Origin of the sequence: Xanthomonas sp. BRIP62418, from assembly GCF_003993495.1 — a bacterium.
Classification (GTDB): domain Bacteria; phylum Pseudomonadota; class Gammaproteobacteria; order Xanthomonadales; family Xanthomonadaceae; genus Xanthomonas; species Xanthomonas euroxanthea.
In genome coordinates this window covers 57,672-115,005 of record NZ_QEZG01000033.1, presented here as the reverse complement: position 1 = coordinate 115,005, position 57,334 = coordinate 57,672, and the positions used below count along the sequence as shown (strand labels likewise).

The following is a 57,334-nucleotide window of genomic DNA, read 5'->3' as shown; positions in this document are numbered from 1 at the left end:
TAGCCCAGCTCGGCCTGCGCCTTGCGCACGAACTCACCCTTGGCCAGATACATGCAGGCAGAGGCGAGATACAGCAGGCACAGCAGGGCGGTACTGATCCAATAGACAGAGATGCTCATGGTGTTTGCCAGTCAATAAGTAAATGCAACCGGCAATCAGAATGTCGCCTAAGATACCTATTGAAAAGTAGGATGAATCACTGGGGCTTAGTATGAAAAAGCAGACCATTGATACAGGCGAGCCCAATATGCATGAGGAAATGCGCCGTGCATTTGCGCTGCTGTCGGGGAAATGGAAGCTGGAAATCATGTGGCTGCTGCATCAGCGGATGTATCGCTTTGGCGAGCTGCGCGCGGCAATCCCCGGCATCACTCAACACATGCTGACGGCGCAATTGCGCGAACTGGAAGCAGATGGCTTGGTCACACGCACCGTCTTTGCAGAGGTACCGCCACGCGTGGAATACGCCATCACGCCAAAGGCGCGTGGACTGGGGCCAACCATGGAAGCGCTGACCGCGTGGTGGCAGCAGTACGGCGACAGCATTGCGAAGCGGCCTGCTACACGCGGGCGCAAGCCAAGCGGTTAGAGACAAGCGGCTGGTCCTTCTGGGCGGGTTTATGCGCAGACCTATGCCGGCACGAGCGCGCACCTGCCCCAAGAATCGTTACAGCAGTCTGCGCACAATCCTGGCGATCAGGCTTGTAGATCAACACCTGTCCAGACCCCACAAACGCCAACGCCCCGATCATGTCGGGGCGTTGGTGCGATCTCGCCGAAGTGGGCGTTGCCGTCCGCACTCTCGTGCGTTACGGCTGCTGACCAGTCCACTGCTTCGCCGCGGCGGGCGTGACACCCGCGGGCAATGCAGTCGACGTGGACAGCTTCGATCGACTTACTTGGAGGCGTCGCGCACTTTGTCGGCGACCTGGCCAGCCTTGTTCTGCACCTTGCCGACGTTCTTTTCGGTGGCGCCTTCCAGCTCGGTGCTCTTGTCGCCCGTGACACGGCCGACGGTTTCCTTGATCGAGCCCTTGATCTCTTTCGCGGTGCCTTCGATACGGTTCTTGTCCATGGGTGTGCCTCTTACGGTTGGGGATGTTGAAGGCCAGTCTGGACCCCGGTGGTGTGAGTGCGATGTGGGCATGCCGTCATCCGCGCGTCAGGACGTTTGGCTGCTGCGCTGGCGCGTGCGCGGCCTGTGCGCGAGCAGGGCGTTGTTCTGCACGTCTTGTTGAGACCGCTGCGTGCCACAATGCGCGCACTTTTTTGCCAGGCAATGCCGTCACGTGAGCACAGTGCGCCCCGCCATCGAGCCCATTGGCCTGGAGTTTCTTGCGGGGGGCGGCGAGATGGGGGCCTTGATGCGCGCCCACGACTGGGCGGCCACGCCGATGGGCGCGCCCGAGACCTGGCCGCAGTCGCTGCGCTCGTCGTTGTCGGTGGTGCTCAATTCCACCCTGCTCGGTGCGGTGCTGTGGGGGCCGGAGCTGCGCCTGTTCTACAACGACGTGTACGTGCAATCGATGGGCGAGCGTCATCCGCAGGCGCTGGGCCAGCCGGTGACCGAGGTATGGAAGGAAACCTACGCGCCCATCGCGCAGGCCTTTGCGCGGGTGATGCAGACCGGCGAAGGCTTCGGGCAGGAAGTGATCACCTTGCCGATGCTGCGCAACGGTGTCAGCGAGATGACCTACTGGAATGCCACCGCCTCGCCGATCCGCGGCGAGGACGGCAGCGTGGTGGGGCTGATGAATATCGCCATCGAAACCACCGCGCAGGTGGCGGACGCGCGCAACCGCGACCTCCAGCACGCGCTGCTGAGCGATGAAAACACGCACCTGGTGCACGAGGTGGTCAACCGCACCAGCGAGCGCGATCGTGCGCTGGAGGCCGAAACCGTGGCGCGCCGCAATGCCGAGCGGGTGCAGCTGGCGCTGGCGGCCGGGGCGATCATCGGCACCTGGATCTGGGACCTGCCCACCGACGCGTTTTCGGTGGATGAGGCCTTTGCGCAGAACTTCGGCTTCGATCCGTCCAGCAGCCGCAACGGCCTGACACTGGAACAGGTGATCAGGACGGTGCACCCGGACGACCGCGAGGGGCTGCGCGCGGCCATCGGCGAGGCGCTCGCCCGCGGCGGTGCGTACGCGCACCAGTACCGGGTCAAACGGCGCGACGGAAAGTACTACTGGCTGGAAGCCAATGGCCGGGTCGAAAAGGCTGCCGATGGCACGCCGCTGCGGTTTCCCGGCGTGTTGCTCGACATCGAGGCGCGCCACGCGCTGTCGGAAGAGCGCGACCGCGCGCTGGCGGCCTTGCGCGAGTTGAGCGACACGCTGGAGCAGCGGGTCACCGAGCGCACGCGCGAGCTGATGACGGTGGAAGAAGCGCTGCGCCAATCGCAGAAGATGGAAGCGGTGGGGCAGCTCACCGGCGGGCTGGCGCACGACTTCAACAACCTGTTGGCGGGTATTTCCGGTGCGCTGGAGCTGATGAGCCTGCGCATCGAGCAAGGCCGCTTCTGCGAACTGGAGCGTTACGTGGCCACCGCGCAGGGCGCCACCACGCGCGCGGCGGCGCTGACGCACCGCTTGCTGGCGTTTGCGCGGCGGCAGACGCTGTTGCCCAAGCCCACCAACGTCAACCGGCTGGTGGTGGACATGCTGGAGCTGATCCAGCGCACGGTGGGCCCGGGGATCTGCGTGGAAAACGTCGTCGCCGCCGAACTGTGGCTGGCGCTGGTGGACGCGCCGCAGCTGGAGAACGCGCTGCTCAACCTGTGCATCAACGCGCGCGATGCGATGCCCAACGGCGGGCGCGTGCGCGTGCAGACCAGCAACCGCCGGATCGACCGCGAGATGGGCCAGCAACTGGGCATGCCGGAAGGCCACTACCTGTCGTTGTGCGTGAGCGATACCGGCACCGGCATGCCGCCGGAGGTGGTGGCGCGCGCGTTCGATCCGTTCTTCACCACCAAGCCGATCGGCGAAGGCACCGGCCTGGGCCTGTCGATGATCTACGGGTTTGCCAAGCAATCCGGCGGGCAGGTGCGCATCCACTCGGAAGTGGGCAAGGGCTCGACGGTGTGCATCTACCTGCCGCGGCACGCCGGTGCCGATGACAGCAGCGATGGCAGCACCGCCGCGCTGGAACTGGCGCCGTCGCTGGCCGGGGAAACGGTGTTGATCGTGGATGACGAACCCTCCATCCGCCTGCTGTTCACCGAGGTGCTGGAAGAGCTGGGCTACACCGTGCTGGAGGCCGGCGACAGCGCCGCGGGGCTGGGCATCCTGCAGTCGCCGGTGCGGATCGACCTGCTGATCAGCGACGTGGGCCTGCCCGGCGGCATGAACGGCCGGCAGATGGCCGACGCCGCGCGCGTGGGCCGGCCCAACCTCAAGGTGTTGTTCGTCACCGGCTTTGCCGAACACGCGCAATTGAACGACGGCCACCTGGAACCGGGCATGGCGGTGCTGGCCAAGCCCTTCAGCGTGAGCGTGCTCGCCACGCGGGTGAAGGAGATGATCGCCAGCGAGTGCTGAGTGATGCGGTGCTGTGCAGGCGCTTGCCTGCGCGCGCGCGCGTGCCCGGCCTGCGGCGACCGCGCCGGCCTCACTCCACGCTGGAGGCGACCAGCCGCTGCCATAGCGCGGCGTTGGCGGTGTGGTCCGGCTCCAGCGTGGACAGTACGCTCAGCGCATGCTCCTGCTGCTCGGCGCCGTGGCGGGCGAGCATGGCCAGCGCGGCGGCCAGCCGGCCGTACCGCAGCGCCATGCCGAGCGAGCTGGTGAGCAGGGTGGTGTCGTGCCCGGGGCGTTGCTCGTCCAGCGCGGTGCCCAGTGCGGCGGGCAGCTCCCAGGTGGTGGCGATGGTCTTGGCGACGGCGGCGGTATGGCGCTCGACCAGCACGGCGGCCACCTCCAGGCTATAGGGCACGCTGGGGCGCTCGGCGTAGGCATCGCGCAGCACGCGCAGGATCACCACCGCACCCAGGCCTTGCAGCAAGCCGGCCAGCTGCGCCGCCAAGGTATCGCCGGCGCGCTCGCGCATGTAGGCAGCCGCGGCGGCGGCGGTCCGCAGGGCGTAATCCCAAACCGCGGCCGGCAGGCGCGCGTAGAGGCCGCCCTCCAGGCTCAGCACCGGCTGCATGACGGCGGCGGCGACGATCTGGCGCACGCCCTCGGTGCCGATATGCACCACGGCCCGCTCCAGGCTTTCCAGCGGGCCGCCCTGCGGGCGGTACAGCGCGCTGTTGGCGATGCGCAACAGGTTGGCGGCCAGCGCCGGGTCCTGCGCGATGATCGCGGCGATGCCGCGGCCGGAGGCATCCGGGTCGTTGACCGCGCGCATCAGCTGCGGCAACAACTGCGGGCGGCGTGGCAGCAGCTGCGGGCGCAGGTCGACATGGGCGAGCGCAGCGCCCACCGCATCCAGCACCGCGGCCTGGGCCGGGTCGGTGGGCAGGCGTCCCTCGGCCAGCGACGGGTTGGACATCACTGCGGCATACATGCGGCGCAGCAGCGGCTGCATCGGCGGCGGCCCGCACAGCAGCGGGTGGGGTGTAGCCGCGCTCTGCGCCTGTGCCTGCCCGTGCGTGTGCACGGCCGCGGCCGCGGGCGCCGCGGGTGCGTCCTGCAGGCCGGTGTCGGTGGCGACAGGCGCGGCCGCAGCGCTGGCGGTGCGCGCACGCTGGCGCAGCAGCAGCCATGCGATGACGCCGGCCAGTCCCAGGCCGGCAAGCAGTCCGGCAGCAAGCAGCAACACAATCACGGAGGTCCAGGGGGTCTGATCGGTGCAGCGACTATCCGCGAAGCCGCTGTTCACGGCAATGCAGGCGTGCGTGGCGCGCGGTGCAGGCAGACCCGCACACCGGCACTGCCATGCTGCACTGCGGGGATGAGCGGCGTGTCTTCCAGCTGACCACTGCGCTGCACGTGGCGCTAACGCAGCAGGCAGCACTATGCGTCACCAGCTGTGCAGCCCTAGAGCATCTAGGCAGCTTAAAGGGTGCAGGCATCCGCAGTTGGACCACTTTCGATACGAAGACACCGCGCATGGCGCGGTGTCTTCGTTTGTGCACGGGGATGGGCACGCGCGATGTCGCATGCGGCGGCATCGCGGCACAAGCGCGCTACAGCGTGCCCTGCTTCCACAGCCGCACGATCGCGGCCGGTGCATGTTCTTCGGGGATGCGCAGCGGCTCGCTGGCGCCGTCCCAGGCAATGCTGAAATAGCGGCGATCGCCACCACCGGCCTGCGGGCGCGGCAGCGCATGCGCCAGGCACTGGTCCAGCACGCTGCGCAGCTGCAGGCGCTGGGCATCGTCCAGGTCGTCCATCACCAGCTGCCGTTCGCGCCGCATGGCGGGGAAGGCGGCCACCCCGCCTTCGCGGGCCAGCCGCAAGGTCACGCCTGCCTCCACCGGCGGACGTTGTGCACTCATGTGAGCACGCCCACGTCGCGCCAGGCCTGTTGCACCGCGGTTGCCTCGGCACCGCTGGAGCCATAGTCCGCACCGGCGATGCGGACGGTGAGCGCGGCAAAGGTGGCGAAGTCCGCGCCGGCGGCCAGCTCGCCGCCGGTGAGCGCGCGGTACCAGATGCGGCCGGTCTTCTCCCACGCGTAACCACCGATGGCCACGGCAGCGCGATAGAACGCGTGGTTGGGAATGCCGGAGTTGTAGTGCACGCCGCCATCGTCCTCCTGGGTGTCGACAAAGCCGTCCATGCTGGCCGGTTGCGGATCCTTGCCCAGCGCCGGGTCGTCGTAGGCCGTGCCGGGCGCGCGCATCGAGCGCAGGCCCACCCCGTTGATGCCGGGCATCAGCAAGCCGGCGCCGATGATCCAGTCCGCCTCGCTGGCCTGCTGCTGCAATGTGTACTGCTTGATCAACACGCCGAACACATCCGACAGCGACTCGTTCAAGGCACCGGACTGGTCCTGGTAGATCAGGTTGGCGGTGTGCTCGGTGACGCCGTGGGTCAGCTCGTGGCCCACCACGTCGATGGCGATGGTGAAGCGGTTGAAGATTTCGCCGTCGCCATCGCCGAACACCATCTGCTCACCGTTCCAGAAGGCGTTGTCGTAGCCACGCTCGTAATGCACGGTGCCGATCAACGGCATGCCGTCGCCGTCGATGGAATTGCGCGCGTACACGGTCTGGAAGAAGGCGTGCGTGGCGCCGAGATAGTCGTAGGCCTCAGTCACTGCCACATCGTCGGTGGCGGCCGCGCCTTCGGCACGGACCAGGGTGCCGGGCAGTGCGGTGCCTTGCTGCGCGTCGTAGATCTGCCGCTGCACTGCTTGCTCAGTGGGCGCGCTCGCTGCATCGGCGGCCGGCGGGCGGGTGCGTGCAAGCAGGCCGAGCGCGCGCTGCTGCCGCAGCTGGGCGGTGATCTGCCGGGATAGCCGCGCGCACTGCCGCGCACGCTCGGGTGCGGCCTGGGCCACATGGTCCAGCAGATACGGCGGCAGGATGCCGGCACGGCGTGGGGTGACAACTGCAGACATGAGCGACCTCCACAAGGACTGCGCCCGCGACTATGCCGAGGCCGGCTTTAGGAATTCGTTAGGCAGGCCCACTGTGCGCCCTGCGCAGGCATCGCGATAGGCCTGGCGTTCATTCCAGCTGCGACAAGGCCTGCTGGATCGGCGTCTGCCCGTCGATGAAGCCCACCGTCTTGCCGATGGTGGCCGGCAGCGCCAATGCCGCTGCGATGACCTGCGCGACGTTGGCACGCGACACGCCGCCGTCGGCGTCGCCGCCTGGGTCGCGGGTGATGCGGCCCGAGGGCGGGGCCTGGGTGAGGCGCCCCGGCCCCAGCACGGTCCAGTCCAGCGGGGTAGTGCGCAGGTGCGCATCGGCCGCGGCCTTGGCCTGTGCGTAGGCGAAAAAGGCATCGTCCGGGCCGATGCCGTGTTCCAGCCCGGCACCGAGATAGGACACCATCACGTAGCGGCGCACGCGGGCCTGCTCGGCGGCGTGCATCGAGCGGATCGCCGCATCGCGGTCCACCGCGTAGGTGCGCGCGGCATTGCCGCCGCCGGCGCCGGCCGACCACACCACCGCATCGTGGCCGGCCAGTTGCGCGGCGATGGCGTCGGTGTCGGCCTGTTCGATATCGAACAGCTGCGGGGTAGCGCCGTCGGCAATCACATCGTCTGCATGTGCAGGATTGCGAAACAGTGCAGTGACCGAATGCCCGCCGCGCACCAGCAGCGGCGTGAGCAGGCGTGCGACCTTGCCATGGCCCCCGATCAACACGATACGAGACATCCCAACCTCCAAGACGGCGCGCCCTCGCGGCGCGGACTGCCCGCATCCTCGCCAACAGGGCGCTAAGGCAGCGTTATCGGCCGCGCAGGCGCATGGCCAAACGCTGCTTCCCGGCATGCGATGCGTGGATGTCCGGATGCGAGGGGGCGGTGACGCACGCAGTGCAGCGTCATCGCGACCACGCTGCGCATCACGCAACCACCCACAGGCGATGCACTGCATTGATCCGGCGGCATCGCGCAGCGGCGCTGGCATCTCTCGGCTGTCGCTACCAGCGTGCAAGGCGCAGATGCAAGGTAGATCGTCGCCCACGATCCTTTCGGTCAGCCCGTTGCCGATCATCGGGATGGCGCCTGCCTGCCGCACATCTGGGACACTACGGCGCCACACCTTCGGGATGCCTATGTCCAGTTCAATCGATAGCGATCTTCGTCCACGCGTCGGATGCGGCGCGTTCATCCGACGCGCCGATGGCCGCCTGTTGCTGGTGCAGCGCGGGCGTGCGCCCGAGCAAGGCCATTGGGGCCTGCCCGGCGGCAAGGTGGACTGGATGGAAACGGTGGAACATGCCGTGGTGCGCGAAGTGCTGGAAGAAACCGGCCTGCACGTGCAGCTGCAGGCCGTGCTGTGCATCGTCAGCTACTTCGAGCCGGACCTGGCGCCGCCGCAGCATTGGGTCGCGCCGGTGTATCTGGCCGCGATCCAGGGCAGCGAGCACGCCGTGCGGCGCGAGCCCGAGGCGATTGCCGACATCGGCTGGTTTGCGCTGGACGCGCTGCCGTCGCCGCTGACCACCTCCACGTTGCAGGCGTTGCAGCATCTGCCAACTGCGGCGTCGGCACCTGCCGCCTGAGTGCGATGCATCGATGCCGCTGGACCCGGTGCCGGCGGCGATGCACCGGCCTGCGCAGTGTTGGTGCTGATGCTTGCAGCAACGCGATGTCCGCGCGGATGCAGGGCGACGCGTGCGCTGCCTGCGATGCCGACCGCTTGCGTACGTTTGATGCGGTGGCCTGATTGCGCGCTGCGGTGTGCGTAGTTGCCGCATTTGCGTTACATCGCGTCGTTACATGCAACGTGCGTGTCTGCACGACTTCCAGCACATCATCTGCGCTGTCTGCTGGCGCTATCCTCGCCGGTTCGACTTGCCTGGGAGGGCACCGCATGACACGTCATTGGTTGAACAAAACGCTAGCGCTCACATTGGCCTGCACCGCGTGCAGCATGCACGCAACCGCCGCCGAGCCGGCCATACCGGCCACCGCATCCACCCCGGATGGCATCCGGCACGTGCCTGCATTCGACCTGCCGGTGTCGGAGTTTCTGAGCCCGGCTGCACGTGCGCATATGGCCAACGGGGTGGCCCGCGCCGATCCGTTGGACAAGGCCGACAACGCCACCTTGCTCAAGCAACTGCCGGGCATCCGTGCCGACACCGAACGGTGGGCCAAGGGCGTGATTGCGCAGCTGCGCACGCGCTACGCGGTGGAGATCACGCCCGAAACCTGGAACGGCGTGCCGGTGCTGCGGGTGGAGCCGCGCACGCGCACACCCGAGCAGGCCAGGCGCGTATTGATCGAGCTGCATGGCGGCAGCTTCGTGATGGGCAGCGCCGCCTCGTTCGGGTTGATGGAGGCCATTCCGCTGGCGGCAATGACCGGCATGACGGTGGTCGCGGTGGATTACCGGATGGGGCCCGAGCACCAGTTCCCGGCCGCCAGCGAGGACGTGGCGGCGGTGTATCGCGCCGCGCTCAAGACCTACGCGCCCGAGCGCATCGGCTTGTTCGGGTGTTCGGCCGGCGGCGTGCTTACCGGCGAATCGCTGGCATGGTTCGCCAAGGAAAAGTTGCCGATGCCGGCAGCGGCCGGGCTGTTCTGCGCCGCAGGCGATGCACGCTACCGCGGCGATTCGCGCATCGTGGTGGCGGCAGTCAACGATGCCTTGCTGCCGGACAAGGCCGGTGCGTTGCCGATCTGGGAAGACCTGTACTACGGCGACAACGTGGACTTCCACGATCCGCTGGTGTCGCCGGTGTTTTCCGATGCGGTGCTGCAGCAGTTCCCGCCAACGCTGTTTCTGACCGCCACGCGTGCGGCCGAGCTGAGCAATGCTGCCTACACGCATGCGCGCCTGGTGGACCTGGGCCGCGAATCGGATCTGCATGTGTGGGACGGGCTGGGCCACGCCTTCCACCTCACCAACGCACTGCCGGAAAGCCAGCAGGCGCTGCGAGTGGCCGCGCGGTTCTTCAGCAAGCACCTGGGCCTGCCGCCACCGACGCTGGCCGCGCCACGCTAACGCCACGCTGACACCGACTAGGCGCGGTGCTTACATCCTCTGACCTAGGTTGAGACCGACTGGCGTTGCACATGCAACGCCGCTGTTGATCAGGAGAATCGAATGAGTCTGCAAATTCCTCAGGGTGCGTTGGTGGTGGTGGCCGATGGCGGCGAAGCACGCTGGTTCACCAATACCGGCAACGAAGCCAACGTGGTGCTGCGCCAGCACGCGCGCACCGATGTGCAGAACGTCGACGACGATGGCCCGGCCGGCAAGGCGCCGCAGGATCTCAGCGAGGCGGACATGGACGAGATGACCTTTGCCAAGCAGCTCTCGCATGCCCTGAACGATGGCGCGCTGAAGCACGAGTACACGCATCTGGTCTTGGTGGCCGACCCGACCACGCTGGGCCGCGTGCGCCCGCTGCTGCACAAGGAAACCCAGCAGCGCCTGGTGGGCGACCTGGCCAAGGACCTGACCAACCTGCCGCTGGAAGACATCCAGCGCGCATTGTCGTAAGCACAGCGGAGCGGCGAAACGATGGGGTTTGTTCGTGACTACGCCACCCAGGCGCCCGAACGTAGCGAGGTGGATGCACAGGCCGGGCTGCAGGTGCTGGAGTTCGGCACCGACTGGTGCGGCCACTGCATCGCCGCGCAGCCGCTGCTGCAGAAGTTGCTGGGTGGCGTTGCGGCGCTCGACTACCGCAAGGTCGAAGATGGAAAAGGGCGGCCCCTGGGCCGCTCGTTTCGCGTCAAATTATGGCCAACCATCATCCTGCTGCGCGACGGCGTGGAAGTTGCACGCGCCGTGCGCCCGCAGACGCGCGAGGACCTGCAGCCGCTGCTGTCGCAGCTGGGCGAGGCGCCCATTTAGCGCGCAACGCGCCTGATCGATGGCTCGCGCATGCATGGCGCGATGCAGGCGCTCATTGCGCCAGATGCCTTGAAACAAGCGGGTTTTCGTCATCTGGCGGCATCCCGCCTGCAGCGACCTGCGCGCTGTAGTACCATAGCGGGCTGATCAAGCCCTTGGGCATTGCCCATCCCTTGGTCGTCTGTCCCGCAGCGTCGCTGAGTTCACGCGGCCGTCCGGGAATGCCTCCGGCGTCATCCAGTGCCTGTGCCATTGCCATGCCTGACTGATGCGCCGTGTCCTGTGCGTTGCCAGGGCGAGTGGGCAGCGATGGCCGCACCTGGAGACACGACATATGCACGATACGCGCGCAATTGCCTCGCACTTCGGTTGGTTCAAGCGCCGCCGCCAACTGCAACTGGACGAGGTCACGGTGGTCGATCGCGGCATGCTGCGCAAGGCCGTGGGCGCTGCGGCGCTGGGCAATGCGATGGAGTGGTTCGACTTCGGCGTGTACGGCTATCTGGCGGTGACGCTGGGGCAGGTGTTCTTCCCGGCCAGCAATCCCACCGCGCAGTTGATCGCCACCTTTGCCACGTTCACCGTTGCGTTTCTGGTGCGGCCGATCGGCGGGCTGGTGTTCGGCCCGCTCGGCGACCGCTACGGGCGGCAGAAGGTACTGGCGGCCACCATGATCCTGATGGCGCTGGGCACCTTCAGCATCGGCCTGATTCCGTCCTACGCCAAGATCGGCCTGTGGGCACCGGCGCTGCTGTTGCTGGCGCGGCTGCTGCAGGGGTTTTCCACCGGTGGCGAATACGGTGGCGCGGCCACCTTCATTGCCGAATACGCCACCGACCGCAATCGCGGATTGATGGGCAGCTGGCTGGAATTCGGCACCCTGGGCGGCTACATCGCCGGTGCAGCCACGGTGACGGCGCTGCACATGACCGTGACCCCGGCGCAGATGCTCGACTGGGGCTGGCGGGTGCCGTTCCTGATTGCCGGCCCGCTGGGGCTGCTGGGCCTGTACATGCGCATGAAGCTGGAAGAAACCCCGGCGTTTCGCGCCTATGCCGAGCAATCCGAACAGCGCGAACGGGAAACCGCCGCGCAGGGCCTGCTGACCATGCTGCGCCTGCACTGGCCGCAGCTGCTCAAGTGCGTGGGCCTGGTGCTGGTCTTCAACGTCACCGACTACATGCTGCTGACCTACATGCCCAGCTACCTCAGCGTCACCATGGGCTATGCCGAGAGCAAGGGCCTGTTGCTGATCATCCTGGTGATGCTGGTGATGATGCCGCTCAACATCGTCGGCGGCCTGTTCAGCGACCGGCTGGGGCGCCGGCCGATGATCATCGGTGCCTGCATCGCGCTGTTCGCGCTGGCCATCCCCTGCCTGCTGCTGATCGGCAGCGGCCACGACGGGCTGATCTTCGCCGGCCTGATGCTGCTCGGCCTGGCGCTGGTGTGCTTCACCAGTTCGATGCCGTCCACGCTGCCGGCGCTGTTCTACACGCCGGTGCGCTACAGCGCGCTGTCGATCGCCTTCAACGTGTCGGTGTCGTTGTTCGGCGGCACCACGCCGCTGGTGACGGCCTGGTTGGTGGAGCGCAGCGGCGACCCGCTGGTGCCGGCGTACTACCTGATGGGCGCGGCGGCGATCGGCCTGGTGACCATGCTGTTCGTGCGCGAAACCGCCGGCCTGCCGCTGCGTGGCTCGCCGCCGGCGGTGGCCAGCGATGCCGAGGCACGCGCCTTGCTGCGCGCCGACAGCCCGGTGACGGTGGATGCGCAGCTGCCCGGCAGCACGGCACCGTCCATCGGCCCGGCACGCACGGCGTAAGCGGGCTCGGCACGCGCGGCCGGGCCGTCACCGGCCCGCCTGTGCGGTTGGCACGCAAGGCCATGGTCCGGCGCAGCGGTGGCGACCGTGCAGCCGCACTGCCGCCGGGTGCCTTCAGTTGCCGCCGCTAGCGCGGCGCGTGGCCGTGCGGCTCGGGGTCGCGCATATCGGCCGAGGGCATGCCTTGGCCGGTTTCCACATAGCGTTTGAGGCTGCTGCCCAGGAAGAAGCGCCAGCCGCGGACGCAGGCGTCCCTGCAGGGCGAGTCGCGATAGCCGGAGTGTGCGAACTCCACCTGCGTGCCCTGGCTGGTGGAATGCAGATCGAAGCGCATCACCGTGCCCTCCCAGGCATCGGTGTCGAGCATGTTGGAGGCGTGGCAGCGCCACAGCACCAGGCGGTAGTCGGCGCCGTCGTCGATGCTCAGCTCCACCCGCCAGCCCTGCCGGCTCCACTCCAGCCGCACCCGGTTCCCGACCAGGCTTACCTCGCGCGTCCACCAGCAGGCCAGCTGCATGGGCTCGGACAACGCGACGCAGACCACTTCCGGTGCGGCCGCGATGACGATGCTGTGGCGGATCTCACGATTCATCTGACCAGCATTGGCTGCCTGATCCCGATGATCGCGCATTTTGCCGGCCGATTGCAGAATGCTTTTCCTGACTGCCGGGTTCGCTCGTCCGGCGCTCACATGGCGCTGGGTACCATCGGCGCGAGCCCAACAACGAAGAGCAGGCATGACGACGCTTCCGATAACGGTGATGGACGTTGCGGCGCAACGCGATCTGGCCGCCGCGCACGCGCTGCTGGAAAACCCCGGTGTGGCAGCCCAGCTGGCCAATGCGTTGGGCGCACCGATCGAGAACCTGATGACCCGGCGGCTGCCGAAACTGGTCACCCGCAGCATCGATGGCGTCACCCGCCGCGCGCTGCAGGTGGCGATGAAATCGGCATTACTGAGCCTGCGTGGCAGCACCGATGCGCAGCAGCCCGCGTCCACCGCACGCCACACCATGGCGGTGGCCGTCGCCGGTGGTGCGGGCGGATTCTTCGGCCTGCCCGGCCTGCTGGTGGAGCTGCCGGTGACCACCACGGTGATGCTGCGCTCCATTGCCGATATCGCCCGTTCCGAGGGCGAATCGCTGCACGATCCGGAGACCGCATTGGCCTGCCTGGAAGTGCTGGCGCATGGTGGGCGCAGTGTCGGCGACGACGGCGCCGAATCGGGCTACTTCGCGGTGCGCGCGGCGATGGCGCAACAACTCAGCGCCGCGGCGCATTACGTTGCCGCGCACGGGTTTGCCAGCAAGGGCGCGCCGGTGCTGGTATCGCTGGTGTCGCGTGTTGCGGCCAAGTTCTCGGTCAATGTCGGCGAAAAACTCGCCGTGCAGGCCGTGCCGCTGGTTGGAGCGGTCAGCGGCGCCACGCTCAACACGGTGTTCATGCGCCACTTCCAGGCAATGGCGCGCGGGCACTTCATCGTGCGCCGCCTGGAGCGACGGTATGGCCAGGATGCGGTGCGGCGTGCGTATGAGGAATTGACAGGCTAACCCGTGAGAAGGCACCGGATCGCAAGGATGGGGGACAGATCCTTGTGACCCGGTGCCACGTTCACTACGGGCAGGCCATGTTCTTGCCTGGGTTCAGAGCGGTTGCGGCGTACAGAGTGCGCGCGCGCTAGCCGAGCCGATGAACTGATTGTTGGCGTCGCTCACCATGACATTGGCGGTGATGAACGTACTGCTGCGTGGGCAGTAAAAGTTGCAGTCCACGCTGTTGGTGCAATTTCTGGGGAAAATGGCGCCAGCAGTATTGTTGAAACTCCATGCATATTTGAATGGCGCCGGCGATCCTGGGCTGTCTACGCCTGCCCAGCAATAATCACTGCCGGTGCAGTCGAGTATGACAGTTGAAGCTTGTGCATTTGCAGTCGGTGCGGCGGAAAGACTCGCAACAACCGCCAGGACACTCGTGGTCAAAAAAGCAACGGCCTTGTTCATGCATATTTCCTCTGGAGTATGTCCCCCGCGCCATCATGCACAAGCGGTGGCGAGACATTTGGGATGGTTATCGCTAAATCGATGGACTGCACCTGCGTGTCAGCCACCAAGCAAAGGATGAGCTCGTTGGAGGTTTTGCATCCATACTGCCGGGATGTCCTGACGTTTTCTCTGGATGCTTCTCATGACCAAGCCGTTCTCACCTGCGTCCGCACGCAACCGCGACCCGATCCTGCAGGTGCTGCGCAGGCACCTTGCCAATAACCATCACGTGCTGGAAATCGGTGCGGGAACCGGGCAGCACGCGGTGCATTTTGCGGCGGCGATGCCGTGGCTGCGCTGGCAGGCCAGCGACCATGCCGATCATCTGCCGGGAATGAGCCAGTGGCTGGACGAGGCGGCACTGCCGAACACGCCGGCACCGATTGCATTGCAGGCGGTGCTGACACCGACGCCCGGCCTGGCGCCCGCACCGCCATTGCCGCCCGCGCGGGCCGGTGTGCCTGCCGGCTATGACGCGGTCTACAGCGCCAACACCTTGCACATCATGGGCTGGCCGCAGGTGCAGGCCTTGTTTGCCGGGTTGCCGGCGGTGATGGCGCCGGATGCGCTGCTGGTGGTGTATGGGCCGTTCAACCGCCATGGGCAATTCACCAGCGAGAGCAACCGCGCATTCGATGCGATGTTGCGCGAGCGCGACCCTGCGTCGGGAATCCGCGATGCCGAAGCAGTGGACGCACTGGCGGCGTCGGTGGGGTTGCAGCTGATCGACGACGTGGCGTTGCCGGCGAACAACTGTTGCCGGGTGTGGTCGCGGCAGTCGCGGTGAGTGTGTCGCCGACACGTTGCCGATGCGGCAGCGGCGCTGTTTTCCAGTGCAGTGGATTGCAAGGGCCAGGACCGGGAAGCGCACTGCACCCGATCATGCACGGAGAGGGCGGTGCGCTGCGGCAGTCAGCGCCTGCGCCGTTCCAGCCACCACAGGGCTGCGGCCAGCGTGAGCCAGGCCAGCAGCCAGGGCCAGCGGGTACCGGGTAGCGATGTAGGCGTGCCGATGCCTGCGCGCGCGTCGATGGCGGCCATCGCAACGGTGGCGTTGCGGGTTTGCTGGGTGTACAGCGCGGAGGCATCGCCGGGCGCGCGCACATAGAGCCAGCGCTGTCGTGTGCCGGTCTGCAGGCGATGCCAGCCTGCGCTGGTCGGCCAGTAGCCGGCGCAGGCCCAGGCGCCGCTGGCGGCATCGATCAGCAGCGCCTGGGAGCGACCGGTGGAGTCGGTGACATGCGCGTCTGCGACGACACCGCACAGCGCCATGCGTTGGTGCGACCAGCCTGTCTGCACCGCAGCGGGCGCCGTGCCGCCGGCGCGGGCGACCGCACCGAACAGCTGCGCCCATAGCGCGGCATGCAGGTCGCTGCGGCCGGCCAGCACCAGGGCGAAGCTGTCTTCGACCAGGCCGATGCCGATGCGGCCGCGGCCTTGCTGGCGCCACCAGCCCAACGCGCTGCCGTCGTCTGCGCGTGCGGCAATCACGGCGTCGGCGTCCTGCGCTTGCAGCTCGCGGCGCTGTAGCGGCGGCAGGGGCGTGGCGTCGGCCGGCGCTGCGGCCGGATTGCTGGCGCCGGGTGCTGCCAGCGCCAGTGGCGCGGCGACCGCGGCGCTGGTGCTGCCGCCTGTCAAGGCCAGGCCCAGCGCGGCGAGCGCGGCGCGGGCGGCCGCATCCACGGGGCCGTCGGTGCGCACCAGCACGCCCAGGCCGCGGCCGATCGCAGCGCGCAGGCCCTGGCGCTGCGCGTTGCCCAGGGCGACCAGGCGGCGCTGGTCGATGACCAGCAGGTCCAGCGTGTCCAGGCTGGCCGCGTCCAGGGCGGCTGCCTCGCCCAGCTGCATGCCGGGGCCGACGGCGATCTGGCTGCGCACCTGCATGCCGGCATCGCTGGCCCAGCGGCGCAGGTATTTCAGGTCCGGCTGCGGGGCGCCGGCCAGCACCAGCACGCGTGCGGACGGCACCGCGGCGATCAGCACCGGCACCGGCACGCGGCCGCGTTCTGCGCCTGCGGCATCGCGCAGGCGCAGCGCGAACAGCACCTGCCCGGGTGCGCGCGCCAGGCCACGCAGCTGCACCTGGCCGCCCGCATCGGCGGTGGCGGTGTCGACCACCTGCCCGGCGGGATCCAGCAGCTCCACCCGCGCGCCCGGCAGGCCCTGCACGCGCGCGCTGATGGCGATGCGTTCGCCGGGTGCGACCGGGGGCGGCGTGGAGACGGCGACCAGGCCTGCCGGCGCCGGGGTCAGCGCCAGCCGCACCGGGATGCGCAGGGTGTCGCGGTCGCGTGCGGGCAGGCCGCTGCCATGCACGACCAGCGCGGTGGTGCCGGGCGCACGCCGCAACGCGGTGGCCAGATCCGGCATGCGAGTCACGCCTGGCAAGGCGGGCGCCTCGGGCAGCGCGACCCACGGCGCGGCATTGGGCCGAACCTGATCCGCCTGGGTGCCGGCGGTGGCGACATGCAGCTCGCTCGCACTGCCGGCGCGCGGCGGTGGCAGTAGCATCGGGTAGAGCAGGCCGGCGAGCAGCGGCTGGGCGGCGAGCAACAGCCACAGCCGCAAGCGCGCATGGGGCTGCCGCGCGTGCGCGCGCAGCAGCCGCCACCAGCTCAGCAGCACCAGCAGCAGCAAGGCACTGCCGACCAGCCAGGGCAGCGAAAGCGTCATGGCTGCGGCTCCTGGCGGCGTGCATCCGCACAGCGCCGGCCACCCCAACGCGGCGGCGCGGCGTGCCCACCTGGCCGCCGCAAGCACCCCATCGCCAGCGGCAACCGTAGCGTCTTGCCGGCGTGCAAACGTGGCGAGAGGTTCATGACTTGGCCTCAGGTACGCCATATCCAGGGCGCGCTGGAGGTGGCGCGACGGTGCGCCAGGCAACGGCGACTGTCGTCTGTCGGGGCAGCGACAGCATCATGGTGGCGACTCCTGGCGCAGGGCATCCAGATAGCCCTGGCCGCGCGCGTCCGGCGTGGGGCGACGGCGGACCGGCGCCGGCGGGGCAACGAGCGTGCGCCAGACCTGGGCGCGCAGCTGGGTGCGGCAGCTGGCGCAGCCGGGGTCGGCACGCACGGTCTCCACCGCGGCGGCCAGGCTCAGCGGATCGGGCAGGCGGTCCTGCCGGGTCTGCAGCCACTGCGCGTAGCGGGCCAGGGCGGCATCCGGAACCGGCGCCTGTTCGCCCAGCGCGTCCCATAGCTGCAGCGCGGATGGATCCGGATCCGGGCGGGTGTCCAGGCCGGCGGCACGGTCGCCCAGGCCGGCGCGGTCGCCGCTCAGGCGCCGGCCGGGGTCGATCGGCGGCAACTGCGTGCCGACCCGCGCCAGGTAGATGCGTTCGGCCTGCTGCACCTGCTTGATGAAGCCCAGCGCCTTGTTGGCAAACGGCAGGGCGCGTTCGGGGTGGCCCTGGCGCAGCTCGCCCTCGGACTGCCACATCTGGTCCAGCGCGGCGCGCAGCAACGCGCGGGTCTGCGGGTCGAGCAAGGTGGCGGCTTCGGCATGGTCGTGGGTGTGCCCGAACTCGGACAGCACATCCTGCGCCTGGCCGAAGCCGTGGCGTTCGGATCCGCCGTCGCCGTGCGCATGGGCGTGGTCGTCCAGCGCGGCGGCGCCGGCCTCGGATGCGGCAGCGTGGTCGTGGTCGTGCGCGTCATGCCCGTGTTCGTCCCGGGCGGGCGCGGGCGCCGCCGCCGCAGGGGCGGCCGGTGCATCCGCGGTGGGCATGTCGGCGGTGGGCAGATCGTCGGCCGGGGCGTCGCTGGTGGGCGGCGCGTCGGCGGTCGGCGGACCCTTGGGCGCACCTTCGCCTTCTTCGCCCAGGAACTGGCCGTAGCGCAGCCGCAGCAGGCGCTGGTCCACGCCGATGGCGTCGGCGCGCTTGAGGTAGGTGGCCGCGTCCAGGCGCGGTTTTTCCTTCAGCAGCGCCCCGGCATCGATGATGATCTGGCGCTGGCTGCGGAAGTAGGCCGGCAAGGTCTGCTTGACGCTGGCCTCCAGGCCGGCGGCCATGGCCTGCTCCGGCGGTGGCCAGCGCAGGATCACGCTGGCGCTGCGGCCTTCCTGCGGGCCGGGCTGGCGGGTGTCGTGGACGATGAGCTGGGCGATCAGGTCGTCGCCGGCCGCCATGCCCAGCGCCTGCGGCTGCAGCGTGGTGGAAAAGCCGCGCTGCCTGGCCGGGCCGCTGCCGCCGAGCGTGCGGCGCTGGGTGGTGAAGGTGATGTTCTCGCCGCTGCCCTGGGCCAGGGTCAGGCGCAGCTCGGCGCTGGCGGCCACCGCGTAGTCGTCGCTGGCCTCGAAGCGCAGCGTCCAGCCGCCATTGGAGGGCGTCCACAGCACCAGGCTCTGTTCGGGCGCCAGCACCCGCACCTGCGGCGGGCGGTCCGGCAGCACGTCGAGGCGGTGCAGCCGGCGGTCGGCCAGCGCGCCGTCGATGAGGATGCGGTACAGGCTGGCGCGCTCGGCGATCCACTGGCCCTGCCAGTGATCGGTAGTGCCCTGCCGGGCCAGCGCGACGCTGCGTCCGTCGGTCAGCCGCAGCGCCACGCTGCGCGGCGCCGGGTGGACCTGTAGCTGCCAGTGCAGCCGGGTGCCGGCCGGCACGCGCGCATCCAGGCCGGGCAGGCGGGTGGGCAGCAGGCCGGTGTAGGCGGGCGGGGTGCTGTGCAGCCGGGCCTGACCCAGGGTGGGGGCGCCGGCACCGGCGGCGGCGATCCGGTCCTTGCCTGCCGTGGGCCGGTGGGCGGAGTGCGGCCACAGCAGCACGGCGGCGCAGGCGAGCAGGCCGAGCAGGCTCCACGGCCAGCCGCGCCGCCAGGGCCAGGCCGGGCGCAGGTCGCGCGGCGTGCCGCGCAGGCGCTGTTCCAGGCGCTGGCGTTGCAGGGCCTGCAACGGACCGAGCTGCCCGGGCGGGGCGAACAGCAGGTCGCTGCTGTCTTCCAGATCCGTATCGCGATCCAGCCGGCGGATCAGCCAGGCCTGGTCGAGCCGGCGTGCCGCCAGCACTGCCACGCCGAGCAGCACCAGCAGGCCCAGCAGCATCGGCAGGAGCGCCGGCTGCGCACCGGCGCGCCAGACCAGCAGCGCCGGCAGCACGGCCAGCGGCAGCCCGCACAGCAATACGCCTGCGGCCTGCCGCCGTCGCGCGGCCTGCCATGCGCGGTGCAGGGCAGGCGTACTCATGCCGCGGTGCCCCGGCGTGGCGCGGTGGCCAGCCAGCGTTCGACCGCAAACAGCAGCAGCACCAGGCCGATCAGCCACGGCGCCAGCGGCCGGGGGGCATTGGCCAGGCGGATGGCGGGGCCGCGTTGCGGCTGCTGGGTCTGCGCCAGCGCGCGCTGTGGTGCGGGTACCGACTGCAGGGCGTCGTGCAGGCGGGTGGGGAAATCGGCCTCCAGCAGCGCCGGCAGCTGCTGCGGCTGCAGTGGCGCGGCCCAGCGCAGCAGGCGGCCGCGGCCGACGGCGCTGGCGTCGATCAGCGGGGCGCCGTGTGCATCCTGCAGCAGCGGTTGCAGCGGGTTGGCGAGTGCGGGCGGGGCCGGCGTCTGCGCCGCGAGCAGCAGTTGCCCGCCGGCGGCGACCCAGGCGATGACCGGCGCCGGCGGTGGCCGCTGCGACAGCCAGGCCACCACCGTGCCGGCCGGCCAGCGTGCCGGCGCGGCGTCCGCGGGCGTGCCCACCGGCAGTGCGCCGGGCAGTGCCCAGGCGGCATGGACGGCGCGCAGATAACGCAGGGCCGGGTCGGCGGGAGCGTCGGCGATGGCCTGCAGCCGCAACGGTGGAACGGCCGCCACGGCGGCCGCCGGCGACTGGCCGGGCAACACCTGCCACCGCACGTTGCGCGACAGCTGCAGGCGTTGCGCATCCAGCGGCCCCCACTGGCTGGGCACGATCACGCTGAGCGCGGTCTCCGGCGGCAGGCTGGCATCGAGTTCGCGCAGCAGGCTGCCGACCGGCGGCGCGGTGCCGGCAGCTGGAAGCGCCGCATCGGCATCCACCGGCGGGAAGCCCGGCGCCAGCCAGACCCACTGCGCGTTGGCCGCGTGGGTGAGTGCCCGGGCGGCGGCCAGATCCACGCCGGGGCTGACCGCGATGCGCGGGCGCGCCTGCCGGTGCTCGCGCAACGCCGGCTCGGCCAGCAGCAGCGCCACGGCGGCCAGCAACAGCAGGCGCACCAGCAGCAGCGGCCATTCGTCGAACCGCACGCGGTGCCGGGGGCGCGGCAGCGCGCGCAGCCAGCGCAGTGCGGCAAAGTCGGTGGGGCGGTGTTCGCTGCGTCGGGCCAGGTGGATCAGCAACGGCAGCAGCAACGCGGCCAACGCGGCCAGGCCGGCGGGGAACAGCAGGAGCAGGTTCACCGCTGCGCCCCCTCAGCTGCGGCGGTCGCGCCGGTGCGCCGGCTCATCGCCGCGCACCGTGCGCAAACAGCGAACGCAATGCCGCATCCGGTGGCGCATCCAGATAATGCACCGCGTGCGCAATGCCGGCGGCCTGCCAGCGCGCCTGCAGCGCGCGCTGGGCCGCGCCGAAGCGTTGCAGATACGCCGCGCGCATCGCGGCGCCATCGCCAAGCAGTTCTTCGCCGGTTTCCGGGTCGCGGAAGCGATGCCCGCCGTTGAAAGGGAAATCGCGTTCGTCGCAGGTCAGCACCTGCAGCTGCATCACCTCGCGGCGTGCGGCGGCGAGTTTTTCCAGGGCGCCGAGCAGTTCTTCGTCGAAGCTGTCGCCAATCGACAGCACCAGGGTGTGTGCGGCAATGCGTTCCCATAGCGGACGCACTGCGTCCATGCCCGGCCAGCGCCCACCGGCGCGCAGCCCGTGCAGGGCCAGCCAGAGCCGGTCGCGCTGGCGCGGCCCGCCAGCGGCCGGCACGGCGACCAGGCCACCGCCATGCACGGCGAACAGGCCGACCTGGTCGCCCTGGCGCAGCGCGACGTCGGCAGCGCACGCGGCCAGGGTCGCCATCGCCTGCAGGCGCGTGTAGTGCGGGCGCGCCTGATCGGCCTGGCCGGCGGAGGCGGTGGCATCGAGCAACACCCACAGCGTCAGCGGACTCTCGCGCTCTGCTTCGCGCACGAAGAAGCGGTCCGAGCGGGCGTAGAGCTTCCAGTCGATCTGGCGCAGTGCATCGCCGGGTTCGTACGCGCGGTATTGCGAGAATTCCAGCCCGGCGCCGCGGCTGCGGCTGGCGTGCTGGCCGATGCCCTGCGCGCCCTGCGCATGCCGCGCGCGCAGCTGCAGGCCGCGCAGGCGGCTGCGCAGCTCGGCAGGAAGCAGTGCCGGCACGTCCTCGCTCACGTTGCCGCGCGCCTCACGCCGGGAACGGCACGGCGCGCAGCAGCGCGGCGACCACATCGTCGGCGCTGCGTTGTTCGGCCTCGGCCGCGAACGACAGCAACAGGCGATGGCGCATCACCGGCGCGGCCAGCGCGGTGACGTCCTCGCGGGTGGCGGCAAGGCGGCCGTGCAACAACGCACGCGCCTTGGCCGCCAGCACCAGCGATTGCCCGGCGCGCGGGCCGGCGCCCCATTTGATCCACTGGCGCACCTCCTCGCTGGCCTGCGGGCCGGGGCGGCTGGCCCGCACCAGGCGATTGATCCAGGTCAGCAGGTCCGCGCCCACATGCACGTGCCGCACCTGTTGCTGCAGCGCCAGCACGCTGTCGGCATCCATCACCCTGGGCACCTGCGCACTGGTGGTGCCGGTGGTCTGGGTGAGGATGTCGCGCTCTTCCTGCTCGCTGGGGTAATCCACCCGCACATGCAGCAGGAAGCGGTCCAGCTGCGCTTCCGGCAACGGATAGGTGCCGGCCTGTTCGATCGGGTTCTGCGTGGCCAGCACGAAGAACGGCGCCGGCAACGCATAGGTGGTGCCGGCATAACTCACCGTGCGCTCGCTCATCGCCTCCAGCAGCGCGGCCTGGGTCTTGGGCGGGGTGCGATTGAGCTCGTCGGCCAGCAGCAGGTTGGTGAAGATCGGGCCCTGCTGGAACCGGAACTGCCGATGCCCGGTGCCATGCTCCTCTTCCAGCAGCTCGGTGCCGAGGATGTCGCTGGGCATCAGGTCGGGGGTGAACTGCACGCGGCGGAACTGCAGCTCCAGCGCCTGCCCCAGCGAGCGCACCAGCAGCGTCTTGCCCAGGCCGGGCGCGCCTTCCAGCAGGCAGTGGCCGCCGGCCAGCAGGCCGATCAGCAGTTGCTCCACCACCGCGTCCTGGCCCACCACCGCCTGGGCCAGGGCCGCACGCAGCGCGCCGAGTTGGGAGAGCTGTGCGGTGAGGATGTCGTCGCTGGGGGAAGTCATTGGGGGATGTCTCGTTGTCTGGCTGCTGGCGTAGGAGCGCGCCTGCGCGCGATGCGTTACCGGTCAATCTTCATCGCGCGCAAGCGCGCTCCTACAAAGGCGTGCGCGGCTTGCGTATGCAACGGCGGGCGGTTGGCGGTGGTGTCGTGCCTGGAAAAATCTCGCGTGATTCCTGTAGGAGCGCGCTGGCGCGCGATGTGGCGTTACCGATAAAGCCTCGTTGCGCGCAAGCGCAATCCTGCGGATCGATTTCAGTTGGTCAATGCATACATCACGATGTTCACTGCGAACTTGGTGTTGTCTTCGGCCAGAAACCGCTTGTTGCGCCAGTCGTAATCCCATTCGCAGCCGTAGTCCTTGTTGCTGTACAACACGCCGAGCCGGCCATCGATGCTGATGCCCCTGAGATAATCGTGCACCAGATCGTCGCCCCAGCCATTGAGCTCGAAGCTGGTGGCCGGCGGGCCGTCGGGGAACTTGAAGAATGCGCTGTACAGACGGTGGCTTTTGGGCAGCTTCTGCAATGCGCTCTTGCCGAAGATCGTTGCCATCTGCGCCTCGAACGAGGTGGCGAACAGGCCGTCGATATCGTGATTGCAATCGTCCACGAACACGAACCCGCCATTGCGCACATAGCGTTCGAAGTTGCGCCGCTCGGCCGGATTGAACTCCACCAGCTTGTGCCCGGACAGGTAGCAGAACGGTGCCTGCAGCATGCGCGGATCGGCCAGGTCCAGCACGTGCTCCTGCGGATCCACGCGCAGCTGGGTGTAGTCGATCAGCGAGGTGATCAGGTTGGACGGCATGCGCGCATCCACATCCCAATCGCCCGAATCGTAACGCAGCCGGGTAAACCAGAAATCGTAGTTGCCCGCTGCGCGCGCGCGCCGCGGCAACGTCAACGCAGCGACGCTACCGAGCAGCAATCCAAGGAAATGACGACGTGATGTCGGGGCCATGAGGAAACAGGGAACCGGAAGCGCTGGTAAACAATCAGGTTGGGAAGAGCGGCTCTTGCTCTCCCATTCCCGATTCCCCAATCCCGATTCCCGGCTCCTCCTCACACCGCATCCGACAACGAGGTAAACGTAAAGTCGCGCAGCCGCATCGGTGGAATCATCATCACATAGCTGGATTCATCGCCGGCCACGCGCACCGGCCTGCCCAGCTCGTCGATGTTGTTGAGCATGATGATCGGCGATTCGTTGAAGCGGAAGTTCTTCACCGGGTACTTGATCTGCCCGTTCTCGATGTAGAAGGTGCCGTCGCGGGTCAGCCCGGTCAGCAGCACGGTCTGCGGGTCGACCATGCGGATGTACCAGGTGCGCGTGACCAGAATGCCCTTCTCGGTGCCGCGCACCAGCTCGGCGATGTTCTTCTCGCCACCGGCCATCAGCAGGTTGCCCGGCTCACCGACCGCGCGCTTGCCGTTCTTCTGCGCCCAGAACCGCGAATACTGCAGGTTGGCGATCTTGCCGTTTTCCACGATGGCCATCTTCTCGCGCGGCAGGCCTTCCTCGTCCCACGGCAGCACCGCGGCACGCGCATCCCACGGGTCGGCGGTGATGTTCACCCGCGGGTCGTAGACCTGCTCGCCCAGCTTGTTGCCGCCGCCCTTCTTGGACAGGAAGCTGCGGCCTTCGTCGGCCATGCGCGCATCGAAGTAGCGCATCATGAAGGAGATCAAGCCTGCCGCCGCCGCCGGCTCCAGGATCACCGTGTACTTGCCCGGCTCCAGCGCCTTGGCTTCGGACGAATCGCTGGCCTTGCGCATGGCGATGCGGATGTCCTGCTCGGCCTTGAAGTCGGCGGCATCCTTCAGGTTACGCCCCACCCAGCCCGAGCCGCGGCCGTCTTCGGTGCGCACGGTGCAGGTGTAGTCGAAACGCGCGCCGCGCTGGTAGCCAAAGTTGCCCTTGCTGTTGGCGAACGCGGTAAAGCTCTGGCCATCTTCCAGGAAGCCGGCCGCGATCAGGCCCTTGCCCTTGCACGGCGCGATCGAATCGGCAGCCACCTGCGCGCGAAACGCCGGGTCGATGGCGGCGGTGGAGTCGCTGAAGGTGGGGCTGGGCCGGTAGGTCTGCTTGTCCACCGCCGGCATGAATTCCGGGTTTTCCGGCGCCAGCCGTGCCAGGTCTTCGGCGCGCCGCACCACGCGCTCCAGCGCGGCGTCGTCGAACTCGTTGATGGTGGCGACGCCCACGCGCTTGCCGAACGCCACCTGCACCTGCAGGTCGGTGTTGTCGACGATGCCGCTGGTGGACACGTTATTCAGTGCAAAACGGATGTTGCCGTCGATCGAGCCGCTGAGCGTGGCGGTGCACTCGTCGGCCTTGGACAGCTTGATGACCTTGTCCAGGATGGCCTTGGCCTGCGCTTCGGTAAGGATGCTCATGTGGGTTTCTCCTGTCAGCCGAGCGAGCGGGCGGTATTGATGACGTTGATGCCGTCGAAACGGGCGGTGGACGAGCCATGCGAGACCGCCGAGGACTGGCTCGGCTGGCCCTTGCCGTCGAAGAACGAGCCGCCCAGGCGGTAGTCGCGTTGATCGGCCACGGCGCTGCAGGCATTCCAGAATTCCGGCGTGCGGATCTGGTAGGCCACGTCCTCGAGCATGCGGGTGATGGCGCCGTTCTTGATCTCGTAGAACAGCTGGCCGCCGAACTGCGCGTTGTAGCGCTGCTGGTCGATGGAGAACGAGCCGTCGCCGATGATGTAGATGCCGTTTTCCACGTCCTTGATCAACTCGCTCACGCTCAGCGGTGTCTTGCCGGCGGCCAGCGACACATTGGCCATGCGCTGGAACTGCACGCTGGACCACGAGTCGGCATAGCAGCAGCCATCGGAGGCGGTCTTGCCGAGGATATGCGCCTGGTCGCGGATGGCCTGGTAGTCCACCAGCTTGCCGTCGCGGATCAGGTCCCACTGCTTGGTCTTGACGCCCTCATCGTCGTAACCCACCGCGCCCAGGCTGCCGGGCTGGAGCTTGTCGGCCAGGATATGCACCTTGTCGCTGCCGTACTGGAAGCCGGCCTTGAGCTTGTCCAGCGTGGCGAAGCTGGTGCCGGCGTAGTTGGCCTCGTAGCCGAGCACGCGGTCCAGCTCCAGCGGATGGCCGACCGACTCGTGGATGGTCAGCCAGGTGTGCGAGGGGTCCAGCACCAGGTCGTACTTGCCCGGCTTGACCGAGGGCGCCTTGAGCTTTTCCTGCGCCTGTTTGGCCGCGGCAATCGCGTCTTCCTTCATGTCGTAGGACAGGCCGTAATTGACCACGCCGTTGGGCGAGACGAACTTGCCCGAGGCGGCGCCATCCAGATACTCGTAGCCCAGCCCCATCGGCGCGGACAAGCCGTCGCGGGTGCGGAACTTGCCGCTGGCCTTGTCGATGGCGGTCACGCTCAGCGGCGCCCAGATGCGGTGCACGTCCTGGTCGATGTACGAGCCATCGGTACTGGCAAAGTACTTCTGCTCGTTGACTACGAACAGCATCGAGTTGACGAAGCTGGCGCCGGCCGCGGTGGCGGCAGCGTTGACGCCCAGCAGCAGGTCCACCTTGTCCTTGATCGGCACTTCCATCGCGTTCTTGCTGATCGGCGTCTTCCAGCTGACCTCGCCCACGCCCGGCGTCGGCGCCAGCTGCACCGGCGTGCCCTGCACCTTGGCATTGGCCTTGGCGATCGCGGCGGCTTGCGCCGCGGCCTTGGCCACGCCTTGCTCGGTGAGCACGTTGGTGGCGGCAAAGCCCCAGGCGCCGGCCACCAGAACGCGCACGCCGGCACCGATGGATTCGGTGTTGACCACGTTCTGCACCTTGTCCTCGCGGGTGATGACGAACTGGCGCAGATAGCGGCCGATGCGCACATCGCAATAGCTCGCACCGGCCTGGCGCGCGGCGTTGAGGCCGGCATCGGCCAGGCGCTTCTTGCGGCCCACATCCAGTTGCGTCACCAACTGCTCGGCGGCGATCGCCTTGCCGAAGTAGGCGGGCACGATCAGCCCGCCCATGGTCAGCCCGGTCAGGGCCAGGAAATCACGTCGCTGCACGGCAACTCCCCAATGATCCCGCGCGGCGCGCAGGTAGTGTGGTGACGCACAGATCGCTATCTGCACGGTATCGCCGATTCTTGCCGGGCGATGAACGCTGCGTCAAATGACTTTCGGCAGGGGTAGGTCTGCAAACGCAAGACGTGCATGAACCCGGTGGCGCAGCAGGCCTGCACATGTGGCGAGCGCGGCTGGCTGCGTGTGGTGCTGCCTCATCGCGTTGCCACGCACTGTGATCGATACCACGCGTGCCTTTCTCGCTGGCGATCGTGGCATGCACGCGCGTGTGCCATCGCGCGCAGTCGCTGTTCACATGGGCCACGGCGGCTGAAAACGAAACGATGGTCTGCGGGGTTGCTGCGGGGCCCTTGCCCGCCTACCATCGCAGGACACGCCGCAAGTACGTCCATGTAGGCTCTTACGCGGCATCCATGCCGCGTAAGGTCCCGCGACGGTAGGCGGGCAAGGACCTGTCGGGATGGTCGGTGTGTGTTTGCAAGCAGTGCATGACGAGCGCTGGTTGGATCACGGGGCGTTCGCTCAACCTCTCACCATTTTTCCATCGCAAGCCGAGCGACAGACCGGCCCCCAACACCCAATCTACAAACGTCTCGCCTGCGCACCGCAAGCCGAGTGGCACGCTTTCGAAAGAACAGCCGATCAACTGTCTGGTGCGGTGTCCTCGCCGGTTGCGGGACCGTGTGGCGGCATGGATGCCGCCACCGAGCCTACATGGACGTACTTGCGGCGTGTCCCGCGAGCGGCGAGGGCACCGCGCACTCGACTAACCAAGCTTTTGATCGCACCCAACAACGCTAAGAATCGACATCACTATTAGCCGCTCTCAGCCCAACGCACGCGCGGTATTGATCACGTTGATGCCATCGAAGCGCGCCGTGGACGACCCGTGCGAGACCGCCGACACCTGGCTGGGTTGGCCCTTGCCATCGAAGAACGAGCCGCCCAGGCGGAAGTCGCGTTGGTCGCAGACCGCGCTGCAGGCGTTCCAGAATTCCGGCGTGCGGATCTGGTAGGCGCCGTCTTCCACCAGGCGCGTGACCTGGCCATTCTCGATTTCGTAGAACAACTGCCCGCCGAACTGCGCGTTGTAGCGCTGCTGATCGATCGAATACGAGCCACGCCCGTGGATGTACAACCCGCGCTCGACGTTCTTGATCATGTCGGCAACCGCCAACGGCGTCTTGCCTGCCGCCAGCGAGACGTTGGGCATGCGCTGGAACTGCACGCTGGACCACGAGTCGGCATAGCTGCAGCCATCGGACGCGGTCTTGCCGAGCAGATGCGCCTGATCGCGCGTGCACTGGTAGTCGACCAGGATGCCGTCCTTCACCAGCTCCCATTGCTTGCTCTTGACGCCCTCGTCGTCGTACCCCACCGCGCCCAGGCTGCCGGGCTGGGTGCGGTCGGCGACGAAGGTCACCGCATCGCTGCCCCAGCGATAGCCGGCATCGCGCTTGTCCAGCGTGGCGAAGCTGGTACCGGCGTAGTTGGCTTCGTAGCCGAGCACGCGGTCGAGCTCGAGCGGGTGGCCCACCGACTCGTGGATGGTGAGGAACAGGTTGCTCGGGTCGATCACCAGATCGTACTTGCCGGCCTTCACCGATGGTGCGGTGAGTTTGGCGCGCGCCTGCTTGGCGGCGGCGATCGCATCCTCGCGCGCATCGTAGCTGTGGCCGTAGCCGATCAGCCCGCCTGGCAGCTGGTGCTTCTGGCTGGCATCGCCGTCGAGATATTCGTAGCCCATGCCCATCGGCGCCGACAGCCCGTCGCGGGTGCGGAACTTGCCGCTGGCCTTGTCCACCGCAGTAACGGTGAACGGCAGCCACAGCCGGTGCACGTCCTGGTCGATGTAGGAGCCGTCGCTGCTGGCGAAATACTTCTGCTCGTTGATCGCGAACATGCGCGAGGCCACGAAGGTCGCACCGGAATTCAAGGCCGCGGCGTTGACGTCCATCAGCAGCGCCACCTTGTCGCCCAGCGGCACTTCCATCGCGTTCTTCTTGATCGGCGTGCGCCAGTGCACCTGCCCGGCCGGCGTCACCGGCGCCAGCTGCACCGGCGCACCGCCCAGCCGCGCGTTGGCCTTGGCGATCGCCACCGCCTGGCGCGTGGCGGTGGCCACGCCATCGCTGGTCAGCGTGTTGGTGGCCGCAAACCCCCACGCGCCATCGGCCAGCACGCGCACGCCAACGCCACTGGATTCGGCATTGACCACGTTCTCCACCTGCGCCTCGCGGGTGATCACGAACTGGCGCAGATAACGGCCCACGCGCACATCGCAATAACTGGCACCGGCCGCCTTGGCCGTGCTCAGCGCGGTATCGGACAAGCGACGGCTGCGCGCGGCATCGTTGGGCGCGAGCAGCTGCTCGGCCGCGATCAGGCGCGTGTGCGGCAGCAGCAGCCCGGCAGCACCGATGCCGGACAAGGTGAGGAAGGTACGACGGTCCACGGCGGTTCTCCGTTGAAGGCCAGCGGCACGACTCCCCGCCGTGCCAGCCCCCGAGACTGGCCGGTGTGGGCGCTGGCGGTCAAGGGGGCAATGCCGGCATGGCCCCCGGCAGCTCTGCCTGCAATACGGAGACGTTGGCGCTGTCAGCATGGCCGTGGCCCGAAGGCATTGCGGGCATGCCAGGCGCGGTAGCCCTTACCGAAGGGACTGGAAGGTCGTTCGCAAATGATCGACAAAGACCGGCGGATTCTCCATCGCCGCAAAATGTCCACCCCGCTGCGCTTGCCCAAAAAAGCGGAGATCCGCAAAGCGGCGCTCTGCCCAGCGCCGGGAAAGGCGCACCTGCTCGCCGGGAAACATGCTGATGCCAGTTGGCGTGGGCATTGGATGCGAAGGCATCTGCGCCCTGGCTTCCTGCGCGGCCTCCCAATACAGACGCACCGAGCTGGGCCCTGCGTTCGGGAGCCAGTACAGCATGATGTCATCGATGAGGTGGTCCAACGCGAACACCTTCTCCGGTTCAAAGCCGCTCTGGGAGACGTCCTGGAAGAGTGCATAGATCCATGCAGCCAGGCCCACCGGAGAGTCCGCCAAGCTGAAGCCCACCGATTGCGGCCGGGTGCTTTGCAGCTTCATGTAGCCGGAAAATTCCGTGTAGTAGCGTTGGGCGTCCTCCAGCATCTTCTGCTCGGCCGGTGTGGCTTCGGCGATTTCCTGCGTGCTGGGTTCGAACATCACCATGTTCAGATGGATGCCCACCAGGCCCGGTGGCTGCATGAATCCAAGCGCGGTGGTGATCGCACTGCCCCAATCGCCGCCCTGTGCGGCCCAGCGCTCGCCATACCCCAAGCGGCGCATCAGTTCGACCCATGCCGCAGCCGTGCGCCCGACTCCCCAGCCACGGGCGGTCGGTTTTGCAGAGAACCCAAAGCCAGGCAAGGATGGAATGATGAGATGAAAGGCGTCCGACGCCTGCCCGCCATGGGCCACCGGGTCACTCAAGGGGCCGATCACCTCGCGGAATTCGAGCACCGAACCGGGCCACCCGTGCGTCAGCAGTAAAGCAAGCGCATCGGGCTCGGGCGAGCGTACATGCAGGAACTGGATCTCCAGTCCATCGATCGTCGTACGACTGCTGTTCCAGCCGTTCAACAACCGCTCTGTCGCACGCCAGTCGTAACCGGACTGCCAGCGGTCGACCAGGCGCCGGATGCGCTCGCTCTGTGGGCCCTGGCTGTGGTCCGCCACGGTTTCCCTACTCGGCCAACGCGTTTGCCTCAGCCGGTGTGCCAGGTCATCCAGCTCCGCTTGTGCAACCTGGATGTGGAACGGTGCAATGCCATCGCGCATCTCAAGACTCCCGTACATACGTGTTGGCCAGTGTCTGGCGGGCTGTTTGCCAGGAGCGCGCACCGTAGCGATCGTTATCCAGCGGGACCAACTTGCCGCGCCCGCTCATCATGTCGCGCAGATATTGCATGCCCTGCCAGGGAGGGAAGGGATCATCGCTGGCGGGTGTGAGTGCACGCACTGCACGGATGATTGCCGACATCGTCCCGAGCCCGCCGGGCCTGAGCGTGCGATAGCGCTGCCCGGTGAGTTCGGTGAGCAGTTGCGCGATGTCGTTGGGCGAAACGCTGTTGCCGGCAATGCGCAGGTCCCGTGGTGCAGTGGCATCCTGTGCGGCGGCGGCCGTGTAGCTGGCGACGTCATCTTTGGCGGTGAAATCGAGCTGCTGGTGTGCGTCGCCAAAATGCATGACACGACGGCCCGGGACCACCAGGCGCGCACTGCCCTCGAGCAGCTCCAGAAAACCACCACACAGCACCGAGGTGGCCGCGATCGGCGCGGCATCCAGCCGGTCTCTGAACCGGCGCCGCAGATCCAGGTTTCGATTGTCGCCCGGCCGTGTCTTCGTATAGTCCAGCGAGAAATCAGACGGGATGAAGCGAGGCACGCCGGCGCTGACCGCTGCATCCAACAGCTTTCCCTGCTGATCCAGCATGACGTCTTCCAAACCGTTGAGCGCGGATACGACACAGGCCGCATTCCCGACCGCTTCACGCATCGATTTGGCGTCTTCCATCTCGACGTAGCGGACCTCGATGTTCCTGCGTTGCAGAGCTGCAACACGGTCCTTCCCGGCACCTTGGCGAACAAGGGCAACGACAGCGGCTCCCTGGTCCTTCAGCGCAAAGGCGATCCGGCCACCCAGGTCGCCGGTGGCGCCTGCAACAACGATTCGGGATGCTGCGTCTGTCTCCACAATTGCCTCGTGCCTGGGTCTTTTTGCGCCAACAATGGCAATGAGAACTGCGACAGCGCAGCAAGCTCTGCGTCACTCAGCAGCTCCGCCATTCGCCGGCCTGGAAGACCACGCAGCGAACAACTGAACGATATCGTTCAGTTGATGGAAATGCAAGCGACGTGTAACTTTTCGTCGATGAAAGCAGTCAAGCAAAAGTCAAAAGGCGGAAGGCCGCCACTCGAGAAAGCGGGCGATGTCGAACGGCGCTTACTCGATGCGGCACTGCACCTCTTCCTGGAGCGCGGATTCGAGGACACCTCATGTGAGGACATCGCGCGGCTGGCCGGTGCAGGCAAGGCAAGCTTTTACGCGCGCTATGCCAATAAGGACGCCATTTTTGAAGCGGTGGTCCGTCGCGATGTCGACACCCAGCCCCTGCCTGCCGCAGCCAGCGTCCCGATGGATCTGGAGGGGCGCCTGAGACACGCAGGACAAGGGATGCTTGCGCATGCGTTGCAGCCCCAGACGGTGGCGATGATGCGCCTGGTCGTCGGCACTTCCATTCGCGCGCCAGCGCTTGCCGCTGAAGTCAACCGCATCGGCTGGGAAGGCGGGCTGCGGCGCGTGCAGGTGGCGATCCAGGACGGCCCGGATCAACCGGCCAATCCGGCTGCGCTGGCAAGCCACTTCGTCGACCTGGTCTTTGCCCCGCATCAACTGCGCGCCCTGCTGGGCGAGGATCCAGGCAGCCTGGTCGCCACCGCATCGGACCGTGTGGAGTGGGCGCTTGCACTTCTGGGCGGTGCCGGTCAGCTGAATGCCGCAGGTGTTGAATGACACCTTGAGTCGTCATCTGCCGTTGTCACACACAAAGACACCCGCACGGGGCGGGTGTCTGGCAGGCGTCAGCGCGGCGTGTGGCTCGCGCCGAAAGTCTAGCCCTGCGCCTTGTCGAACTCCACGTGATAGCGCGTGGCCTCATTCACTTCGTTCTTCGAACCCAGAAACACCGGCACGCGCTGATGCAGCTGCGTCGGCTGGAGGTCCAGGATGCGCTCGCGCCCGGTGGTGGCCGCGCCGCCGGCCTGTTCCACCAGCATGCTCATCGGGTTGGCTTCGTACATCAGGCGCAGCTTGCCCGGCTTGGAGGCGTCCTTCTTGTCCCAGGGGTAGATGAAGATGCCGCCGCGGGTGAGGATGCGGTGCACGTCGGCGACCATGCTGGCGATCCAGCGCATGTTGAAGTCCTTGCCGCGGCTGCCGTCCTTGCCGGCCAGCAGGTCGCTGACATAGGACTGCATGGCCGGTTCCCAGTGGCGCTGGTTGGACATGTTGATGGCGTATTCGGCGGTGTCGTCGGGCACGCGCATGTTGGCCTGGGTCAGCAGGAAGCTGCCTTCCTCGCGCTCCAGGGTGAAGGCGTGGGTGCCGTGGCCGAGCGTGAGCACCAGCATGGTGCTGGGGCCGTAGATGCAGTAGCCGGCGGCGACCTGCTGGGTGCCCGGCTGCAGGAAGTGCTCATCGCCGGGCTTTTCGGTGCCCTTGGGCGCGCGCAGCACCGAGAAGATGGTGCCGACCGAGACGTTGACGTCGATGTTGGAGCTGCCGTCCAGCGGATCGAACAGCAGCAGGAAATCTCCGCTGGGGTACTGGTCGGGCACCGGCTGGCTGTGATCCATTTCTTCCGACGCGCACGCGGCCAGGTGGCCGCCCCAGGCGTTGGCTTCGAGCAGGATGTCGTTGCTGAGCACGTCGAGCTTCTTCTGTGCCTCGCCCTGCACGTTGCCGGTGCCGGCATCGCCGAGCACGCCGCCCAGGGCGCCCTTGCTCACGGCGATGGAAATGCGCTTGCAGGCGCGCGAGACGATGGTGATCAGCTGGCGCAATTCCGGGTCGATACGGCCGGCGTGTTGCTCTTCGATCAGGAAGCGGGTCAGCGAGGGACGCGACATGGGGGCGGGCAGCCTGTGTAGGAAGTGGTCCGCCATTGTCGCCATTGCGCCGTTAGATTTCGATCACTGCATGCGCGTTTTGCCGCGTTGTTGATCGAACATGCGCGAATGGGGGAGCGATGGTCGCGCTGCGCTTGCCCCCGTCCGCCCTTTGGGCACCTTCCCCCGCCGGCGGGGGATGGACGCGGCGAGGGCTGGGAAGGGGGGCGTTTGCGGGCACAAAAAAACCGGGAGGCTGGCGCGCTCCCGGTGTGCAGGCGTTGGCCGCTGTGGCCGACCACGCTGCGTCGCTTACATGCGGCTGACCGTGGCCACGGCCTGTGCCACGTAGTCCAGGTTGCGCTGGCTCAGCGCGGCCACGCAGATACGGCCGGTGCCGACGGCGTAGATCGCGAACTCCTCGCGCAGGCGGTCGACCTGGGTCCGGGTCAGGCCCGAGTACGAGAACATGCCGGCCTGGCGCTGGATGAAGTCGAACTCCGGCGCGCCCAGCGTGGCCAGCTTGGCCACCAGGCCCGCGCGCAGGGCGTGGATGCGCTCGCGCATTTCGGTGAGTTCCTGCTCCCACAGATCGCGCAGCTCCGGGCTGGTCAGCACGCCGGCCACCAGGGCGGCGCCGTGCGTGGACGGGCTGGAGTAGATGGTGCGGATGATGCGCTTGACCTGCGACTGCACGGCCTTGGCTTCGGCCGCGCTGGCCGAGACCACCGACAACGCGCCCACGCGCTCGCCGTACAGCGAGAACGACTTGGAGTACGAGCTGGCGACCACGTAGCTGTCGATGCCTTCGGCGGCGAGCAGGCGCACCGCGTACGCATCGGTCTCGATGCCCTTGTCGAAGCCCTGGTAGGCGATGTCGACGAACGGGAACAGCTTGCGTTCCTTCAACAGCCCGGCGACCTGCTTCCACTGCTCCTTGGTCAGGTCGGCGCCGGTGGGGTTGTGGCAGCAGGCGTGCAGCAGCACCACGGTGCCCGGCTCCAGCTTTGCCAGGTCGGCGAGCATGCCGTCGAAGTTCAGCCCATGGCTGGCGGCATCGAAATAGGTGTAGTCCACGACCTCGAAGCCGGCCGCGCCGAACACGGCGCGATGGTTTTCCCAGCTCGGGTTGCTGATGGCGATGGTGGCCGTGGGCAGCAGCTTCTTGAGCAGGTCCGCGCCCACGCGCAGGGCGCCGCTGCCGCCGACGGTCTGCGAGGTCGCCACGCGGCCAGAGGCCAGCAGCGCCGACTCGGCGCCGAACAGCAGCTCCTGGGTGGCCTTGTCGTAGGCGGCCAGGCCGTCGATGGGCAGGTAGCCGCGCGGTTTGGCATCCAGCGCAAGCTGCTGCTCGATCTTGTGCACGGCGCGCAACAGCGGGATGCGCCCGTTCTCGTCGTAATAGATGCCCACGCCCAGGTTGACCTTGTTGGGGCGGCTGTCGGCGTTGTAGGCCTCGGTCAGGCCCAGGATGGGGTCGCCTGGAACCTGTTCCACGTTTGCAAAGAAGGACACGGCATGACTCGCTGAAGGACGAAAGAGTGAGGGACTTCCGGATGCTCGGCCGCGGCTGGGCCAAACCACTTCATCGTAGCAGCCCATGGCCGGCGTAGCATGCTTCGTTCCGTACGCAACGATGCGCCCACAGTACGGATGAGGGACACTACGCCCATGCCCAGACTGACCTTGTTGGCCGCCGCCTGCGGCCTGTTCGCCACGGGCGCCGCGTCGCCCGTCCTGGCCGCCGATCCGGCGCCGCCCGCCTCCCCACCGATCCAGCGCTTGCCCACCGTGCAGGTGGACGCCGCGCGCGTGCACGGCGTGGACGACTTCGACCTGCCGGCCTCGTTCACCGTGGTGGCGGTCGATGCCGACAACCGCCGCGGCGCGCAGGTGTCCGAGCTGCTGGACGGCATCCCCGGGCTGGTGGCGCGCGATCGCCAGAACTACGCGCAGGACACCCAGCTGTCGATCCGCGGCTTCGGTGCGCGCTCCACCTTCGGCGTGCGCGGCGTGCGGCTGCTGGTCGACGGCATCCCGGCCAGCATGCCCGATGGCCAGGGCCAGCTGTCGCACTTCAACGTGCTGGGCGCGCAGCGGGTGGAAGTGCTGCGCGGGCCGTTCTCGGCGCTGTACGGCAACTCCTCCGGCGGCGTGCTGCAGCTGTGGAGCGCCGACGGCGCCCCAAACGACCCCTGGCGGCTGCGCGCCACCTACGGCAGCAACGCCACCGTCAACGTGGGCGCGCAATTGCTCGGCCAGCAGGGCGCGGTGCACTACAACCTGGCCGCCAATCATTTCGAAACCGACGGCTTCCGCGCCCATAGCCGCGCCAGGCGCGAGTCGGTCAACGCCAAGCTCGGTTTCGATCTGGCCGAGGGCCGCCGGCTGGACCTGGTGCTCAACTACCTGGACGCACCCGACGCGCAGGACCCGCTCGGCCTGACCCGTGCCCAGTTCAGGGCCGACCCGGCGCAGGCCACGGCGGTGGCGACTCAGTTCAAAACCCGCAAATCGGTGCGGCAGTCGCAGGCCGGGGCCATCTTCACCCAGCAGCTGGACAGCCAGACGCTGCGGCTGATGGCCTACGGCGGGCAGCGCAGCGTGGAGCAGTTCCTGGCGATCCCGGTGGCGGTGCAGCGCAATCCGCTGCACTCGGGCGGGGTGATCGATCTGGACAGCAATTACGAAGGCGCCGACGCACGTTGGGCCTGGCAGGGGCAGGCCCTGGGCCGGCCCTTGCAGCTGACCGTGGGCGCAAACGTGGATCGTCAACGTCAGCACCGCACCGGCTATGAAAACTTCGTCGGCGACACGCTGGGCGTGCAGGGCGCGCTGCGCCGCAACCAGCGCGACCAGGTCGAGAACGTGGACCAGTTTGCGCAGGCGTGGTGGCAGTGGAGCGACCGCTGGTCGGCCTTGCTGGGCGTGCGGCATAGCCAGGTGCGCTTCGACTCGGACGACCACTACATCCTCGGGCGCAATCCCGACGACAGCGGCCAGCGCGATTATTCGGCAACCACGCCGGTGGCCGGCATCGTGTTCCGTGCTGCCGAGGATCTGCGTTTCTACGCCTCGGTCGGGCGCGGTTTCGAAACGCCCACCTTCAACGAGCTGGGGTATCGCAGCGATGGCGGCGCCGGCCTGGCGCTGGATCTGGGCGCGGCGACCAGCCGCAATTACGAGATCGGCAGCAAGTGGCGCGCGCAAAGCGGCGCAGCGGTGGAAGTGGCGCTGTTCCGCGCCGACACCGACGACGAACTGGCCGTGGCCAGCAACACCAACGGCCGCAGCACCTACCGCAACATCGGTGCCACCCGCCGCCAGGGTGCGGAGCTGAGCTGGAACCAGCCGGTGGGCGACACCCAGCAGCTGCAGCTGGCCTACACCTTTGTCGATGCCACCGTACGCGATGGCTACCTCACCTGCGCCAGCAGCGGCTGCGCCACGCCCACTGCGCCGGTAGCCAGCGGCGCGCGCCTGCCGGGCGTGCCGCGCCAGCAACTGTTCGCGCGCTGGCAGTGGCAGCCATTGCAGTGGCAGTTCGCCGCCGAAACGGTGGCCTCCGACGCCACCGTGGTCAACGACCTGGCGACCGAGCGCGCGCCCGGCTACGCGCTGGTCAACCTGGAAGCCTCCCGGCGCTGGACCACCACGCTGGGCGGGCTGCGCACCTTCGCCCGCATCGACAATGCGCTGGACCGGCACTACGTCGGCTCGGTCATCGTCAACGACGGCAACGGGCGCTATTACGAACCAGGCCCGGACCGCACCTACACGGTCGGCCTGCAATGGGATTTCGGCGGCTGAGCCACCCGCAGCTGGCGCGCGTTCAACAACGCGCCCGCCACCCGTAGGAGCGCACCCGGGCGCGACAAAGCCGTCCCGCCAATGCACGTGCCGCCACGCGGCGGCACAACAGCATGCGGATGTCTCTCCAACAACCGGTCGGCCTGCAATGAGCGTTGGGCAGCCAATCCGGCCGCAGGCGGCGCGCGCTCAACAACACGCACGTCACCGTAGGAGCGCACCCGGGCGCGACGAAGCCGTCCCGCTGACCCACGGTGTGCCATCGACACTCCACACCTGTGCCCACCACCCAAGGCCAGCCATGATTGTCATCGATCACGCCCCCGCAGACTGGTTTCTGCTGCGCGAGGACAACCGCGACTGGCTGGACATCAACTGCGCGATCTCGGCCACCGGCTTTTCGCTGCTGCTGGCGTTGGACGCAACCGAGCAGGCCGACGTGCTGGCAGACGGGCATGCCGCCTGCGCACGGCTGGCTGCGCAGGTGCAATGGTGGCCGCACGCCTTTGCCGCGCGCGATGTCAGCGCCAGCCACGGGGCGCAGGTGAGCGCAGCCGTGCAAGCGTGGCGTGCGGCAGACACCCGCACCGCTGGTACCTAAGCGCGCACTGCGTTCGGCAAGCCGCTCGCATTGCTTGCCGGGCGTCACGGTAGGGCGTCGCGTTCTGCAGCAGTGACTGCGCGCAATGCGATGCACTAAGCTTGCACGCGCATTCCGCCACAAGGATGTTTCCGTTGAACACGCGCTACGCCCCGACCGATTTCAGCGACAAGCTCGCCCTGCTGTCGCAGCACTGGTCCCCGCGTGTCGTGGCGGAAATGAACGACTACCAGTTCAAACTGGTCAAGCTGCAAGGTGCGTTCGTGTGGCACCAGCATGCGGACACGGACGAGGTGTTCATCGTGCTGGACGGCAGCATGACCATCGAATTTCGCGATGGCGTGGTGGCGCTGTCGGCCGGGCAGATGCACGTGGTGCCCAAGGGTGTCGAACACCGGCCGGCGGCGGAGCACGAATGCAGCGTGCTGCTGGTCGAGCCGCGCGGCGTGGTCAATACCGGCGATGCGGGCGGCGCCTACACCGCAGACAACGACGTCTGGATCTGATCGCTGCGCTCGGTGCGCGGGTGCCGGCGGCATCGGTTTGCATCCACGCAGCCACCCCTGCGTGGCAGGTTATTTCAGTCGCTGAAATGGCGCACCTGGTCCTGCACGGCATCGCTGGAGCCCCTGCAGCCAGCCGGTCGTGGGGTGCGTGCTAGGCTCGGCTTTCCGCACACAGCGCATGGAGCATGGGATGACATTCCTGCAAGTGGTGTCGGTTGCGGCGCTCGGCGCGACCAGTCTGTTGAGCGGCACCATCGCCAGTGCCGCTGCACCCTCGGAACCAGGCACGCTGCAGGTAACGCGGACCTATCCGGCCGATAGCCCAGCCGTGGCGCAGGTGCATCGCTGGTTGCTGGCGCAGCCGTCCAGGCAACAGCGGCCGGCAAGCGCCGCCGAGCTAGGCCAGCTACGCACCAGTTACCGCACGCACGCGCCAGCTGCCGGCGGACGTGCAGACCTGACCAGTCCCGAGGTGGCCTTCCCGGAGCATGGTCAGCCTGGGGATGCGGTCACCATCGACGCATGTGGCGCGGGGATGCGCTACCACTGGACGTATCGGTGGACTGCGGCATCGGCCACAGCGGGTTGGCAGTTGCAGTCCTATCACCTGAGGAAGGTGCAGGACTGCGCTGCTGCCATGGCCGATCCCGACGTCTTCAAGCCGACTGCAGCGCGCGGCTGAGGTGCGTGCGCACGGTGTGCAAGTCACCCGCGGCGATCCACGGCGGCACTGCAGTCGCGGCCTGCGGCGATCGCGATGGCGGGCGGAAGTCCAGGCACGTTGAGAGGCATGGCGGGTAAGGTTTCGTACCCGCAGGACGCCCCCTTGATGCGCAACGTGAGACGGCGTTGGTCAGCGGCGGCAATGCGCCGAGCTGGCTCGCGTCGTCGTTCCTGTGCCCACACGCCGCCGTTTGCGTCGAGGAATTCAGCATGACGCACGCCGGCATCGATGGCGGCCGCGAGGGGGGTCTTGGTGGTGGGCATGCGCATCCGCGCGCTCCCGGGCCGCGTCGGCGGGCGATGCATTTGCGCGCCCGGTGTCAGGCCCGTTGCGGGCCGAGCCGGCGATACAGCGTGCTGCGGCTGATGCCGAGCCGGCGTGCCGCCTGCGCGACGTTGCCGCCGCAGGCGTCCAGCGCCTGCCGCATCGCCGCCTGTGCCAGCTGCTCCAGGCTATCGGCCGGTGCCGGTGTCGGTGCGGCAGCGGCGACCGCCGACACTGCGGTCCGGGTGGCGAGGTAGCCCGGCAGCGCGTCGCGGTCGATGCGCTCGCCGGGTTCGCTCAGCGCCACCAGCGTGCGAAGGCAGGCCGAGAGCTGGCGCAGGTTGCCCGGCCAGTCGTAGTCGGCCAGAACCTGCAGCGCGTCGCTGCTGAGCCGGCGGCCCTGGCCCAGGCGCTGCCACAGCTCTTGCACCAGCAGCGGGCGGTCGGCGTGCGCGCGCAGCGCCGGCAGCGCCACGACATGATGGGCGATGCGGTAGTACAGGTCGGCGCGGAAGCGGCCGTCGGCGATTGCCGCTTGCAGGTCCTGGTGGGTGGCGCAAACCAGCGCGAAATCCAGCCGCACCGGCTTGCCGCCACCCAGCGGCGACAGTTCGCGCTCCTGCAGCACGCGCAGCAGCCGCGGTTGCAGCGCCAGCGGCATGTCGCCGATTTCGTCGAGAAACAGCACCCCGCCCTCGGCCTGGCGCAGCAGCCCCGGGCTGCCGTGCTTGCGCGCTCCGGTGAAGGCGCCGTCCTCGTAGCCGAACAGCTCGGCCTCGATCAGACCCTCGGGCAGCGCGGCGCAGTTCACCGCGACGAACGGGCGGGCGGCGCGCGTGCAGCGGCGGTGCAGCTCGCGCGCGAACACCTCCTTGCCGGTGCCGGTCTCGCCCTGCACCAGCACTGGGAGCTCGGCATCCAGCACCCGGCAGGCGCGCCCGAGCAGGCGCGCGATCTCGGCCTCGAACAGCGGTGCGTCGCGGTCACCGTCCTGGCGGGCGGCCGAGACCGTGATCGGTGGTTGCGTGGCGCGCCGGCGCGGCCGCGCGTCGCCGCGCTCGTCCACGCGCCCGTACAGGGCGCGGCCCTGGCGATCGAACAGGGCGCCGTCGTGGCGCAGCCGGGTCAGCGGCTCCTCGAACAGCGCGTCGTAGCGCGCGCGCCCCAGTTCGTGGCGCTCCAGCCCGAACAGCTGCAGGCCGGCGCGGTTGGCTGCCACCAGGCGCCCGCCGCGGAATGCCAGCAGGCCCTCGTGCGCGGTGCCGAGCAGGGCCGGGTCGTGGTGTACGCGCAGCAGTTCGCAATCGGCGATGCCGTCGTCGAAGTAGCGGTGCTCGATGCTGGCGACCGCGCGCCGCGCCAGTCCCAGCGCGTGGATGTGCTGCAGACGCGCGTCGCCGGAGATGTCGAGCACGCCCACCAACTGCCCGTAAGGGTCGAAGATCGGCGCCGCGGCACAGCTGAGGATGCCGTGCGGGGCGAGGTAGTGCTCGCCGCCGCGGACCTCGATCGAGCGGCTCTCCACGATCGCGGTGCCGATGGCATTGGTGCCGAGCACGCTCTCGCTCCAACAGGCGCCGGGCATCAGCGCCACCCGCCCGGCGCGCTCAAGGAAGCCGGTGCTGCCCTCGGCATCGAGTATCCAGCCAGCCTCGTCGGTGAGCAGCACGACGCTGCCGGTGGCCGCTGCGTCGGCCGACAGCCCTTCCAGCTCGGCGCGCGCGCGCCGCCACAGGGTCTCGTGGCGTTCGCGCATCTCGCGCAGGCGTGCGGCGCTGACCGGTTCGATCGCCGGGGTCGCCTCGGCGGCCAGGCCCTGGCGCTGGCAGCGTCGCCACGACTGCAGGATCGCGTCCGGTACCTGCCCGGCCGGCATCGCGCCGTGCTCGAAGAACGAGCGCCGCGCGCGGCCCAGCTGCTGCTCCGTCGACATCGCCATCCGCCACCTCGTGTCGCAATTTGCGACAGTCCAGAAGATCACTGTCGCGATAAACACCATGTTTGCGGACACAGCGCAAGCGCCGCGCGTGATGCGCCGCAGCGAAGACCTCCACTATCGGCCGCACCCGCGGCGCGATCGGGCGTGACGCAATGCAGCAGGAAAAACCTGGCATCACCCTTGCGTGACTGCGGAGACGCCCGTCACGGGCTTCTTCCCATGTACCGCAGGAGACACCGATGAACGCCGTCACATCCGCCAAGCCGCTGAACACCGACCCGCAGTCCATCTTCAAACCGCGCTACGACAACTTCATCGGCGGCAAGTGGGTGGCGCCGCACAGTGGCCAGTACTTCGACAACACCACGCCGATCAACGGCAAGGTGTTCACCGCGATCGCGCGCTCCAACGCGCAGGACATCGAAGCGGCGCTGGATGCGGCGCACGCGGCCAAGGACGCCTGGGGCAAGACCTCCACCACCGACCGCGCCAACGTGCTGCTCAGGATCGCCGACCGCATCGAGCAGAATCTGGAACTGCTCGCCCATGCCGAGACCTGGGACAACGGCAAGCCGGTGCGCGAAACGCTCAATGCCGACGTGCCGCTGTGCGTGGACCACTTCCGCTATTTTGCCGGTGCCATCCGCGCGCAGGAAGGCGGCATCTCCGAGATCGACAGCGACACCATCGCCTATCACTTCCACGAACCGCTCGGCGTGGTCGGGCAGATCATCCCGTGGAACTTTCCGCTGCTGATGGCGTGCTGGAAACTCGCACCGGCGCTGGCCGCCGGCAACTGCGTGGTGATGAAGCCGGCCGAGCAGACCCCGGCCTCGATCCTGGTGCTGATGGAGGTCATCGGCGACCTGTTGCCGCCGGGCGTGCTCAACGTGGTCAACGGCTTTGGCCTGGAAGCGGGCAAGCCGCTGGCCAGCAACCCGCGCATCGCCAAGATCGCCTTCACCGGCGAAACCACCACCGGCCGGCTGATCATGCAGTACGCCAGCCAGAACCTGATCCCGGTGACGCTGGAGCTGGGCGGCAAATCGCCGAACATCTTCTTTGCCGATGTCATGGCCGAAGACGACGACTTTCTCGACAAGGCGGTGGAAGGCTTCGTGCTGTTCGCCTTCAACCAGGGCGAGGTGTGCACCTGCCCCTCGCGTGCGCTGATCCAGGAATCGATCTACGACAAATTCATGGAAAAGGCGCTGGCGCGCGTGGCCGTGATCAAGCAGGGCAACCCGCTGGATCCCAACACCATGGTCGGCGCGCAGGCCTCCAGCGAGCAGCTGGAAAAGATCCTGTCCTACATCGACATCGGCAAGCAGGAGGGTGCGCAGGTGCTGATCGGTGGCGAGCGCAACACGCTCGACGGCGAGCTGTCCGGGGGCTTCTACGTCAAGCCGACGGTGTTCAAGGGCCATAACAAGATGCGCGTGTTCCAGGAAGAGATCTTCGGCCCGGTGGTGTCGGTGACCACCTTCAAGGACGAGGCCGAGGCCCTGGCGATCGCCAACGACACGCTGTACGGCCTGGGTGCCGGCGTGTGGAGCCGCGATGCCTCCCGGCTGTACCGCATGGGCCGCGCGATCCAGGCCGGGCGCGTGTGGACCAACTGCTACCACGCCTATCCGGCGCATGCTGCGTTCGGCGGTTACAAGCAGTCCGGCATCGGCCGCGAGAATCACAAGATGATGCTCGACCATTACCAGCAGACCAAGAACCTGCTGGTGAGCTATTCGCCCAAGGCGCTGGGCTTCTTCTGACACCCATGCCGGTCGCGCTTGTGCGCGGCGACGATCGGCTGGCGCCGCGCGGCCGCACCGCGGCGTTGACCTCGATCAAGGCCCCGGTTGCGGCCCGAGGCTAAGGTTCCTCAACGACAGCGACAGGAGTGCAATGTGGACAAGACGATGAAAGCTGCAGTGGTACGCGAGTTCGGCAAGCCTCTGGTGATCGAGGAGGTGCAGGTGCCGCGTCCGGCCGCCGGCGACATCCTGGTCAAGATCGAAGCCTGTGGCGTCTGCCACACCGACCTGCACGCCGCCGAAGGCGACTGGCCGGTCAAGCCGAACCCGCCATTCATTCCCGGCCACGAAGGTGTTGGCAACGTGGTGGCGGTCGGCGAAGGCGTCAAGCACATCAAGGAAGGCGACCGCGTCGGCATCCCGTGGCTGTACTCGGCTTGCGGGCATTGCGAGCACTGCCTGGGTGGCTGGGAAACCCTGTGCGAGGCGCAGCAGAACAGCGGCTACTCGGTCAACGGCGGCTTCGCGCAGTACGCGCTGGCCAATGCCGACTACGTTGGCCTCCTGCCCAAGGGCATCGGCTTCGTCGAGGTCGCGCCGATCCTTTGCGCGGGCGTCACCGTCTACAAGGGCCTGAAGGTCACCGAGACCAAGCCGGGTCAGTGGGTCGTGATTTCCGGCATCGGCGGGCTCGGCCACATGGCAGTGCAATATGCCAAGGCGATGGGAATGAACGTGGCCGCAGTGGATGTGGACGACACCAAGCTGGCACTGGCCAGGCGCCTGGGCGCAACGGTGACGGTCAATGCGCGCACCACCGATCCGGTGGCGTACCTCAAGAAGGAAATCGGCGGCGCACACGGCGCGTTGGTCACCGCGGTATCGCCCAAGGCGTTCGAGCAGGCGATCGGCATGGTGCGGCGTGGCGGCACGGTGTCGCTCAACGGCCTGCCACCGGGCCAGTTCCCGCTGGACATCTTCGGCATGGTGCTCAATGGCGTGACCGTGCGCGGCTCGATCGTCGGAACCCGGCTGGACCTGCAGGAGTCGCTGGCCTTCGCCGAGCAGGGCAAGGTCGCGGCGACCGTGGCCACCGACACCCTGGACAACATCAACGAGGTGTTCGCGCGCATGCACGCCGGAACGATCGAGGGGCGTATCGTGCTCGACATGGCGGCCTGACCGCGCCGCAGGAGGCAGACGATGCAGGGCACCACCACGCAGACAGACCCGCCGTTGCAGGTGATGGCCACGCTGGCGGCGTTGCAGCTGATCGACACGCTGCGCGCGCGCCACGGCGATGTGCTGTTCCATCAATCCGGCGGCTGCTGCGACGGCTCCTCGCCGATGTGTTTTCCGGTGGGCGATTTCATCGTCGGCGACCGCGACGTGCTGCTGGGCGAGATCGGCGGCGCGCCGTTCTACATCAGCCCCTCGCAGTTCGAATACTGGAAGCACACCCAGCTGATCATCGACGTGGTGCCGGGGCGCGGCGGCATGTTCTCGCTGGAAAACGGCGAGGGCGTGCGCTTTCTGGTGCGCTCGCGCCTGTTTGCCGATGAGGAGTTTGCCCGGCTGCAGCAGGCAGGGCGGGCGTAAACCGCACCCGCCCGGCTGCTGCGGCCGGGCGGGTGCTTCCGCTGGCGGTCGTCAGCGGTCTGCCACGGTCGACGGCGCGGTGCCCGGCTTCTTGGCCGGGGTGTCGCCATTGGCCGGAATCAGCGTGTTGGGCGCATCGCCGGCACCGCGGTCTTCGTAGTGCTCGGCATCGCGCTTGCCGTGCTGTTCGCCCGGCTGGGCCGGTTGCTCGCGTAGCGGGTCACGGGACATGCGGTTCTCCTGGAAGTCGAGAGGGATGCGCAGTTCACCGCGTACCGGGTGAAGGGGGCGCAGTGGCAGCGGCAGACACATGGCTCACGCATGGCTCACGGTGGCCGCGCTACAGCTATGGGCTACCCCAAACAGCACCCGGAGTCACACGCCGATGGCACGACCGATCTGGACCGGAACCCTGTCGTTCGGCTTGCTCAATGTGCCGGTGTCGTTGATGTCGGGCGAGCGCAAGGTGGACCTGCATTTCCGCATGCTCGACTCGCGCGACAAGAAGCCGATCCGCTTCGAGCGCGTCAACGCCGACACCGGCGATGAAGTGCCGTGGAAGGAGATCGTCAAGGCCTTCGAGTACGACAAGGGCAGCTATGTCATCGTCGAGGAGCAGGACATCCGCTCGGCCTCGCCGGAGAGCCACGAGACGGTGGAGGTGGAAACCTTTGTCGATGCCGCCGACATCGACCCGCGCTATTTCGAGAAGCCCTACATCCTGGTGCCCGGCAAGAAGGCCGAAAAGGGCTACGTGCTGCTGCGCGAGACGCTGCGCGACACCGGCAAGGTGGGCATCGCCAAGGTGGTGATCCGCACGCGCGAATACCTGGCCGCGGTGATGCCGCAGGGCGATGCCTTGATCCTGCTGCTGCTGCGCTACCAGCAGGAAGTGGTGGACCCGCAGGACTTCAAGTTGCCGGCCGGCGCGGTGGGCGAGTACCGCATCACGCCCAAGGAACAGGAGATGGCCAAACAGCTGATCGAGTCGATGTCCGGCACCTGGCAGCCGGAGGACTACCACGACGAATTCCGCGGCAAGCTCGAGCAGATCCTGCGCAAGCGCATCCAGGCCAAAGGTGGCACCACCACCGTGGATGTCGAGCCGCCGCAGCACGAGGACGCCACCACCAACGTGGTCGATTTCATGTCGCTGCTGCAAAAGAGCCTGCAGGCCAACACGCGCACGCCGGCCAAGAAGAGCAGCGCGCCGGCAACCGCGCCAGCCAAGAAGACCGCCAAGACCGCCGCCAAGAAAGTGGCCAAGAAGGCCACCAAGAAGACTGCGGGCAAGGCCACCAAGGCCACGGCCAGCAAGGCAGCGCCGCGCCGCAAGGCCGGGTAGGCCCAGTCCATGTCACTGCGCGACTACAACGCCAAGCGCCGCTTCGACCAGACCCCGGAGCCGGCCGGCGACACGCCCGCACGCGCCAGCAAGGAGCCGATCTTCGTGGTGCAACTCCATCACGCCAGCTCGCGTCATTACGACTTCCGTCTGGAACTCGACGGCGTGCTCAAGAGCTGGGCCGTGCCCAAGGGACCCTCGTTGCGCGTGGGCGAAAAACGCCTGGCGGTGGAGGTGGAAGACCACCCGCTGTCGTACGCCAGCTTCGCCGGCGATATCCCGCAAGGCCATTACGGCGCCGGGCATGTGGAGGTGTTCGACCACGGGCATTGGCAGTGCGAGGGCGACGCGTTGGCGGCGCTGGACGCCGGCAAGCTGGAATTCGAACTGCGGGGCTCATTGCTGCGCGGTGGCTTCGCCTTGGTGCGCACGCAGATGCGTGGCGGCAAACCGCAGTGGCTGTTGTTCAAGCGCAGTGATGCGTATGCGGCCGATCTGGATGCCGATGCGCTGGTGGCGCAGCAGGCGGCCGGCGCATCGGCAGCGGCCGCCCCGGCGACGCGTGCCAAGACCAGCCGGGCGCAGCGTGCGCCAGCGGCAAAAACGAGCGCCGCGACGTCGCCTGCGGCCAGCAAGCGCGCACGCCCAGCGCGTGCACGTTCCGCGCAATGGCATACCCGCGCCCTGGCGCTGGACGGCGCCCGCGATGCGCCATGCCCCACCGAGCTGCGCGCGCAACTGACCTTGCTGCGCGAGCAGGCACCCGATGGCGAGCGCTGGTTGCACGAGATCAAGTGGGACGGCTATCGCCTGCTGGCCGATCTGGTCGATGGCGATGTGCAGCTGCGCTCGCGCAACGACCAGGCCTGGACGCAGCGCTTCCCGGAGGTGGTGCGCGCAGTGCAAGCACTGCCGGTGCGCGATGCGCGCCTGGATGGCGAGCTGGCGGTGCTGGATGCCAAGGGGCGCACCGATTTCTCGGCGCTGCAGCGTGCGCTCGATGGCAGCGCCGTGCAGCCGCTGCGCTACATCGTGTTCGACCTGCTGGGCGTGGCCGGGGTGGACCTGCGCGATACCCCGTTGCTGCAACGCAAGCAGTTGCTGCGCGAGTTGCTGGGCGATGCGCCGGGCACGCTGGCGTTTAGCGACCATGTGATCGGCCATGGCCCGCAGGTCTTCGCGGCCAGCGCCGGCACCGGCTGGGAAGGCATCGTCAGCAAGCTCGCCGATGCGCCCTATCGTGCAGGACGCAGCGCCGATTGGGTCAAGACCAAGCACGAGGACAGCGATGAGTTCGTGGTGGTGGGCTACACCGATCCCAAGGGCGCACGCAGCGGCTTTGGCGCCTTGCTGATGGCGCAGCGCGACGGCAAGACGCTGCGTTATGTCGGGCGTGTGGGCACCGGCTTCGACGATGCCTTGCTCGGCAAGATCACCGCGCTGCTGCAGGCGCTGCACAGCGACACCGCCACGCTGGAATTGCCCACGCACATCCCGGGGCGGCCACGCGATGTGCATTGGGTCCGGCCGGTGCTGATCGCCGAGGTCGCCTTCCGCGGCTGGGCGAAGGAAGGCCTGTTGCGGCAGGCCGCGTTCAAGCGTCTACGTGAGGACAAACCCATGAGCGAGTTGGGCGGCGACCGCGCCGCGCCGGGCAAGGCGCGTGCTGCGGGCAAACGTGGTGCGGCAACGGCCGCTGCGCCGGCGCGCAAGACGGCGACCACGAAAACATCCAGAACGACAGTCGACGCATCCACCAGCACCACCAGCAAGCGCGCGCGTTCGACGGCATCGAAGACGACCGCAACCACGACATCCAAAAAGGCGGCGGCGGCCACGTCCACGGCCTCTAAATCCGCGGCGTCCAAGTCCACAACATCCAAATCCAAATCTACGTCCACGTCCACGTCGACAGACGGCATCACCATCACCCATCCCGAGCGGGTGGTGTTCCCCGCAGCGGGCATCAGCAAGGGCGAGGTGGCCGACTACTACCGGGCAGTGGCGCCGCTGGTGCTGGCGGAGATCGCACGCCGGCCGCTGTCGCTGCTGCGCTGCCCTGATGGCGCCGGTGGCGATTGCTTCTTCCAGAAGCACGAAGGCCGCCACCTGGGCACGCACATCAAGGCGGTTCCGCTGCAGCAAAAAAGCGGCACCGAGGATTACATCTATGTCGAAGATGCCGCCGGCTTGCTCGAGCTGGTGCAGATGAACACGCTGGAGCTGCATCCCTGGGGCGCGCAGGTCGACGATGCGGAGCATCCGGATCGGCTGGTGTTCGACCTGGACCCCGGCGAGGCGGTGTCCTGGCCCGACGTGGTGGCTGCCGCGCGTGACATCCGCGCCAAGCTGCGCAGCGCGGGGTTGGAAAGCGCGGTGCGCCTGTCCGGCGGCAAGGGCCTGCATGTGGTGGTGCCGATCGTGCCGGAAGCGGACTGGGAGCAGGCGCGCGATTTCTGCGAGGCATTCGCCCAGGCGCTGGCAACGCATGCGCCGGACCGCTACGTGGCCACCATGAGCAAGGCCAAGCGCCACGGCGTGATCTTCGTCGACTGGCTGCGCAACGGGCGCGGCAACACCAGCGTCTGTTCGTGGTCGCTGCGCGCGCGCGAAAAAGCCACCGTCGCCGTCCCGCTACGCTGGGAAGAACTCGGCAAGATCAGCGGCCCGGACGCCTTCCCGATGGACAAGGCGCTGGAACGCGCCAGGCGCCAACGCGCAGATCCCTGGGCCTCGGTGCTGGCGTTGCGGCAATCCTTGCCCACCGGCGGCGATAAGAACTAAGCGTGTCTAACAAACCTACTGCCTAGCCGCGAGACGGGCGCGGCGTGTGCTGGGAGTCGGCATGGACTATTCCAGCCTCAGATTCTGAGTGCGGCGTCCACGCGTGCATGACGATCGCTTGCAACGCGTCGTTATTCGAATTATCCAATAGGTGCGCATCACGCCCAGCGCTTGACCATGCGTACCGACCATCTCGATTGGTCCTTGCCCGCCCACCGTCGCGGGACCTTACGCGGCATGGATGCCGCGTAAGAGCCTACAGGGACGTACTTGCGGCGTGTCCCGCGATGGTGGGCGGGCAAGGGCCCTGCAGCCAAGCCGCAGATCATCCGCTCTTCTACCGACGTATCTCGATTCCCCGATTCCCGACTCCCGTCAAGGCGAAACCGCACGCTCCCGCGTCACCCGGCTCAACGCATCGCCACTGATCTCGGCAATCGAATGGGTGCCGGTCAAGGTCATCGCCACGCGCATTTCCTTTTCGATCAGGCTCAGCAGGTTCTCCACGCCGGCCTGCCCGCCAGCGGCCAGCGCGTAGACGAACGCCCGCCCCAGCAGCACCGCATCGGCGCCCAGCGCCAGCATGCGCACCACGTCCAGCCCGCTGCGGATGCCCGAATCGGCCAGGATCTTCAGCTGCCCCTTCACTGCATCGGCAATGGCCGGCAACGCACGTGCGCTGGACAGCACGCCGTCGAGCTGGCGCCCGCCGTGATTGGACACCACGATGCCGTCGGCGCCGAAGCGCACCGCATCGCGCGCGTCGTCCGGGTCCAGGATGCCCTTGATCACCATCGGCCCGGTCCAGAACTCGCGGATCCATTCCAGGTCCTTCCATGCGATGGACGGGTCGAAATTGGCGCCCAGCCAGCCGATGTAGTCCTGCAGGCCGGTCGGGCTGCCGCGGTACGCCGAGATGTTGCCCAGATCATGCGGCTTGCCGAGCAGGCCCACGTCCCAGGCCCAGCGTGGATGGGTGACGGCCTGCAGCATGCGCCGCAGCCCCGCATTGGGCCCGCTCATGCCCGAATGCGCATCGCGGTAACGCGCGCCGGGCGTGGGCATGTCCACGGTGAACACCAGCGTGGTTACCCCGGCGGCCTTGGCGCGCTCCAGCGCGTTGCGCATGAAGCCGCGGTCCTTGAGCACGTACAGCTGGAACCACATCGGGCGCGTAATCGCCGGCGCCACTTCCTCGATCGGGCACACCGACACCGTGGACAGCGTGAACGGGATCCCGCGCGCCGCCGCCGCGCGTGCGGCCTGCACTTCGCCACGGCGCGCGTACATGCCGGTCAGCCCGACCGGTGCCAGTGCCACCGGCATCGCCAGCGTCTCGCCGAACAACTCGGTGCCCAGGCTCAGGTCCGACATGTTGCGCAGCACCCGCTGGCGCAGCGCGATATCGGCCAGGTCGGTGACGTTGCGCCGCAAGGTGTGCTCGGCATACGCGCCGCCATCGATGTAGTGGAACAGGAATGGCGGCAGGCGCGCCTGCGCAGCGGCACGGTAGTCGGAAGCGGCGGAAATGATCATCGAAGACGCACGGCAGCTGCGGGTAGCCGCTGAGTGTAAGACCATCGGTGGGGCGGGTGGACCGCTGCGCGCCCGGCCGGCTGCAAGTGGGCAGGGCGTGCTTCCGTGACGATGGGGCGGCGTGCCAAGGTGCGGACGCACCGCAGCGACGACAGCGGCGACAGCGACGACAGAGCAGCGCCCTCACCTGCCGGAAGTCACTTTCTGCCTCCGTGCCATTGCCGCGCGGCCGCGCGGCCGTCAGCATCGCCGCATGACCTCGTCCCTGTTTCATTGCTTGCAACCGCTGCGTCTGGCCGGCGCGTTCACCATTGCCGCGGTGGCCTTGTCGTTCGTGCCCGACGCCTCACCGCAGGGCGCCTGGCGCTGGGGCGTGCTGGCCGGCTTCACCGCCTTGTTTCTGCTGCATACCGTGTTGCCGCCGCTGCATGCGCTGCGCACTGTCGCCACGCTGCTGCAGGCGGCCATGGCCCTGCTGCTGATCTGGATGGAGCCGCGTGCCGGCACCGCCCCGGTGTTGCTGGTCATGCTGGTGGCGCAGGCGGGCATGACCTGGCCGCCGGCGCGCGTGCTGCTGCTGGCGCTGGCGTTGAACGCGGGCATGTATGCGTTGCTGGTGCAGGCCGGGTTCGAGCGCCCGTGGTTGATCGTCGGCATCTACGCCGGTTTCCAGGCCTTCGCCGCGCTGACTGCGCATTACGCGCGCACTGCCGAGCGCACCCGCGACGCGCTGGCCTACGTCAATGCCGACCTGCTGGCCACCCGCGCGCTGCTGGCCGACAGCGCGCGCGATGCCGAGCGCCTGCGCCTGGCGCGCGAGCTGCACGACGTGGCCGGGCACAAGCTCACCGCCATGCGCATCAATCTGCGCCTGCTCGGCGCCGATCCGGTACTGGCACGGCGCGAGGAGATCGCGGTGGTGGAGCGGTTGTCGGCCGACCTGCTGTCGGACATCCGCAACGTGGTGCAGTCGCTGCGCGACGACCAGGGCCTGGATCTGCAGACCGCCTTGCGCGCGCTGGCCGCACCGTTCCCGCGCCCGGCGCTGCGCCTGCAGATCGACCCGGCGGTGCGCATCACCGATGCCCGCGTGGCCGAGCTGCTGTTGCGGCTGGTGCAGGAGGCGCTGACCAACGCCGTGCGGCATGCCGACGCCAACGAGGTGGCCGTGCACCTGCACTGCGAGGGCGCGCAGCTGCACGTGGACATCCGCGACGATGGCCGCCGCGCCGAGCGCATCCGCGAAGGCAACGGCATCACCGGCATGCGCGAACGCCTGGCCGCCCTGCACGGGCGGCTTGAGCTCGGCCGCACCGCCCAGGGCGGCATGCACCTGATGGCGAGGCTGCCGGCATGAGTCCACGTCGCATCGCGCTGGCGGATGACCAGGTCCTGGTCCGCGCCGGCCTGCGCGCGCTGTTGCAGCAGCAGGGCGTGGAGGTGGCCTGCGAGGCCGACGACGGCCAGGGCCTGCTGGACGCGCTCGCCAGCACCACCGTGGACGTGGTGCTCAGCGACATCCGCATGCCCGGCCTGGACGGCATCCAGGCGCTGCAGCAACTGCGCGCCCGCGGCGACCGCACCCCAGTGCTGCTGCTGACCACCTTCGACGACAGCGACCTGCTGCTGCGTGCCACCGAGGCCGGCGCGCAGGGCTTCCTGCTCAAGGACGCCGCCCCGGAAGACCTGCGCGAGGCGATCGAGCGGGTCGCCAATGGCGAGACCCTGCTGCAGCCGGTCAGCACCGACCCGGTGCGCGCGCGTTACCAGTTCCGCGACCAGCAGCCCCCGCGCGAGACCTTCAGCGAGCGCGAGGTGGCGATCCTGCGCCTGCTCGCCGGCGGCTATTCCAACAAGGAGATCGCCCGCACCCTGTTCCTGGCCGAGGGTACGGTGAAGAACTACGTCTCCACCATCCTGGAAAAGCTCGGCACCCGCGACCGCACGCGCGCGGTGTTGAAGGCGATCACGTTGCGGGTGATTTGAGGGCGGGGAATCGGGAATCGGGAATGGGGATTGGGGATTGGGGAATCGTAAGAGCGGGGGCTCTATAGCGCTGCCACTGCTGCTCGCAGGAGCTGGCTCAACGCTCGGGCACCCCGCCGCACGACGCTGTCTCGCCAGGTTGCATGGCGTTGTTTTATAGGGAATTTCCAGGATTCGGCAGGATGGGGCAGCAACCGTAAGGTTGCCGTCAGGTCGTGTGGGCGGCCAAACACCAAGGTCGTCCGGCGGCCACCGAGGTCGCCCGGGGACGCGCCGCGCTCCGGTCCGCTGCGGAGTCCGTCATGCGCCTGGTCCGGTACCTGTGGGTGTTGAGCGTCGTGCTGTCCACCAGCGCCTGGGCGGCGCCCACCCAGGCCGACTTGCCGGTCGCCTGGGCCCAGGCCGCCCTGCATGTCCAGCCGCCAACCGAGCGCGACCTGCGGGTCAGCGTGGCGGCCTGCGCCGGGGCGGTGCGGGGCGCAGTGGCCCGCACCTGCGACGGCTGGTCGGCCCGCATCGATGCCCACGGGTGCGGCCCGGGCCTGGGCTGTCGGCCATGGGCAGGGCGTGGTGCTGGCGACCTCCGCGCAGGCATGCCCGGCGCGTGGTCCATCCGCGGCCAGCTCAAGGTGGCCTTCAGCAACGGAACCGAGCGGGATGACCGGCAGCAGGCGGTGGCGAGCCACTGCGCCGCGCGCCTGGCGGATGCCCCGGCCGACACCCAACCGCGCCCGCGGGACTGCGTGGGATGAGACGCCCTCGCCAGGCGCTGTTGGCTTCAGCGCGGCAGGCTGGCTGTCGCCATCCACGGCTGGCCGGAGCACCCGGCAATACGCCCGCCAGCCAGGGCGCAGCGAGCGCCATCGGGACCGCCAGCAGGTTCCTCCCGTGGCAACGGGTGCGTGCGCAAGTCGACATCAGGAGCCAGCGGCCGTGGTGTATCCACCACCGGCCCCGGCCCCTGGGCGTGCGCACGCTGTGGCCCTGCCCACGCATTGCGGCAACACACCGCCTGGTGGCGAACCGCCAGGCCGGTGGCCAGGCAGGGCTTACTGCAGGGGCGGGGTTTCCTGCGGGTTGATCTGCGGATCGTTGCCAACCTGGGGATCGCAGCTGAACCAGGTCTTCTTGTCCTTGCGGCTTTCGTCTTCGACGATGATGGTCAGGAAGATCAGTGTCGGCACGCTATTGGCATTGCTGACCTGCACGCTGCGGCCGTCGGGGCTGATCGTGGGTTCTCCGATCTGTTTCAAGGCATCGGAACTCAACAGGCTCTTGATCTTGAAATGCCTGGGGACGACGTCTTCATCGAAGTAATACAGCAGGGTCGATGCCTTGTCGTGCTTATCCACGATCAGCAGGTCCGGGGCGAAGCTGTAGAAATATTCGCCGGCACCGGTGTTGCCGCCGAATCCCACCCGTGCCACGGTGAGTTTGATCTTGAAATCCGTCATGAGCTGTCCTGTTCCTTGAAAAGCGGGGCATAGAGGGAGACGAACCCCGGGTGGCGGTAGCCCGCCTGATACAGCCATCCGAGCTGTTGCGTAACGGCACTGCGCTGGCCCAGATGCACCTGCGCGCGAATCCAGGGGTCCAGCAGGGTCTTGTCGCGGCTGTTGCCGATGTCCTTGCCCAGCACGGCCACCGCGCGCTGCCATGCCGCGCGTGCGCCGTCGTCGTCGCCGACGGCGGCGCGTTGTTCGCCATGCCACACCAGCGCTTGCGACAAGGCGGAGATGCCAAGCAGATCGTCGGGTCTGGCGCGATGCAGGGCATCCAGCCGCGCAACGATCTGATCAAGGTCGCCTGCGTGTGCGCCTGCGCGTCCGGTCTGTACGCGGTGCAGGCGCAGCGCAATGATGGCATCCAGCCATTGCCATTCGGGCAGCGGCTGGGCCTGTTGCAGCAGGCCAGCCATGGTCTGACGGGCCTGGCCAAGTTGCTGTTCGGCTTGACCGGGACGCCCATCCAACGCGGCCACCCAGCCAGCCTGCGCGTAGGCATGCGCCAGATCGCGTTGCCATGTGTTGTTGTCCGGCTGCAGCGCCACCAGCGGTTGCAACATCCGCACGCTGTCCTGCGCATCGGTCTGCGCCTGTGCCAGGTGACCCCGCGCCACCGCCAGGTTGGAGGTGCGGATCAACGAACCCGCCAGACGCCGTCGCCAGGCATTGGCATCGGGGTCGTTCTCGACCAGCACGCGCAACATCGCGATTTGATCGCGGTAGCCCTGCTCGGCAGGCGCCAGCAGGCCCTGGTTCTCCTGTGCCAAGCTGAGCCATGACAAACTGTCGATCAACTCGTAGCGCAACGACGGGTTGTCCGGAGCACGCGCGATCAGCATGCGCTTGAGCGAGATGTCGCGCGCGAAAAAACCGATCGCCGTCGTGGTATCGCCGCGTGTGGTGGCCAGCGTGCCGAGATTGTTGAGCGCGTACGACAGCTCCAGCTGCCAGCGTTGGTCATCCGGCGCCGTGCGCACCAGCCATTCACTGGCCGCCAGATACTGCGACCAGTAAGTCTGCGCCAACGGGAACTGCTTGCTGCGGTAGGCCATGTTTCCCAGCCAATACGCCGCCTGGCCCATTTCCGCGCGCGCCTCCAAGGTATCTGGCGCTCGCATGCGTGCCTGCTCGGCAGTGGCGGCCGCACGCGTGAATGCCGCCTGCGCCTGGTCCAGCTTGCCCTGGTTCATCAGCACCTCGCCGGTGGTGCGCAGCGCGCGCGCGTGGTTGACCAGATCGCCTGGCTGCATGCTCGTGCTGGGCAGGTCTTCCAGGTAGCGCAGCGCGCGGCTGCCCACGCTGTCGAGCAGTTTCAGATTGCCCACCGTGCGCAATTGCTCGGCCAGGTCGCCCAGCATGTAGCTCACCAGTTGCTGGGCCTGGTCGCGCCGTTCTTCAGCCACCTGCTGCGCCTGCCGCGCCTGCCAGCCCAGCAGCAGCGAGGCGCTTGCCAGCACCACCAGCATGCTTGCCGCCGCCGCATACAGGCCGCGGCGGCGGCGCTGCGAGCGCTCGCAGGCATGCAGGAACGCGTGATCCAGCGCGTCCAGGTCCTGCGGCATGCGCCGCGCCGCCTCGCGCGCCTCGCTCAACGGGCGCCCGCTGTTGAGCAGGTGATCGCTGCGCCGGCCTTCGGCGGCCCAGCGTTGCGCGGCCAGTTGCAGCCGCTTGCGTGCCTGCAGCAGGCGGCGGTTTTCATGGATCCACTCGGCCGCACGCGGCCATTGCCGCAGCAAGGCTTCGTGCGCCACCGCAAAGCCGGGCTCGCCGGCCACCAGCTCGCTGACGAACAGGCGCGCATGCACGAAGGCCTCCACCAGCACGCGCGCTGCGCCGTGCCCCGGCAGGGCCGACCACAGCGCCCGCCGCGCGGTCACCGCATCGCTGTCGGGATGGATCACGCTCAGCACGCTCAGCACCTGGCCCAATGCCGCCTGCGCGGCAGCCGGCAAGGCGCGGAAGGTGTGCTCGGCATGATGCGCCAAGGCGCCTTCCAGCCCGCCCAATGCGCGGTAGGCGGCGAAGGTCAGCAGCCCGTCGTCGCTGCGTTGCGCATGCAAGGCATGCAACAGGTGCTGCAGCAGCGGCAAGGCATCGGGCTGGCGCGCGGTGGCATCGCGCAGCACATCGTCCAGCCGGCTGGCGCTGTCGCGCTCTTCTTCGAAGCGCAGCCCGGCCATCGCCGCCGGCACGCGGATGATCTGGCCGATCTCGCCGTCGCGTGGCGCCAGCAGATCCACGTGTCCGTCGCCGCGCTTGAGTTCGACGATCTGCGGCAAGGCGTCGATCAGGCGCGGGTAGAAATCGCTGCGGGTGAGCATCAGCACCGCCACCTGCGCGCTGCCGCACAGCGCCTGCAAGGCGGCGGCCAGTGCGGCGCGGTCGGCATCGGTGATCCCCGGCGTGGCCACCAGCGCTTCTGCGTGATCGATCACCAGCAGCAGATGGCGCTGGGTCTGTGCGCTGTCGCGCGCTGGCGTGCCTTGACGCATCGCTTCGGCAATGGCCGCATGCAGCGGTGCAGGGCGCTGCAGCCACTCGGGCAACGCCGCCATCTGCGCCGGCGAAAACACCGCGCGCCCGCCCGGTGCCCACTCGCCGAGCGCGCGCGCCAGCGTGTCGAGCACATCGCCGCCACGGCATTGGGCCAGGTTGCAATACGCTACCGCGAGGGCTTGCAGGCCATCCAGCCCGCCGGGCTGCGCCAGCAACGGCACCACGCCGGCGCGCAGCAACGAGGTCTTGCCGCAGCCGCTGGCACCGCTGACCAGCACCAGCCCGCGCTGGCTGTGCAATTGCGCGCGCAGCGCGCCCAGCACCTGCGCAATGGCATGGCTACGCCCGAAGAAGACCTCCGCATGCGCGGGATCGAAGGCCTGCAGCCCCACATACGGGTTGCCGTGTCCCCACACCTGCGCGCCCAGTACCGCACCGCGATAATCGTCGGGGAACACCACCTTGGGCAGCAGCCGGTAACCGCGCTTGCGGATGGTTTCGATGTAGCGCGGTTGGCGGCTGTCGTCGCCCAGCTTGCGGCGCAGTTGGGCGATGGTCTTGTGCACCGGGTTGTCGCCGTAAAAGCTGCCGTGCCACACCTCGATCAGCAGCTGCTCGGCGCTGACCACTTCGCCGGCCCGCTCGGCCAGCGCGATCAGTACTTCCATCATGCGCGGTTCCAGCGCGATGGCCTGGCCGTCGTCGATCAGCACCAGCCGTTCCGGCGCGACCAGCAATGGCCCAAGCCGAAATCGCGGGACAGAGCCCAGCTGCGTGACGCGCTCGCTTCGAAGAGACATTCGCTCGGATACCGGTCGCACGGTGGGAGGAGCCTCGACGATCGCCATCAGGCGCGGCCAGGCACGGCACGGCAAGCGCAAACGTAGCACAGCGCTCGGGCAGGAAATCGAGGGTGATCGTGGTTCGTTCGCGCCCGTGTATGGACGATGCCGGCCCGGCAACGCGGCGTGCCGGGCGATGACGGGCGTCTTCACGCATGGCGATGCAGCCGCGTGTGGCGCGCCGCGGGCTGTCTCGCCGGCAGGCCGACGATGTGCGCGTGTTCGGTGCCTTGGCCTCACCATGCCGGTGCCACGCAGCACCCGCTCCGCACCGCCGGTGGCCAACGCCGCTCGCCCCAAAGTCCGTCACACGCACTAAAATGCCGCCAGCATCTTGCTG

General features: G+C 68.2%; 50 protein-coding genes (1 of these 50 running past the window's edge). 22 read left to right on the top strand and 28 right to left on the bottom strand.

Going from position 1 to position 57,334, the window contains the following annotated elements; all coding sequences use genetic code 11:
- Positions 1–119: the start of a DoxX family protein gene (locus EO174_RS08150; RefSeq protein ID WP_126943652.1), read on the bottom strand. 289 nt of this gene lie to the left of the window's left edge; the window shows 119 of its 408 coding nt (coding positions 1–119); its start codon is at positions 117–119; its stop codon lies beyond the left edge, outside the window.
- Positions 120–211: 92 nt separating this feature from the next.
- Between EO174_RS08150 and EO174_RS08145 the strand changes: the two genes are divergently transcribed.
- Complete coding sequence (locus EO174_RS08145; RefSeq protein ID WP_126943650.1) at positions 212–589, top strand: helix-turn-helix domain-containing protein; 378 nt, start codon at positions 212–214, stop codon at positions 587–589.
- A 306-nt stretch (positions 590–895) separates the two neighbouring features.
- On the opposite strand, the gene EO174_RS08140 is transcribed toward EO174_RS08145, so the two are convergent.
- Positions 896–1,075 carry a CsbD family protein gene (locus EO174_RS08140; RefSeq protein WP_102580081.1) on the bottom strand — a complete coding sequence of 60 codons (180 nt, stop codon included), beginning with the start codon at positions 1,073–1,075 and terminating at the stop codon, positions 896–898.
- A 214-nt stretch (positions 1,076–1,289) separates the two neighbouring features.
- Here EO174_RS08140 and EO174_RS08135 point away from each other — a divergent pair, with 214 nt between their 5' ends.
- Positions 1,290–3,545 carry an ATP-binding protein gene (locus EO174_RS08135; RefSeq protein WP_115675539.1) on the top strand — a complete coding sequence of 752 codons (2,256 nt, stop codon included), beginning with the start codon at positions 1,290–1,292 and terminating at the stop codon, positions 3,543–3,545.
- Positions 3,546–3,615: 70 nt separating this feature from the next.
- Here EO174_RS08135 and EO174_RS08130 read toward each other — a convergent pair whose 3' ends face one another.
- From EO174_RS08130 to EO174_RS08115, 4 genes are all read right to left on the bottom strand, one after another.
- Entirely contained in the window at positions 3,616–4,827 is a 1,212-nt protein-coding gene (locus EO174_RS08130) for an HDOD domain-containing protein (protein WP_241239984.1), read from the bottom strand.
- Positions 4,828–5,134: 307 nt separating this feature from the next.
- Complete coding sequence (locus tag EO174_RS08125; protein WP_126943647.1) at positions 5,135–5,446, bottom strand: protealysin inhibitor emfourin; 312 nt, start codon at positions 5,444–5,446, stop codon at positions 5,135–5,137.
- A complete protein-coding gene (locus EO174_RS08120) occupies positions 5,443–6,513 on the bottom strand; it encodes a M4 family metallopeptidase (RefSeq protein WP_126943644.1) in 1,071 nt (356 codons plus the stop codon). Before EO174_RS08120 ends, EO174_RS08125 begins: the two co-directional genes overlap by 4 nt.
- A 109-nt stretch (positions 6,514–6,622) precedes the next feature.
- Positions 6,623–7,279, bottom strand: a complete 657-nt coding sequence (locus EO174_RS08115) for an SDR family oxidoreductase (RefSeq protein ID WP_126943641.1) — start codon at positions 7,277–7,279, stop codon at positions 6,623–6,625.
- Positions 7,280–7,676: 397 nt separating this feature from the next.
- Here EO174_RS08115 and EO174_RS08110 point away from each other — a divergent pair, with 397 nt between their 5' ends.
- The 4 genes from EO174_RS08110 to EO174_RS08095 all read left to right on the top strand — a co-directional run bounded on the left by EO174_RS08110 (position 7,677) and on the right by EO174_RS08095 (position 10,438).
- Positions 7,677–8,132, top strand: coding sequence for an NUDIX domain-containing protein (locus tag EO174_RS08110; RefSeq protein ID WP_119130053.1), 456 nt, complete (start codon positions 7,677–7,679; stop codon positions 8,130–8,132).
- A 371-nt stretch (positions 8,133–8,503) separates the two neighbouring features.
- Positions 8,504–9,580: an alpha/beta hydrolase gene (locus tag EO174_RS08105; protein WP_206515052.1), complete on the top strand. Its 1,077-nt coding sequence runs from the start codon at positions 8,504–8,506 to the stop codon at positions 9,578–9,580.
- Positions 9,581–9,682: 102 nt separating this feature from the next.
- Positions 9,683–10,081 (top strand): host attachment family protein, encoded by a 399-nt coding sequence (locus tag EO174_RS08100; RefSeq protein WP_104586097.1) that lies wholly within the window; start codon positions 9,683–9,685, stop codon positions 10,079–10,081.
- A gap of 21 nt (positions 10,082–10,102) precedes the next feature.
- Positions 10,103–10,438: a thioredoxin family protein gene (locus EO174_RS08095; RefSeq protein ID WP_126943638.1), complete on the top strand. Its 336-nt coding sequence runs from the start codon at positions 10,103–10,105 to the stop codon at positions 10,436–10,438.
- A 52-nt stretch (positions 10,439–10,490) separates the two neighbouring features.
- Here EO174_RS08095 and EO174_RS22895 read toward each other — a convergent pair whose 3' ends face one another.
- Positions 10,491–10,691, bottom strand: coding sequence for a hypothetical protein (locus EO174_RS22895; RefSeq protein WP_164740133.1), 201 nt, complete (start codon positions 10,689–10,691; stop codon positions 10,491–10,493).
- Between the two features lie 81 nt (positions 10,692–10,772).
- Here EO174_RS22895 and proP point away from each other — a divergent pair, with 81 nt between their 5' ends.
- Complete coding sequence (gene proP / locus EO174_RS08090) at positions 10,773–12,263, top strand: glycine betaine/L-proline transporter ProP (protein ID WP_104586093.1); 1,491 nt, start codon at positions 10,773–10,775, stop codon at positions 12,261–12,263.
- A 127-nt stretch (positions 12,264–12,390) separates the two neighbouring features.
- On the opposite strand, the gene EO174_RS08085 is transcribed toward proP, so the two are convergent.
- Complete coding sequence (locus EO174_RS08085) at positions 12,391–12,855, bottom strand: SRPBCC domain-containing protein (protein ID WP_104586134.1); 465 nt, start codon at positions 12,853–12,855, stop codon at positions 12,391–12,393.
- Between the two features lie 169 nt (positions 12,856–13,024).
- Here EO174_RS08085 and EO174_RS08080 point away from each other — a divergent pair, with 169 nt between their 5' ends.
- The gene (locus EO174_RS08080; RefSeq protein ID WP_126943836.1) at positions 13,025–13,813 is read left to right on the top strand and encodes an EcsC family protein; all 789 of its coding nucleotides are present in this window, start codon (positions 13,025–13,027) and stop codon (positions 13,811–13,813) included.
- A 93-nt stretch (positions 13,814–13,906) separates the two neighbouring features.
- Here EO174_RS08080 and EO174_RS08075 read toward each other — a convergent pair whose 3' ends face one another.
- A complete protein-coding gene (locus EO174_RS08075) occupies positions 13,907–14,263 on the bottom strand; it encodes a hypothetical protein (protein ID WP_126943635.1) in 357 nt (118 codons plus the stop codon).
- A gap of 184 nt (positions 14,264–14,447) precedes the next feature.
- On the opposite strand from EO174_RS08075, the gene EO174_RS08070 reads away from it, so the two are divergent.
- Entirely contained in the window at positions 14,448–15,092 is a 645-nt protein-coding gene (locus EO174_RS08070; protein WP_126943632.1) for a DUF938 domain-containing protein, read from the top strand.
- Positions 15,093–15,217: 125 nt separating this feature from the next.
- On the opposite strand, the gene EO174_RS08065 is transcribed toward EO174_RS08070, so the two are convergent.
- The 11 genes from EO174_RS08065 to EO174_RS08015 form a co-directional block, all read right to left on the bottom strand.
- On the bottom strand, positions 15,218–16,978 hold the full coding sequence (locus EO174_RS08065) for a carboxypeptidase regulatory-like domain-containing protein (protein WP_126943629.1): 1,761 nt from the start codon (positions 16,976–16,978) through the stop codon (positions 15,218–15,220).
- Positions 16,979–17,221: 243 nt separating this feature from the next.
- Complete coding sequence (locus EO174_RS08060) at positions 17,222–19,489, bottom strand: DUF4175 domain-containing protein (protein WP_164740132.1); 2,268 nt, start codon at positions 19,487–19,489, stop codon at positions 17,222–17,224.
- A complete protein-coding gene (locus EO174_RS08055) occupies positions 19,486–20,664 on the bottom strand; it encodes a BatA domain-containing protein (protein ID WP_126943623.1) in 1,179 nt (392 codons plus the stop codon). Before EO174_RS08055 ends, EO174_RS08060 begins: the two co-directional genes overlap by 4 nt.
- A 43-nt stretch (positions 20,665–20,707) precedes the next feature.
- Positions 20,708–21,604 carry a DUF58 domain-containing protein gene (locus EO174_RS08050; protein WP_126943620.1) on the bottom strand — a complete coding sequence of 299 codons (897 nt, stop codon included), beginning with the start codon at positions 21,602–21,604 and terminating at the stop codon, positions 20,708–20,710.
- Positions 21,605–21,617: 13 nt separating this feature from the next.
- A complete protein-coding gene (locus EO174_RS08045; protein ID WP_115675547.1) occupies positions 21,618–22,610 on the bottom strand; it encodes a MoxR family ATPase in 993 nt (330 codons plus the stop codon).
- 251 nt (positions 22,611–22,861) lie between these two features.
- Complete coding sequence (locus EO174_RS08040; protein ID WP_126943617.1) at positions 22,862–23,674, bottom strand: DUF4159 domain-containing protein; 813 nt, start codon at positions 23,672–23,674, stop codon at positions 22,862–22,864.
- Entirely contained in the window at positions 23,671–25,005 is a 1,335-nt protein-coding gene (locus tag EO174_RS08035) for a TldD/PmbA family protein (RefSeq protein ID WP_104586392.1), read from the bottom strand. The genes EO174_RS08040 and EO174_RS08035 overlap by 4 nt, the downstream gene beginning before the upstream one ends.
- Positions 25,006–25,019: 14 nt before the next feature.
- Positions 25,020–26,654, bottom strand: coding sequence for a TldD/PmbA family protein (locus EO174_RS08030; RefSeq protein WP_164740131.1), 1,635 nt, complete (start codon positions 26,652–26,654; stop codon positions 25,020–25,022).
- An 844-nt stretch (positions 26,655–27,498) separates the two neighbouring features.
- On the bottom strand, positions 27,499–29,127 hold the full coding sequence (locus tag EO174_RS08025) for a TldD/PmbA family protein (RefSeq protein WP_164740130.1): 1,629 nt from the start codon (positions 29,125–29,127) through the stop codon (positions 27,499–27,501).
- A 195-nt stretch (positions 29,128–29,322) separates the two neighbouring features.
- Positions 29,323–30,477, bottom strand: a complete 1,155-nt coding sequence (locus tag EO174_RS08020) for an epoxide hydrolase family protein (protein WP_126943614.1) — start codon at positions 30,475–30,477, stop codon at positions 29,323–29,325.
- Position 30,478: 1 nt separating this feature from the next.
- Entirely contained in the window at positions 30,479–31,393 is a 915-nt protein-coding gene (locus EO174_RS08015; protein WP_126943611.1) for an NmrA family NAD(P)-binding protein, read from the bottom strand.
- A gap of 177 nt (positions 31,394–31,570) precedes the next feature.
- On the opposite strand from EO174_RS08015, the gene EO174_RS08010 reads away from it, so the two are divergent.
- Positions 31,571–32,212 (top strand): TetR/AcrR family transcriptional regulator, encoded by a 642-nt coding sequence (locus tag EO174_RS08010; RefSeq protein ID WP_126943830.1) that lies wholly within the window; start codon positions 31,571–31,573, stop codon positions 32,210–32,212.
- Between the two features lie 98 nt (positions 32,213–32,310).
- Here the strand turns inward: EO174_RS08010 and EO174_RS08005 are convergent, their stop codons facing one another.
- Positions 32,311–33,327 carry a class 1 fructose-bisphosphatase gene (locus EO174_RS08005; protein ID WP_104584495.1) on the bottom strand — a complete coding sequence of 339 codons (1,017 nt, stop codon included), beginning with the start codon at positions 33,325–33,327 and terminating at the stop codon, positions 32,311–32,313.
- 291 nt (positions 33,328–33,618) lie between these two features.
- A complete protein-coding gene (locus EO174_RS08000) occupies positions 33,619–34,821 on the bottom strand; it encodes an amino acid aminotransferase (protein ID WP_104584493.1) in 1,203 nt (400 codons plus the stop codon).
- 156 nt (positions 34,822–34,977) lie between these two features.
- On the opposite strand from EO174_RS08000, the gene EO174_RS07995 reads away from it, so the two are divergent.
- The 4 genes from EO174_RS07995 (at position 34,978) to EO174_RS07980 (ending at position 38,905) form a co-directional block, all read left to right on the top strand.
- The gene (locus tag EO174_RS07995) at positions 34,978–37,116 is read left to right on the top strand and encodes a TonB-dependent receptor (protein ID WP_164740129.1); all 2,139 of its coding nucleotides are present in this window, start codon (positions 34,978–34,980) and stop codon (positions 37,114–37,116) included.
- Between the two features lie 301 nt (positions 37,117–37,417).
- The gene (locus EO174_RS07990) at positions 37,418–37,717 is read left to right on the top strand and encodes a hypothetical protein (protein ID WP_104584489.1); all 300 of its coding nucleotides are present in this window, start codon (positions 37,418–37,420) and stop codon (positions 37,715–37,717) included.
- 125 nt (positions 37,718–37,842) lie between these two features.
- Complete coding sequence (locus EO174_RS07985; protein ID WP_126943827.1) at positions 37,843–38,223, top strand: cupin domain-containing protein; 381 nt, start codon at positions 37,843–37,845, stop codon at positions 38,221–38,223.
- A gap of 190 nt (positions 38,224–38,413) precedes the next feature.
- Positions 38,414–38,905 carry a hypothetical protein gene (locus tag EO174_RS07980; protein WP_181116761.1) on the top strand — a complete coding sequence of 164 codons (492 nt, stop codon included), beginning with the start codon at positions 38,414–38,416 and terminating at the stop codon, positions 38,903–38,905.
- A 23-nt stretch (positions 38,906–38,928) separates the two neighbouring features.
- Here EO174_RS07980 and EO174_RS07975 read toward each other — a convergent pair whose 3' ends face one another.
- Together EO174_RS07975 and EO174_RS07970 are read right to left on the bottom strand one after the other, a co-directional pair.
- Entirely contained in the window at positions 38,929–39,210 is a 282-nt protein-coding gene (locus EO174_RS07975) for a hypothetical protein (protein ID WP_126943608.1), read from the bottom strand.
- A gap of 56 nt (positions 39,211–39,266) precedes the next feature.
- The gene (locus EO174_RS07970) at positions 39,267–41,150 is read right to left on the bottom strand and encodes a sigma-54-dependent Fis family transcriptional regulator (protein ID WP_104584483.1); all 1,884 of its coding nucleotides are present in this window, start codon (positions 41,148–41,150) and stop codon (positions 39,267–39,269) included.
- A 239-nt stretch (positions 41,151–41,389) separates the two neighbouring features.
- On the opposite strand from EO174_RS07970, the gene adh reads away from it, so the two are divergent.
- The 3 genes from adh (at position 41,390) to EO174_RS07955 (ending at position 44,500) form a co-directional block, all read left to right on the top strand.
- Complete coding sequence (gene adh, locus EO174_RS07965; RefSeq protein ID WP_126943605.1) at positions 41,390–42,919, top strand: aldehyde dehydrogenase; 1,530 nt, start codon at positions 41,390–41,392, stop codon at positions 42,917–42,919.
- 135 nt (positions 42,920–43,054) lie between these two features.
- The gene (gene adhP, locus EO174_RS07960) at positions 43,055–44,083 is read left to right on the top strand and encodes an alcohol dehydrogenase AdhP (RefSeq protein WP_104584479.1); all 1,029 of its coding nucleotides are present in this window, start codon (positions 43,055–43,057) and stop codon (positions 44,081–44,083) included.
- A gap of 21 nt (positions 44,084–44,104) precedes the next feature.
- A complete protein-coding gene (locus EO174_RS07955; RefSeq protein WP_115046113.1) occupies positions 44,105–44,500 on the top strand; it encodes a DUF779 domain-containing protein in 396 nt (131 codons plus the stop codon).
- 51 nt (positions 44,501–44,551) lie between these two features.
- Here the strand turns inward: EO174_RS07955 and EO174_RS07950 are convergent, their stop codons facing one another.
- Positions 44,552–44,731 (bottom strand): hypothetical protein, encoded by a 180-nt coding sequence (locus EO174_RS07950; protein ID WP_126943602.1) that lies wholly within the window; start codon positions 44,729–44,731, stop codon positions 44,552–44,554.
- A gap of 154 nt (positions 44,732–44,885) precedes the next feature.
- Between EO174_RS07950 and EO174_RS07945 the strand changes: the two genes are divergently transcribed.
- Positions 44,886–45,845: a Ku protein gene (locus EO174_RS07945; RefSeq protein WP_104650497.1), complete on the top strand. Its 960-nt coding sequence runs from the start codon at positions 44,886–44,888 to the stop codon at positions 45,843–45,845.
- Positions 45,846–45,854: 9 nt separating this feature from the next.
- Positions 45,855–48,629: a non-homologous end-joining DNA ligase gene (ligD, locus tag EO174_RS07940; protein ID WP_126943599.1), complete on the top strand. Its 2,775-nt coding sequence runs from the start codon at positions 45,855–45,857 to the stop codon at positions 48,627–48,629.
- Positions 48,630–49,004: 375 nt separating this feature from the next.
- On the opposite strand, the gene lldD is transcribed toward ligD, so the two are convergent.
- Entirely contained in the window at positions 49,005–50,165 is a 1,161-nt protein-coding gene (gene lldD, locus EO174_RS07935) for an FMN-dependent L-lactate dehydrogenase LldD (protein ID WP_104584469.1), read from the bottom strand.
- Between the two features lie 253 nt (positions 50,166–50,418).
- Here lldD and EO174_RS07930 point away from each other — a divergent pair, with 253 nt between their 5' ends.
- The 3 genes from EO174_RS07930 (at position 50,419) to EO174_RS07920 (ending at position 52,903) form a co-directional block, all read left to right on the top strand.
- A complete protein-coding gene (locus EO174_RS07930) occupies positions 50,419–51,522 on the top strand; it encodes a histidine kinase (protein WP_241239983.1) in 1,104 nt (367 codons plus the stop codon).
- Positions 51,519–52,151 (top strand): response regulator transcription factor, encoded by a 633-nt coding sequence (locus tag EO174_RS07925; protein WP_104584465.1) that lies wholly within the window; start codon positions 51,519–51,521, stop codon positions 52,149–52,151. The genes EO174_RS07930 and EO174_RS07925 overlap by 4 nt, the downstream gene beginning before the upstream one ends.
- A 302-nt stretch (positions 52,152–52,453) precedes the next feature.
- Entirely contained in the window at positions 52,454–52,903 is a 450-nt protein-coding gene (locus EO174_RS07920) for a hypothetical protein (protein ID WP_241239982.1), read from the top strand.
- 297 nt (positions 52,904–53,200) lie between these two features.
- On the opposite strand, the gene EO174_RS07915 is transcribed toward EO174_RS07920, so the two are convergent.
- Positions 53,201–53,605 (bottom strand): hypothetical protein, encoded by a 405-nt coding sequence (locus tag EO174_RS07915; protein ID WP_104584463.1) that lies wholly within the window; start codon positions 53,603–53,605, stop codon positions 53,201–53,203.
- Entirely contained in the window at positions 53,602–56,952 is a 3,351-nt protein-coding gene (locus tag EO174_RS07910) for a winged helix-turn-helix domain-containing protein (protein WP_126943593.1), read from the bottom strand. The genes EO174_RS07915 and EO174_RS07910 overlap by 4 nt, the downstream gene beginning before the upstream one ends.
- Between the last annotated feature and the right edge of the window lie 382 nt (positions 56,953–57,334).

Coding starts and splice junctions, on each gene's coding strand:
- EO174_RS08020 (WP_126943614.1), bottom strand. CDS start 30,477: ATGCGCGATGGCATTGCACCGTTCCACATCCAGGTTGCACAAGCGGAG.
- EO174_RS08005 (WP_104584495.1), bottom strand. CDS start 33,327: ATGTCGCGTCCCTCGCTGACCCGCTTCCTGATCGAAGAGCAACACGCC.
- EO174_RS08060 (WP_164740132.1), bottom strand. CDS start 19,489: ATGAGTACGCCTGCCCTGCACCGCGCATGGCAGGCCGCGCGACGGCGG.
- EO174_RS08065 (WP_126943629.1), bottom strand. CDS start 16,978: ATGACGCTTTCGCTGCCCTGGCTGGTCGGCAGTGCCTTGCTGCTGCTG.
- EO174_RS07995 (WP_164740129.1), top strand. CDS start 34,978: ATGCCCAGACTGACCTTGTTGGCCGCCGCCTGCGGCCTGTTCGCCACG.
- EO174_RS07925 (WP_104584465.1), top strand. CDS start 51,519: ATGAGTCCACGTCGCATCGCGCTGGCGGATGACCAGGTCCTGGTCCGC.
- EO174_RS07945 (WP_104650497.1), top strand. CDS start 44,886: ATGGCACGACCGATCTGGACCGGAACCCTGTCGTTCGGCTTGCTCAAT.
- EO174_RS07955 (WP_115046113.1), top strand. CDS start 44,105: ATGCAGGGCACCACCACGCAGACAGACCCGCCGTTGCAGGTGATGGCC.
- EO174_RS08105 (WP_206515052.1), top strand. CDS start 8,504: ATGCACGCAACCGCCGCCGAGCCGGCCATACCGGCCACCGCATCCACC.
- ligD (WP_126943599.1), top strand. CDS start 45,855: ATGTCACTGCGCGACTACAACGCCAAGCGCCGCTTCGACCAGACCCCG.
- EO174_RS07930 (WP_241239983.1), top strand. CDS start 50,419: ATGACCTCGTCCCTGTTTCATTGCTTGCAACCGCTGCGTCTGGCCGGC.
- EO174_RS08125 (WP_126943647.1), bottom strand. CDS start 5,446: ATGAGTGCACAACGTCCGCCGGTGGAGGCAGGCGTGACCTTGCGGCTG.
- EO174_RS08145 (WP_126943650.1), top strand. CDS start 212: ATGAAAAAGCAGACCATTGATACAGGCGAGCCCAATATGCATGAGGAA.
- EO174_RS08035 (WP_104586392.1), bottom strand. CDS start 25,005: ATGAGCATCCTTACCGAAGCGCAGGCCAAGGCCATCCTGGACAAGGTC.
- EO174_RS07985 (WP_126943827.1), top strand. CDS start 37,843: ATGTTTCCGTTGAACACGCGCTACGCCCCGACCGATTTCAGCGACAAG.
- EO174_RS08140 (WP_102580081.1), bottom strand. CDS start 1,075: ATGGACAAGAACCGTATCGAAGGCACCGCGAAAGAGATCAAGGGCTCG.
- EO174_RS08010 (WP_126943830.1), top strand. CDS start 31,571: ATGAAAGCAGTCAAGCAAAAGTCAAAAGGCGGAAGGCCGCCACTCGAG.
- EO174_RS08095 (WP_126943638.1), top strand. CDS start 10,103: ATGGGGTTTGTTCGTGACTACGCCACCCAGGCGCCCGAACGTAGCGAG.
- EO174_RS08070 (WP_126943632.1), top strand. CDS start 14,448: ATGACCAAGCCGTTCTCACCTGCGTCCGCACGCAACCGCGACCCGATC.
- EO174_RS07980 (WP_181116761.1), top strand. CDS start 38,414: ATGACATTCCTGCAAGTGGTGTCGGTTGCGGCGCTCGGCGCGACCAGT.
- EO174_RS07910 (WP_126943593.1), bottom strand. CDS start 56,952: ATGTCTCTTCGAAGCGAGCGCGTCACGCAGCTGGGCTCTGTCCCGCGA.
- EO174_RS22895 (WP_164740133.1), bottom strand. CDS start 10,691: ATGGCACAGGCACTGGATGACGCCGGAGGCATTCCCGGACGGCCGCGT.
- adh (WP_126943605.1), top strand. CDS start 41,390: ATGAACGCCGTCACATCCGCCAAGCCGCTGAACACCGACCCGCAGTCC.
- EO174_RS07970 (WP_104584483.1), bottom strand. CDS start 41,150: ATGGCGATGTCGACGGAGCAGCAGCTGGGCCGCGCGCGGCGCTCGTTC.
- EO174_RS08085 (WP_104586134.1), bottom strand. CDS start 12,855: ATGAATCGTGAGATCCGCCACAGCATCGTCATCGCGGCCGCACCGGAA.
- EO174_RS08115 (WP_126943641.1), bottom strand. CDS start 7,279: ATGTCTCGTATCGTGTTGATCGGGGGCCATGGCAAGGTCGCACGCCTG.
- EO174_RS07915 (WP_104584463.1), bottom strand. CDS start 53,605: ATGACGGATTTCAAGATCAAACTCACCGTGGCACGGGTGGGATTCGGC.
- proP (WP_104586093.1), top strand. CDS start 10,773: ATGCACGATACGCGCGCAATTGCCTCGCACTTCGGTTGGTTCAAGCGC.
- EO174_RS08120 (WP_126943644.1), bottom strand. CDS start 6,513: ATGTCTGCAGTTGTCACCCCACGCCGTGCCGGCATCCTGCCGCCGTAT.
- EO174_RS07975 (WP_126943608.1), bottom strand. CDS start 39,210: ATGCCCACCACCAAGACCCCCCTCGCGGCCGCCATCGATGCCGGCGTG.
- lldD (WP_104584469.1), bottom strand. CDS start 50,165: ATGATCATTTCCGCCGCTTCCGACTACCGTGCCGCTGCGCAGGCGCGC.
- EO174_RS08110 (WP_119130053.1), top strand. CDS start 7,677: ATGCCTATGTCCAGTTCAATCGATAGCGATCTTCGTCCACGCGTCGGA.
- EO174_RS08080 (WP_126943836.1), top strand. CDS start 13,025: ATGGACGTTGCGGCGCAACGCGATCTGGCCGCCGCGCACGCGCTGCTG.
- EO174_RS08075 (WP_126943635.1), bottom strand. CDS start 14,263: ATGAACAAGGCCGTTGCTTTTTTGACCACGAGTGTCCTGGCGGTTGTT.
- EO174_RS07920 (WP_241239982.1), top strand. CDS start 52,454: ATGCGCCTGGTCCGGTACCTGTGGGTGTTGAGCGTCGTGCTGTCCACC.
- EO174_RS08100 (WP_104586097.1), top strand. CDS start 9,683: ATGAGTCTGCAAATTCCTCAGGGTGCGTTGGTGGTGGTGGCCGATGGC.
- EO174_RS07950 (WP_126943602.1), bottom strand. CDS start 44,731: ATGTCCCGTGACCCGCTACGCGAGCAACCGGCCCAGCCGGGCGAACAG.
- EO174_RS08045 (WP_115675547.1), bottom strand. CDS start 22,610: ATGACTTCCCCCAGCGACGACATCCTCACCGCACAGCTCTCCCAACTC.
- EO174_RS07990 (WP_104584489.1), top strand. CDS start 37,418: ATGATTGTCATCGATCACGCCCCCGCAGACTGGTTTCTGCTGCGCGAG.